At 38.4% G+C, this 57,671-nt stretch carries 52 protein-coding genes (2 of these 52 cut by a window edge); 36 read left to right on the forward strand and 16 right to left on the reverse strand.

Annotated elements, in window-relative coordinates; genetic code table 11:
- A protein-coding gene (gene hutC / locus H5092_RS12430; RefSeq protein WP_002959947.1) for a histidine utilization repressor crosses the window boundary here: on the reverse strand, nt 1–31 show its 5' end (the start). It extends 677 nt beyond the left edge of the window; the window shows 31 of its 708 coding nt (coding positions 1–31); its start codon is at nt 29–31; its stop codon lies beyond the left edge, outside the window.
- A gap of 119 nt (nt 32–150) precedes the next feature.
- Between hutC and hutI the strand changes: the two genes are divergently transcribed.
- Together hutI and H5092_RS12440 are read left to right on the forward strand one after the other, a co-directional pair.
- Nucleotides 151–1,398 (forward strand): imidazolonepropionase, encoded by a 1,248-nt coding sequence (hutI, locus tag H5092_RS12435; RefSeq protein ID WP_182733613.1) that lies wholly within the window; start codon nt 151–153, stop codon nt 1,396–1,398.
- 120 nt (nt 1,399–1,518) lie between these two features.
- A complete protein-coding gene (locus tag H5092_RS12440) occupies nt 1,519–3,183 on the forward strand; it encodes an EAL domain-containing protein (protein ID WP_182733668.1) in 1,665 nt (554 codons plus the stop codon).
- On the opposite strand, the gene H5092_RS12445 is transcribed toward H5092_RS12440, so the two are convergent.
- Together H5092_RS12445 and rraA are read right to left on the reverse strand one after the other, a co-directional pair.
- Nucleotides 3,180–4,229 carry a formimidoylglutamase gene (locus H5092_RS12445; RefSeq protein ID WP_165723716.1) on the reverse strand — a complete coding sequence of 350 codons (1,050 nt, stop codon included), beginning with the start codon at nt 4,227–4,229 and terminating at the stop codon, nt 3,180–3,182. The genes H5092_RS12440 and H5092_RS12445 overlap by 4 nt on opposite strands.
- Nucleotide 4,230: 1 nt before the next feature.
- Nucleotides 4,231–4,728, reverse strand: a complete 498-nt coding sequence (gene rraA, locus H5092_RS12450) for a ribonuclease E activity regulator RraA (protein ID WP_002959955.1) — start codon at nt 4,726–4,728, stop codon at nt 4,231–4,233.
- A 201-nt stretch (nt 4,729–4,929) separates the two neighbouring features.
- Here rraA and H5092_RS12455 point away from each other — a divergent pair, with 201 nt between their 5' ends.
- The 3 genes from H5092_RS12455 (at nt 4,930) to H5092_RS12465 (ending at nt 8,487) form a co-directional block, all read left to right on the forward strand.
- Complete coding sequence (locus H5092_RS12455; protein ID WP_024596307.1) at nt 4,930–5,469, forward strand: phosphatase PAP2 family protein; 540 nt, start codon at nt 4,930–4,932, stop codon at nt 5,467–5,469.
- Nucleotides 5,466–6,497, forward strand: coding sequence for an MJ1255/VC2487 family glycosyltransferase (locus H5092_RS12460; protein ID WP_002958362.1), 1,032 nt, complete (start codon nt 5,466–5,468; stop codon nt 6,495–6,497). The genes H5092_RS12455 and H5092_RS12460 overlap by 4 nt, the downstream gene beginning before the upstream one ends.
- A 109-nt stretch (nt 6,498–6,606) precedes the next feature.
- Complete coding sequence (locus H5092_RS12465; protein ID WP_182733614.1) at nt 6,607–8,487, forward strand: methyl-accepting chemotaxis protein; 1,881 nt, start codon at nt 6,607–6,609, stop codon at nt 8,485–8,487.
- Between the two features lie 29 nt (nt 8,488–8,516).
- On the opposite strand, the gene H5092_RS12470 is transcribed toward H5092_RS12465, so the two are convergent.
- The 5 genes from H5092_RS12470 to priA all read right to left on the reverse strand — a co-directional run bounded on the left by H5092_RS12470 (nt 8,517) and on the right by priA (nt 13,626).
- A complete protein-coding gene (locus H5092_RS12470; protein ID WP_182733615.1) occupies nt 8,517–8,891 on the reverse strand; it encodes a gamma-butyrobetaine hydroxylase-like domain-containing protein in 375 nt (124 codons plus the stop codon).
- Nucleotides 8,892–8,953: 62 nt separating this feature from the next.
- Complete coding sequence (gene hslU, locus H5092_RS12475) at nt 8,954–10,282, reverse strand: HslU--HslV peptidase ATPase subunit (protein WP_002958365.1); 1,329 nt, start codon at nt 10,280–10,282, stop codon at nt 8,954–8,956.
- A gap of 11 nt (nt 10,283–10,293) precedes the next feature.
- Nucleotides 10,294–10,812 (reverse strand): ATP-dependent protease subunit HslV, encoded by a 519-nt coding sequence (hslV, locus tag H5092_RS12480; protein ID WP_002958366.1) that lies wholly within the window; start codon nt 10,810–10,812, stop codon nt 10,294–10,296.
- A 79-nt stretch (nt 10,813–10,891) separates the two neighbouring features.
- Nucleotides 10,892–11,419, reverse strand: a complete 528-nt coding sequence (locus H5092_RS12485; protein ID WP_024596311.1) for an SPOR domain-containing protein — start codon at nt 11,417–11,419, stop codon at nt 10,892–10,894.
- 20 nt (nt 11,420–11,439) lie between these two features.
- Nucleotides 11,440–13,626 (reverse strand): primosomal protein N', encoded by a 2,187-nt coding sequence (gene priA / locus H5092_RS12490; protein WP_182733616.1) that lies wholly within the window; start codon nt 13,624–13,626, stop codon nt 11,440–11,442.
- A gap of 230 nt (nt 13,627–13,856) precedes the next feature.
- On the opposite strand from priA, the gene rpmE reads away from it, so the two are divergent.
- Nucleotides 13,857–14,072: a 50S ribosomal protein L31 gene (gene rpmE / locus H5092_RS12495; protein ID WP_002958369.1), complete on the forward strand. Its 216-nt coding sequence runs from the start codon at nt 13,857–13,859 to the stop codon at nt 14,070–14,072.
- A 526-nt stretch (nt 14,073–14,598) separates the two neighbouring features.
- Nucleotides 14,599–15,840, forward strand: a complete 1,242-nt coding sequence (locus H5092_RS12500; RefSeq protein WP_002958370.1) for a malic enzyme-like NAD(P)-binding protein — start codon at nt 14,599–14,601, stop codon at nt 15,838–15,840.
- A gap of 64 nt (nt 15,841–15,904) precedes the next feature.
- Here the strand turns inward: H5092_RS12500 and metJ are convergent, their stop codons facing one another.
- Nucleotides 15,905–16,225, reverse strand: coding sequence for a met regulon transcriptional regulator MetJ (metJ, locus tag H5092_RS12505; RefSeq protein WP_002958371.1), 321 nt, complete (start codon nt 16,223–16,225; stop codon nt 15,905–15,907).
- A gap of 289 nt (nt 16,226–16,514) precedes the next feature.
- On the opposite strand from metJ, the gene metB reads away from it, so the two are divergent.
- Nucleotides 16,515–17,762: a cystathionine gamma-synthase gene (gene metB, locus H5092_RS12510; RefSeq protein ID WP_182693844.1), complete on the forward strand. Its 1,248-nt coding sequence runs from the start codon at nt 16,515–16,517 to the stop codon at nt 17,760–17,762.
- Nucleotides 17,763–17,931: 169 nt separating this feature from the next.
- Nucleotides 17,932–20,277 (forward strand): bifunctional aspartate kinase/homoserine dehydrogenase II, encoded by a 2,346-nt coding sequence (gene metL, locus H5092_RS12515; RefSeq protein WP_182733617.1) that lies wholly within the window; start codon nt 17,932–17,934, stop codon nt 20,275–20,277.
- Between the two features lie 64 nt (nt 20,278–20,341).
- Here metL and H5092_RS12520 read toward each other — a convergent pair whose 3' ends face one another.
- The gene (locus tag H5092_RS12520; protein ID WP_182712150.1) at nt 20,342–22,834 is read right to left on the reverse strand and encodes a penicillin-binding protein 1A; all 2,493 of its coding nucleotides are present in this window, start codon (nt 22,832–22,834) and stop codon (nt 20,342–20,344) included.
- A 130-nt stretch (nt 22,835–22,964) separates the two neighbouring features.
- Here H5092_RS12520 and H5092_RS12525 point away from each other — a divergent pair, with 130 nt between their 5' ends.
- From H5092_RS12525 to H5092_RS12565, 9 genes are all read left to right on the forward strand, one after another.
- Nucleotides 22,965–24,044, forward strand: coding sequence for a pilus assembly protein PilM (locus H5092_RS12525; RefSeq protein ID WP_024596029.1), 1,080 nt, complete (start codon nt 22,965–22,967; stop codon nt 24,042–24,044).
- A complete protein-coding gene (locus H5092_RS12530) occupies nt 24,032–24,604 on the forward strand; it encodes a PilN domain-containing protein (RefSeq protein WP_002958376.1) in 573 nt (190 codons plus the stop codon). Before H5092_RS12525 ends, H5092_RS12530 begins: the two co-directional genes overlap by 13 nt.
- The gene (locus H5092_RS12535) at nt 24,594–25,199 is read left to right on the forward strand and encodes a type 4a pilus biogenesis protein PilO (protein ID WP_024596028.1); all 606 of its coding nucleotides are present in this window, start codon (nt 24,594–24,596) and stop codon (nt 25,197–25,199) included. Before H5092_RS12530 ends, H5092_RS12535 begins: the two co-directional genes overlap by 11 nt.
- Nucleotides 25,196–25,735: a pilus assembly protein PilP gene (locus tag H5092_RS12540; protein ID WP_002958378.1), complete on the forward strand. Its 540-nt coding sequence runs from the start codon at nt 25,196–25,198 to the stop codon at nt 25,733–25,735. The genes H5092_RS12535 and H5092_RS12540 overlap by 4 nt, the downstream gene beginning before the upstream one ends.
- Entirely contained in the window at nt 25,722–27,827 is a 2,106-nt protein-coding gene (locus tag H5092_RS12545) for a type IV pilus secretin PilQ (protein ID WP_182733618.1), read from the forward strand. Before H5092_RS12540 ends, H5092_RS12545 begins: the two co-directional genes overlap by 14 nt.
- Before the next feature lie 184 nt (nt 27,828–28,011).
- Nucleotides 28,012–28,530 (forward strand): shikimate kinase AroK, encoded by a 519-nt coding sequence (gene aroK, locus H5092_RS12550; protein WP_004589350.1) that lies wholly within the window; start codon nt 28,012–28,014, stop codon nt 28,528–28,530.
- Between the two features lie 27 nt (nt 28,531–28,557).
- Nucleotides 28,558–29,628, forward strand: a complete 1,071-nt coding sequence (gene aroB / locus H5092_RS12555; RefSeq protein WP_024596026.1) for a 3-dehydroquinate synthase — start codon at nt 28,558–28,560, stop codon at nt 29,626–29,628.
- On the forward strand, nt 29,629–30,981 hold the full coding sequence (locus H5092_RS12560) for an SPOR domain-containing protein (protein ID WP_182733619.1): 1,353 nt from the start codon (nt 29,629–29,631) through the stop codon (nt 30,979–30,981).
- Between the two features lie 53 nt (nt 30,982–31,034).
- Complete coding sequence (locus H5092_RS12565; protein WP_002958383.1) at nt 31,035–31,892, forward strand: Dam family site-specific DNA-(adenine-N6)-methyltransferase; 858 nt, start codon at nt 31,035–31,037, stop codon at nt 31,890–31,892.
- Here H5092_RS12565 and H5092_RS12570 read toward each other — a convergent pair.
- Both H5092_RS12570 and H5092_RS12575 read right to left on the reverse strand, forming a co-directional pair.
- Entirely contained in the window at nt 31,849–32,034 is a 186-nt protein-coding gene (locus H5092_RS12570; RefSeq protein WP_002958384.1) for a DUF2970 domain-containing protein, read from the reverse strand. The genes H5092_RS12565 and H5092_RS12570 overlap by 44 nt on opposite strands.
- A 3-nt stretch (nt 32,035–32,037) precedes the next feature.
- Entirely contained in the window at nt 32,038–32,334 is a 297-nt protein-coding gene (locus tag H5092_RS12575; protein ID WP_002958385.1) for a hypothetical protein, read from the reverse strand.
- 161 nt (nt 32,335–32,495) lie between these two features.
- On the opposite strand from H5092_RS12575, the gene rpe reads away from it, so the two are divergent.
- From rpe to trpS, 3 genes are read left to right on the forward strand one after another with little or no spacing between them, the layout of a single operon-like run.
- Nucleotides 32,496–33,179: a ribulose-phosphate 3-epimerase gene (gene rpe, locus H5092_RS12580; RefSeq protein ID WP_002958386.1), complete on the forward strand. Its 684-nt coding sequence runs from the start codon at nt 32,496–32,498 to the stop codon at nt 33,177–33,179.
- On the forward strand, nt 33,179–33,844 hold the full coding sequence (locus H5092_RS12585; protein ID WP_024606487.1) for a phosphoglycolate phosphatase: 666 nt from the start codon (nt 33,179–33,181) through the stop codon (nt 33,842–33,844). The genes rpe and H5092_RS12585 overlap by 1 nt, the downstream gene beginning before the upstream one ends.
- A 32-nt stretch (nt 33,845–33,876) precedes the next feature.
- A complete protein-coding gene (gene trpS / locus H5092_RS12590; RefSeq protein ID WP_182733620.1) occupies nt 33,877–34,881 on the forward strand; it encodes a tryptophan--tRNA ligase in 1,005 nt (334 codons plus the stop codon).
- Between the two features lie 114 nt (nt 34,882–34,995).
- Here the strand turns inward: trpS and H5092_RS12595 are convergent, their stop codons facing one another.
- Together H5092_RS12595 and H5092_RS12600 are read right to left on the reverse strand one after the other, a co-directional pair.
- The gene (locus H5092_RS12595; RefSeq protein ID WP_182733621.1) at nt 34,996–35,916 is read right to left on the reverse strand and encodes a TraB/GumN family protein; all 921 of its coding nucleotides are present in this window, start codon (nt 35,914–35,916) and stop codon (nt 34,996–34,998) included.
- Between the two features lie 36 nt (nt 35,917–35,952).
- Entirely contained in the window at nt 35,953–36,318 is a 366-nt protein-coding gene (locus H5092_RS12600; protein WP_182733622.1) for a hypothetical protein, read from the reverse strand.
- 282 nt (nt 36,319–36,600) lie between these two features.
- Between H5092_RS12600 and H5092_RS12605 the strand changes: the two genes are divergently transcribed.
- Entirely contained in the window at nt 36,601–38,742 is a 2,142-nt protein-coding gene (locus tag H5092_RS12605; RefSeq protein ID WP_182733623.1) for a helix-turn-helix domain-containing protein, read from the forward strand.
- A gap of 195 nt (nt 38,743–38,937) precedes the next feature.
- Here H5092_RS12605 and uvrA read toward each other — a convergent pair whose 3' ends face one another.
- Complete coding sequence (gene uvrA / locus H5092_RS12610; RefSeq protein ID WP_182733624.1) at nt 38,938–41,763, reverse strand: excinuclease ABC subunit UvrA; 2,826 nt, start codon at nt 41,761–41,763, stop codon at nt 38,938–38,940.
- Nucleotides 41,764–41,925: 162 nt separating this feature from the next.
- Between uvrA and H5092_RS12615 the strand changes: the two genes are divergently transcribed.
- From H5092_RS12615 to H5092_RS12640, 7 genes are all read left to right on the forward strand, one after another.
- Nucleotides 41,926–43,293, forward strand: a complete 1,368-nt coding sequence (locus H5092_RS12615; protein WP_149602041.1) for an MFS transporter — start codon at nt 41,926–41,928, stop codon at nt 43,291–43,293.
- A gap of 20 nt (nt 43,294–43,313) precedes the next feature.
- On the forward strand, nt 43,314–44,027 hold the full coding sequence (ssb, locus tag H5092_RS12620; RefSeq protein WP_182712142.1) for a single-stranded DNA-binding protein: 714 nt from the start codon (nt 43,314–43,316) through the stop codon (nt 44,025–44,027).
- A 262-nt stretch (nt 44,028–44,289) separates the two neighbouring features.
- A complete protein-coding gene (locus H5092_RS20705; protein ID WP_259398387.1) occupies nt 44,290–45,354 on the forward strand; it encodes a diguanylate cyclase in 1,065 nt (354 codons plus the stop codon).
- Nucleotides 45,355–45,362: 8 nt separating this feature from the next.
- Nucleotides 45,363–47,027 carry a response regulator gene (locus H5092_RS20710; RefSeq protein WP_259398388.1) on the forward strand — a complete coding sequence of 555 codons (1,665 nt, stop codon included), beginning with the start codon at nt 45,363–45,365 and terminating at the stop codon, nt 47,025–47,027.
- 184 nt (nt 47,028–47,211) lie between these two features.
- Complete coding sequence (gene arsH / locus H5092_RS12630) at nt 47,212–47,928, forward strand: arsenical resistance protein ArsH (RefSeq protein WP_182724166.1); 717 nt, start codon at nt 47,212–47,214, stop codon at nt 47,926–47,928.
- A gap of 9 nt (nt 47,929–47,937) precedes the next feature.
- Entirely contained in the window at nt 47,938–48,954 is a 1,017-nt protein-coding gene (gene arsB, locus H5092_RS12635) for an ACR3 family arsenite efflux transporter (RefSeq protein ID WP_024595324.1), read from the forward strand.
- A 226-nt stretch (nt 48,955–49,180) separates the two neighbouring features.
- Nucleotides 49,181–50,869 carry an EAL domain-containing protein gene (locus tag H5092_RS12640; RefSeq protein ID WP_182733625.1) on the forward strand — a complete coding sequence of 563 codons (1,689 nt, stop codon included), beginning with the start codon at nt 49,181–49,183 and terminating at the stop codon, nt 50,867–50,869.
- 3 nt (nt 50,870–50,872) lie between these two features.
- On the opposite strand, the gene H5092_RS12645 is transcribed toward H5092_RS12640, so the two are convergent.
- On the reverse strand, nt 50,873–51,781 hold the full coding sequence (locus tag H5092_RS12645) for a 1-aminocyclopropane-1-carboxylate deaminase/D-cysteine desulfhydrase (RefSeq protein ID WP_182733626.1): 909 nt from the start codon (nt 51,779–51,781) through the stop codon (nt 50,873–50,875).
- Nucleotides 51,782–51,857: 76 nt separating this feature from the next.
- On the opposite strand from H5092_RS12645, the gene H5092_RS12650 reads away from it, so the two are divergent.
- The 7 genes in view from H5092_RS12650 to H5092_RS12680 are tightly spaced (at most 2 nt apart) and all read left to right on the forward strand, a layout consistent with a single transcriptional unit that may run on beyond the window.
- Nucleotides 51,858–52,781, forward strand: coding sequence for an MSHA biogenesis protein MshI (locus H5092_RS12650; protein WP_165723724.1), 924 nt, complete (start codon nt 51,858–51,860; stop codon nt 52,779–52,781).
- Entirely contained in the window at nt 52,778–53,377 is a 600-nt protein-coding gene (locus H5092_RS12655) for a PilN domain-containing protein (protein ID WP_024594795.1), read from the forward strand. The genes H5092_RS12650 and H5092_RS12655 overlap by 4 nt, the downstream gene beginning before the upstream one ends.
- Complete coding sequence (locus tag H5092_RS12660; protein WP_024598056.1) at nt 53,374–54,051, forward strand: hypothetical protein; 678 nt, start codon at nt 53,374–53,376, stop codon at nt 54,049–54,051. Before H5092_RS12655 ends, H5092_RS12660 begins: the two co-directional genes overlap by 4 nt.
- Nucleotides 54,029–54,355: an agglutinin biogenesis protein MshK gene (locus H5092_RS12665; protein WP_024594540.1), complete on the forward strand. Its 327-nt coding sequence runs from the start codon at nt 54,029–54,031 to the stop codon at nt 54,353–54,355. The genes H5092_RS12660 and H5092_RS12665 overlap by 23 nt, the downstream gene beginning before the upstream one ends.
- The gene (gene mshL, locus H5092_RS12670; protein WP_182733669.1) at nt 54,339–55,997 is read left to right on the forward strand and encodes a pilus (MSHA type) biogenesis protein MshL; all 1,659 of its coding nucleotides are present in this window, start codon (nt 54,339–54,341) and stop codon (nt 55,995–55,997) included. The genes H5092_RS12665 and mshL overlap by 17 nt, the downstream gene beginning before the upstream one ends.
- 2 nt (nt 55,998–55,999) lie before the next feature.
- Complete coding sequence (locus tag H5092_RS12675; RefSeq protein ID WP_024598054.1) at nt 56,000–56,902, forward strand: ExeA family protein; 903 nt, start codon at nt 56,000–56,002, stop codon at nt 56,900–56,902.
- Nucleotides 56,899–57,671: the 5' portion of a tetratricopeptide repeat protein gene (locus H5092_RS12680; RefSeq protein WP_182733627.1), read on the forward strand. 370 nt of this gene lie beyond the right edge of the window; the window shows 773 of its 1,143 coding nt (coding positions 1–773); its start codon is at nt 56,899–56,901; its stop codon lies beyond the right edge, outside the window. Before H5092_RS12675 ends, H5092_RS12680 begins: the two co-directional genes overlap by 4 nt.

Genomic DNA, 57,671 nt, shown 5'->3' on the forward strand with positions numbered 1-57,671 from the left:
GTTTTATTTGCGCAAATTTAGGTGTCGTCATTAAATTTATGGTTACGTTAAAAATAAACTATATAAATAAGATGACACAATTATCTTGTATATACAAGATGGGTTGTTAGACTATATTTTCATCAATCTCGGCGTAAAAAGGGCTGAAAAATGCAAAGCACAACACAACATTATGAGTTAGAAGAAATCGACTTACTTTTAACTGATGCCAATATTGCCACTATGGATAGCAATATAAATGCCCCTTATGGCGCAATCGAAAATGCTGCTATAGCCATTAAAAATGGTAAAATTGCGTGGATTGGAGAGCAATCAACATTGCCTAGTTTTGATGTGTTTGCAACGCCGACATTGAGTGTAAAAGGACAGTGGTTAACGCCGGGCTTAGTAGATTGCCATACTCACTTAGTATTTGCAGGTTCAAGATCGCAAGAGTTTGAACAGCGTTTGCAAGGCGTAAGCTATGAGCAAATCGCAGCACAAGGCGGTGGCATAGCAAGCACGGTTAAAGCCACAAGAGCAGCCGACCGTGAACAATTGTTTGTTGATGCAAAAGATCGCTTAAATACGTTATTAAAAGAAGGTGTAACCACCGTTGAAATAAAGTCTGGTTATGGGCTAGATACTGAAAATGAGATAAAAATATTAGAAGTCGCTCGTTTATTAGGTCAACATCACCCTATTGATATTAAAACTACTTTTTTAGGGGCGCATGCTCTACCGCCTGAATACAAAGGCCGTGCTGATGAATATATTGATTTAGTGTGTACTGACATGCTTGATCAGGTAGTGGCTAATAATCTTGCTGATGCAGTCGATGTATTTTGTGAAAATGTTGGGTTTAGTTATTCGCAAACCAAACGTGTTTTCCAGGCGGCTAAAAAGCATAACCTCCCAGTAAAATGCCATGCTGAGCAGCTATCTAATCAACAGGGTGCTAAGCTGGTGGCGCAGTTTAATGGCCTTTCGGCTGATCATATTGAGCATCTAGATGAAGAGGGTGTAAAAGCCATGGCAGACGCTGGGACGGTAGCGGTATTATTGCCAGGTGCATTTTATTTTTTAAGAGAAACTAAATTCCCACCTATTGAATTACTTAATCAATATAAAGTACCGATAGCTATTGCGAGTGACTTTAATCCAGGTACTTCACCGCTGTGCTCAGTGCACTTGATGATGAACATGGCATGCACATTGTTTAGATTAACACCTGAGCAAGCATTAGCTGGTGTTACTCGAAATGCAGCTAAGGCACTAGGGTTAGACGACCGTGGTATTTTAAAGGTTGGCGCAAGAGCTGATATTGCGCATTGGCAAATAAGTCATCCATCACAATTAAGTTACCAATTTGGCGTAAATAAACTGTTAAATTTATGGATTTTGGGTAGAATTAATTAGTTTGTATTATTTTTACCCACATATAACTTGGTTTAAACTTTTTTAGCGAATACGGATGCCGTTAATTTGAACATACTAACCGACAGTAATTTCCCAATATTTTTTAGTGGTGCACTATTAATGGCGATGATCGCCACTTTATTTGCTGTTAAAAATACCAGTATTAAATTTAGTTATTTATGCACAGCTGCTGTTGGTTTAGCTATTTTAAGCAGCGGTGCGGCTTGGCTTGCTATTTTACTAGCCTTTGGGTTTTGTTTTCACTTATGGCAAGCATTTGAGCGAAATAATTGGAGCATGATAATTACCAGCTCAATGGCTGGTTTTTTATTTGTTGTTCTATTTTCAGCTCATTTATTATTGGAAGTTCCGCTATTTTGGGTTGTGTTAGCAATATTATTATTAGCTATTGTAGGTTTTTTAAATGATGAAAGCGCTGAAATAGAAGTCGTTATAGAGCCAGAACCTGAAGGTGATACATTTGTTGAAGAGTCTCCGCTTTCAGTTTTTGCAGATAGAAAACAGTTACGCCAAGGTTACTATGCATGGTGCGACAACAAACAAATAAGCGCAGCGTTAATCGTTATTCGCCTTGAAGGCTTTGAGCAAGTTAACCAGCATATTGGACGCGACTTTGGCGATATACTGTTAGCGCAATCGGCTAATCGAATAAAAGAGCTACTTTCAAGTGACGAAATAGTGACTTTAACTGGACAAGAAAAGCTAGCCCACTTAGGGGGTCTTAACTTTGCATTTATTTGTAGTTTCGCGAATCAAAAACACTTACATGAATTAGTTATTGACCAAATACTGGGTGCAACGCTTAAGCCATTTAATGTTGCTAACTGCACTGTAGAAGTAAAAGCGAGAGCGAGTTATGTTGATTGTAATGAGCAAGATAACAACTTTGATAATTTAATATCGTACGCATATCTGGCACTCGATAGCCACCCAGATCGCAAGGTTGTGCCTTATCATCAACAAATGATGATTGAATTGCGAGAGCAACAAGCGCGACTAAAGGAATTAGCAAATATTGATTTTTCGAGCGAGTTAGAGCTTTATTTTCAGCCTATTATTTGTAACGAAAACGGTCAAATTGAGTTTTTAGAATTACTACTGCGTTGGCAGCACCCTAAGCAAGGGATTTTATCCGCTAACAGGTTTATCGACGACATTAGAATTGCAGGGCTTGGTTATCCACTCGCTAAATTTGTAATAGAGAGAGCTGCTGAGCTTGCAATGGCGCTTAGAATAGAAGGTATTTCTATACCGCTTAGCATTAACGTATTTGGTCCTGAAATGCTTAACGAAGAGTTTATTGAATTTGTTGATGTTGTTTTAAGTGAGCATCACTTGGAAGCTGGCGATTTAATTGTTGAATGCCCTTTGCATATTTTTACGGGACTAGATGATAAAGGCAGAGGCATGATCGCAAGGCTTAATAACATAGGCTTAAAAGTATGTGTTGATGGACTTGGTGATAACCCGGTACTGCTTTCTAAGTTACCAAGCTTAGCGGTAGAGTATATTAAGGTTTCACCTTCACTCACTGCTGACTTTAGTAATCAAAACAATATACGCAGTTTAGTTAGCGGAATGGTTGAAATGCATAACCAACAAAAAACAAAAGTGATTTTTGAAGGGGTAGAAACACTTGAGCAACTTAAGTTTGTAAAAAGCTTAAAAGGTTATGCTGCCCAAGGTTATTACTTTGGTCACCCGCTAAGTAGTATTGGTTTAATGAGCTGGCTAAAAGAGTGGCGATTAGTTCAACAGCGCTAAGTGTTTTCTTTGGCTTGTAGATAGCTATTCACAAGTGCACTGATCACTTGTCCTACATGGGCAGCACCGGCCTCAACTCCGTTAGGGTGCTGGCTAGGCGCTGCTTCACATAAATGTAAGTACTTAGAGTCGCGATGGTTTGCTGCTAAATGCACAAAGTGCTCAGTGTCATTCACACTAAATCCGCAACATGTGTACGCACTCACCGGCATGTAAGTAATACTATCTAAATCAACTTCAATACCCAGTGGTAAATCGTTAAAATTACTTAATGCGTTTTCAATTGCCTGCGTGAGTGTAGTTTTTCGCTTAACTTGTATTGATTGATAGCTATCAAACGTAAAGTTAGCTTCACTCATTGCATCTATAATTGCTTGATTGTTTTTTATCTCATGTAAGCCAATAACGTGGTAATTACTTAGATGTTGCTCGTTATAAGCGTAGCGAAAGCCATTGCCGCTATGGCGACCTTCACATTCTCTAAAGTCGGCATGAGGGTCAAAGTTGATAGCATTAATAGGTGTATTTTTTGACTTACTCAGGGCACGGATAATTCCCAAGCAATTGTTATGACCTCCGCCAATAACGATTGGCTCAAGCCCCGCTTTAAAAATAAGGCTCAATACCGACTCTACGCGTTCATCAAGCTGTTGGCATAAATCTCGTAATTGAGTTAACTGCTGGCCTTGCTGATTATTAAGCTGGTTGCTTTGCGCCATTAAATCATCAGTATTAACTTCACCCAATAAAAGCACTTTTTGAGTGGCAATAAATTGATTGTGAGGTTGGTTTAAAAAGCGTTTTAAAAAAGCCGGCCATGCTTCGTTTGCACCGCCATTTCCTAAGTTTGCTTTTGGGCCGATATCTTCGCAAATACCCAGAAGTACATAGCGGATACCAAATTGAGCAGCGTCAACAAGTGCTTGTTGCAGGTTTACTTGGGTGTCGAGCAAGGCCATTGATTGCCATGCTTTTTTCTCATTTGCGCGGGTAGAGCAAAGTGTTCTAACCGCGCTTTCATCATATACTTTTAAATGGGAAGTCACGTTATACTTCTACAACTTCCAACTCTAATTCTTCTGCAGATAAAACAATGCCTGTGCTATCAGCATAAATAAAGTCGTCATCAAAAAATGATACCCCAGCAAAGTTAACGCCTATAGCATCTTCACCAGCACCTTCGCTGTCGGCTGCAACAGGGATTGAAGCAATTGCTTGAATGCCTAAATCAAGCTCTTCAAGCTCATCAACGTGGCGTACTGCGCCGTAAACAACAATACCATTCCAGTTGTTTTCAAGTGCTAGCTCAGCCAGTTCAATGTCGATTAGTGCGCGACGAGTTGAGCCGCCACCATCAATAAGAAGTACTAGGTCTGTACCATCTTGAGAAAGTAATTCGCGGATGAGTTCATTATTTTCAAAACATTTAACCGTTTTAATGCGGCCACCAAAGCTGTGTCGACCACCAAAGTTGATGAACATAGGCTCTAGCACGTCAACCACGTCAGCAAAGTGGTCGCATAAATCAGAAGTGCTGTAATCCATTATTTTATCCTCAAAAGGTACATTAATTTATATCTCAGTATACCCTCCTTATAAGCAATAACAACGACTTAATCGCAGTAAATTTAGGCAAAACAAGCGCTAAATCATTAATCGCAATAATAGTGTATTAAAAGCGTCACTCAATTGTTATTTACAACACATAAGCTAAATCGGTGTTCATATGTTATGCGATGAGGGATGGTGATGAATAATAATATGCTTAAAAAGGTAACTCAGATAGATGAGCAATTATTTTTAACTTTGTTTAATTGCAATTCACCGAGGTGGTTTAAAACAATGGCCTTTGGTTTGTCTAAAAGCGGTGATGGTGGGCTTTATATATTAATATGCTTAGCAGTGTGGTGGCTTAGTAATAATGAACAGCACCAATTATTGCCTGTCACTATATTAATTGGTTTTGCTATAGAAAGACCTATTTACCTACTAGCTAAAAATAGATTTGCTCGGATCCGTCCATGCGACTGCTTAGTAACAAATGCCTATATAGTACCAAGCGATAAATTTAGTTTACCATCGGGTCACAGTGCTGCAGCCTTTTTAGTGGCAATTATATTAAGCCATTTTTTCCCAGAATATGCATTACTACTATTTAGTTGGGCTACCGGCGTTGCTATGTCTCGTGTGGTATTGGGTGTGCACTTTCCTGCTGATATTATAATAGGCGCAACGATTGGTAGTTTTTGTGGTTTATTTGCGTTAGCACTCGTGGTGCCTGCATGAAAATATTGTATGGAGTACAAGGTACCGGTAATGGTCATATAACGCGCGCTCGGGTTATGGCAAGCTGCTTTAATAAGCTCGGTATTGATGTTGATTATGTGTTTTCAGGGCGCGCAAATAAAGATTACTTTGATATGCACGAATTCTCAGATTATAAAGCGTATCGTGGTTTGTCGTTTAGCACTGAAAATGGGCAAGTTAAAAATTTAAAAACACTTAAAAACATGCGAATTTGTAAGTTGGTGAGTGATATAAAATCGCTTGAGATAAAACAGTACGATTTTGTACTTAACGACTTTGAGCCTGTGACAGCATGGGCTGCAAAACGGGCAGGTATACCCGTTATTGGCATTAGTCACCAAGCAGCATTTTTGTCAGATAACGTACCTATGTTTGGTCGTGGCGTACTGAGAAAATCACTTATCAAGCATTATGCACCAGCGACTACCTACTTAGGCGTGCACTGGCAACCATTTGCAAATAATATAATACCGCCTTTTATTGCTCATCATAATCACGACAACCCTGTAGCAGTAATGAACAAGGTATTGGTATATTTACCTTTCGAAAACTTAGATAGCGTTGTTGATTATTTAAAAGACTTTCCCGAAAAAGAATTTTATTGCTATCACCCAAATGCCAGCAATCAGTCTTTTGGACATATACATTTACGAGCCCCTTCACGTTCTGGCTTTTTAAACGACTTAGCAAACACAAGTGGCGTTATTGGTAATGCGGGATTTGAGCTTGCCAGTGAAGCGCTTAAGTTAGGTAAAAAGTTACTATTAAAGCCTTTAGATGGTCAGTTTGAGCAAGCAGCAAATGCACAAACTTTATTTGCCATGGGCATGGCGCATGTTATGAACTATTTAAACCCACAAGCCCTTGATGATTGGAATAGCGCGCCGCAAAACAAGCAAATAAATTACCCCAGCGATCCCGCGCCTTTAATTGATTGGTTGGTTAAACAACAATGGAATAACACACAATCGTTACATAAAGGTTTGTGGGATAGTGTCGCCTTATAGCCATCACATTTAAACTGTTTAGAATTACCAATAATAAAAAGTTAAATTAATTAGTCGCTGTTGATCTATTAGCTATAATACAAATGCATATTTAAAAAAGGCGTTAGCGATGAATTTTTTACAAAACTTAACAATTAAACGACGTTTACAACTAAACGCAGTCGTTGTTGGTTTAGCAATGGTGGTCCTTTTATGCGTGATTATTTTTGAATCACGTACAACCTTGAGCTTAAACAAGACTATTCAATTAGCAGAAGAGCTCAACGTACATGCATTAGCATTGCGTAAACATGAAAAAAACTTTTTGTTTTATAAACAAGAAGATGCGTTAACTGCATTTGAAACGGATTTTGAGCAGTTAAGTGATAAAGTAAAAAAGTTACAACAGTTAATGGCTAACCAAGGTATTGCACAGGAGCAGGTCCAGCGCTTTGAGCAACTAATAAATAGCTATAATAATGATTTTGAAACTGTTGTTAAGCTTCAAAAAGAGATTGGTTTAACCCCGACCGACGGGTTATATGGCAAGCTTAGAAGCTCGGTTCATGAAGTTGAGCAACTATTAAAAGAGCAGCAAAATTACCAACTGCTGTCGTCAATGCTGCAACTAAGACGCTCAGAAAAAGATTTCATGCTGAGATTTGATATTAAGTACCTAGGGCGTTTTAATGAGGGAATTAATACATTTAAGCAGCAGATAGCTGCAGCACAGCTGCCAAGCGACTATAAAGCACAAATTAATCCTTTGATTGATATATACCAAAGCGAATTTCAAACACTTGTGCAGGCGCAAACTAAGCTAGGGCTAGATCTTGAGTCAGGCGCACTTGGAGTAATGCGTGACAGTGTAGATAAAAGCGACGCCATTGTTTCTAAAATCGTTAAAGACACTAAGTTACAAGTAGAGCAAAGTGTAGAGCAGGCTCAATTTTTAGCTATTTTGGTATTTTTGATTGCAGGTGTGATTGTATTAGCACTCGTTTATTTTACAAGCCACTCCATTATCGTACCTATTGAGCGGGTTTATCACACCATTAACGATATTCGCCGTAATAATGATTTGAGCGTGATGATAGAGCAAACTGGTAAAGACGAAATTACCACCATGACGGTCGACTTTAATAGCTTAATAGGCGATTTTAAGAACTTAATTAACGAAGTTAATGGTGCTTTAAACACGCTTAATGTAGCAACAGAGCATTTATCACAAAGTACCGCAGCAACAAGCTCTGGTATGCAAGAGCAACTACATGAAGCCGACATGGTTGCAACTGCAGCCACCGAAATGCAGGCGACGATTCAGGATATTTCACATAATACTGAGGCGGCTGCGAAAAAAGCAGAGTCAACAAATTTAAGTGCACAACAAGGGCGTAGTGAAGTAGATTCTACCGTTAAGCACATTAGGGCCCTATCTGATTCGCTGGGGAATGCATCAAATGTAGTGTCGCAACTTGAAAAAGATGGTGAAACAATTGGTTCAGTGCTTGATGTAATTCGAGGGATTGCAGATCAAACAAATTTACTTGCACTTAATGCGGCAATAGAAGCGGCCCGTGCTGGTGAGTATGGTCGTGGTTTTGCTGTTGTTGCAGATGAGGTTCGTTCATTAGCAAAGCGTACTCAAGAGTCTACAAGTGAGATTGAAGGTATTATAAGTACCTTACAGCAGCGTACTCAAGAAGTGGTGAGTATTATGCACAAATGTCGCTCTCAAGGTGATGAAAGTGCCTCGCAAGCAATTAAAGCAGGTGAGCTATTAGGCGCAATTACTGAAGATGTACAAACAATAATGGAAATGAGCTCTCAAATAGCGGTTGCTATTGATGAGCAAAGCCAAGTGGCATCAGAGGTTAATAAAAATGTAGTAAGAATTCGCGATATTGCACAAGACGCAACTGAACATGCCGCTAACAATGCGCAAACAAGTGAAGAGGTCTCTGAGCAGGCTCGCGTTCTGTTCACTGCAATTGATAAATTTAAGGTTTAATAACGCTTAATAGAACGGGCCTATAAAGTTTAAGGAACAAATTTTATAGGCACGCTATCTTTACTTTTTTCGTGTTCAGTTACCCGCGCTAAATATTCACTCCACAATATATCTTGTTGCTGTTGTAGTTTTTCAAAGTAGCGCCAGCTAAATAGTCCGCTGTTATGGCCATCGTCAAAATCTAGACGAAGTGCGTAATGCCCAACAGGTACAATACTTTTTATTCCTACAGCTTGCTTATTAAGTACTAGCTTCATTGGGCCAGAGCCATGGCCCTGCACTTCAGCTGAAGGGGAGTGTACACGTAAAAACTCACAGCTAAATACAGCTTTACTGTCATCATCAAAGTAAACATCTAGATTTTTACTCACACTGTGGTAATGCACTTTTGTTACGTGTTTCATTTAATATATCCCATTAAAAAGCCCCCAATTTGGAGGCTTTTAGTATAACGTTTATATTCGTTTTATAGAATAAAGCGGCTTAAGTCTTCATCTTCAACAAGTGCACCTAAGTGTTTTTCAACGTAAGCGGCGTCGATTACTAATGACGAGCCTGCTTTTTCAGAAGCATCGTATGAAATTTCTTCCATCAATCTTTCCATTACAGTGTGTAAACGACGAGCACCGATGTTTTCGGTTTTCTCGTTAACTTGCCAAGCTGCTTTGGCAATACGCTCAATTGCATCGTCGCTAAACTCAATCGATACCTGCTCAGTTTTAAGCAGCTCTCGTTGTTGCTCGGTAAGCGATGCATGAGGCTCTGTAAGGATGCGTTTAAAGTCATCTGCAGTAAGTGCTTCAAGTTCTACTCGAATCGGTAAGCGGCCCTGTAGCTCTGGGATCATATCTGATGGCTTTGCCATCTGAAACGCACCAGAGGCAATAAACAGCATATGGTCAGTTTTAACCATTCCGTGCTTAGTATTTACAGTTGAACCTTCAATTAGCGGTAGTAAGTCGCGCTGAACACCTTCTCGGCTCACATCTGGACCTGAAGAATCGCCGCGCTTACAAATTTTGTCTATTTCATCAATAAACACAATACCGTTTTGCTCTACTGCAAAAATAGCTTGTTCTTTTAGCTCTTCAGGATTTACTAATTTAGCGGCTTCTTCTTCCGTTAATAGTTTGAAGGCTTCTTTGATTTTTAGTTTACGCTTAGTGCGCTTATCGCCGCCCATGTTTTGAAACATGCTTTGTAGCTGGTTGGTCATATCTTCCATACCAGGAGGCGCCATAATTTCTACGTTTGGTTGTGCTTGTGCTAAATCGATTTCAATTTCTTTATCATCTAGCTGACCTTCACGTAGCTTTTTACGGAACGCTTGGCGAGTTGATGAGTTATCATCACGCTGCGTTTCGCCGTATTGATCTTTCGCTGGTGGTAAAAGGGCATCTAAAATGCGCTCTTCTGCTGCTTCTTCGGCGCGATGTTTAAATTTCTTAGTCTGCTGTTCACGAGTCATTTTAATTGATACATCGACTAAATCGCGGATGATAGTCTCAACTTCTTTACCAACATAGCCAACTTCAGTGAACTTAGTCGCTTCTACTTTAATAAAGGGTGCGTTAGCAAGTTTTGCTAATCGGCGGGCAATTTCTGTTTTACCTACACCGGTTGGACCAATCATTAAAATGTTTTTTGGTGTTACTTCGCTGCGTAAATCTTCTTTGAGTTGCATGCGGCGCCAGCGGTTACGAAGTGCGATAGCCACTGCTTTTTTTGCTTTAGCCTGACCTATAATGTGCTGATCTAGCTCGTGAACAATTTCTCTTGGGGTCATATCAGACATGATAGTTCCTATTATAATTCTTCGATTGTTTGGAAGTTATTAGTAAATACGCAGATGTTGCCTGCAATAGTTAAGCTTTTCTCTACTATTTCACGAGCGCTTAAATCTGTATTTTCTAAAAGGGCGGTTGCAGCTGATTGTGCAAAGTTACCACCACTGCCAATTGCAATTAGGTCGTTTTCAGGTTGAACCACATCGCCATTACCGGTAATAATTAAAGAGGCTGTTTCGTCTGCAACAGCGAGCAGAGCTTCGAGTTTTCGAAGTGCACGGTCGCTGCGCCAATCTTTAGCCATTTCTACTGCGGCTTTAGTCAGGTTTCCTTGGTGCATTTCTAATTTGCTTTCAAAGCGTTCGAAAAGAGTGAAGGCATCAGCAGTACCGCCGGCAAAACCAGCGATTACTTTGCCATTATAAAGACGTCGAACTTTACGGGCGTTGCCCTTCATTACGGTATTACCAAGAGACACTTGGCCATCGCCGCCAATTACAACCTTGTCGCCACGGCGTACACTTACGATAGTAGTCATGTTATTCCTCATCATCGAGCTGCAGAGGCAACTCGTAAAAAACGATTATGAAGAGGTTATATGGGTGAATGGTTTATTTTCAAGTCCAGCCCCAAATTCCGCAGCCGACTATTTTTACACGTTTAAGTTTGTTTTTATCACTTTCGGCTTGGCGTTTGGTTTTATATGGGCCTAAGCGCACTTTATACCAAGTACCATTGCTGCCTTCAGCCTGTTTTATTTCAGAAATGAGGCCTGCAAATGCTATTTTAGCTTTTAGCGATTCCGCTTGTGCGTGGGTTTTAAACGAACCACACTGCATAACGTAAGGACCTTTTTGCTCGAGTTCTTTCACTTCAACTTGAATCTCGTGGTTTCTAATTTCTTTAATAAACTCTGGTGTGCGTGGAATAACCACTTCTACTTTTGCGGGCGCAGTGGGGTTTGCTTGTTTTTCGACAAGTTTTGGATCTGCATTACTTTTAATAAACCATAATGTATAAGCAAAACCACCGACGAGTAAGATGGCTATGACAGCTAAAAGAATAGGAAATGGTTTTTTAGCGGGTGCGTTTTTTTTACTGTTTCTGCCTGCAGGCTTTTTGTTAATATAATCGTGCTGTGCCATGGTGTTATTTTGGCCTTAACCTAAATCATGTCTATAGGGTCTACGTCTAAGCTCCAGCGTACTTTTTGTGCAAGTTTACTTGAACTTAAATAATCAACCATTTGCGCAAGGTACTGATGTAATATGCGACGATCTTGCGCTTGAATATGTAATTGAAAACGATACATACCTGCGACTTTTTCAAGTGGAGCAGGGATCGGACCGAGCAATTGTATACCAGATACCCCATTCACAGGAACCAAATCCGTCAAAAAATCGACGACTAGCTTAATGCTGTGTCCTTGTGCACGGACAATAGCCATATTTGTAATGGGTGGTAAGTCTGCATCATCGCGTTCACTCAGTGCAAAGCGAGCAAAGTCTTGGTAACCATTATTAACTAAGTCTTGTAAAAGCGGGTGTTCTGGAAAGTGTGTTTGTAATAATACTTGCCCAGGCTCCCCTGAACGCCCAGCTCGCCCCGCGACTTGAGTAACTAACTGTGCTAAATGCTCTGTTGCCCTAAAGTCGCATGAGTATAAACCGCTATCTACGTCTAAAATTATAACAAGGCTTACATCTGCAAAGTGATGGCCTTTGGCAAGCATTTGTGTGCCTACTAAAATGCGTGCACCGCCTAGGTTTATTTCATCTAGTGCTTTTTCAAGGCTGCCTTTACGGCGAGTTGAATCGCGGTCTATGCGAGTAACGGGTGTATCTGGAAACTCGGTCGATAAAAACTCTTCAATTTGCTCTGTACCTTTGCCATTTGGAAATATTTGCGTACTTCCACAATCAGGACATTGGTGAGGAACAGGGTATTGATCGCCACAGTGATGACAAATCATTTGCCCAATCGCTTTATGAAATGTGGCGCTGGTACTGCAGCGTTTACATTCACTTAGCCAGCCACATTCATGGCAAATAAGAGTGGGTGAAAAACCTCGGCGATTTAAAAAAACCATAACCTGTTTACCGCGATTTAAGTGTTGGCGCATAGTTGCAAGGCTTGCATGTGCAATACCTGCTTGGTCGGGTTGGCCTTTCATATCGAGTAACTTAAATTGGTTATCTGTCGCAGTTTGCGCGCGCTCGGTTAAACTTAGTAGCTGATATTTGTTATTAATTGCTTTGTGAAGTGTTTCAAGTGCGGGTGTAGCACTGCCTAATATAAGTGGTATTTTATGCTGAAAAGCTCTGTATGCGGCCAAATCACGAGCATGGTAACGAAGGGTATCTTGTTGCTTAAATGATGAATCGTGCTCTTCATCGACAACTATCATACCGAGTTTTAAAAATGGCAGAAAAATACTCGAACGTGTGCCTATAACTATTGCACAACTGCCTTTTTCGCAAAAACGCCATGTTTGCAATCGCTCGTTGTCGGTAAGGGCTGAATGCCAAAGCATAATGGGTGTATCAGAAAAGCGGCGACGAAAACGGTTTACAGTTTGTGGCGTTAAGCCTATTTCTGGCACTAATACTAATGCTTGCTCGCCACGTTTGAGTACTTCTTCTAGGCACTGTAGATACACTTCTGTTTTACCACTGCCAGTTACGCCTTCTAATAAAAAGCTGCTAAATCCACTACTTTGATTTATTGCCGTACAGGCAACCGCTTGTTCTTTATTAAGTACTGGTTTACTACCGACAGTTGGAGCAACACTTTGCCATTGGTTATCGTGCTCAATAGTTTGTGTTATGAGTTCTTTATCTATTAGGCTATCGATTGTTTTTTTACTAAAGCCAAGAGCTTTTAATTCGGTTAACGATGATTTCCCCGATTGCGATAACTGCTTTAATAAATTGAGCTGTGTTTTAGCTTTTAATGACGGTACTTTTGCACCTTTTTCTGTCAGGGCAACCATATTAATACTGGTTTTATCTGGCGATTCACCTTGGCGAAGTACACTCGGTAGCGCTATATGAATAGTTTCGCCTAAGGGATAGCAATAATAGCGCGCAGTAAAGCTAAGGAGTTCTAAATGTTGGGCACTTAAAATAGGGGTGTCGTCTATTACCTCTATAATATTCTTAATTTTATCTAAAGGGACGTCGGTACTGTTTTTAATGCCCAGAACAACAGCCACTTTTTTTTGATTACCAAAAGGCACTAAAACCCGCATGCCCGGAAGTATTGGGATTGATAAGCCACTGAGCTGCTCTTCTATTTTATAATCAAAGGTGCGTGGAAGCGGGACTTTAATAGCAACTTCAACAAAACTCATAACAACTCAACCCGTAAAATTAATGCTGTAATGTACTAAAAATACCGCTAAAAACCTACTAGCAATAGTACTTGAGAAAGAGATTGTTCACTTTTTTAGCGAAAAGATAAATAAATACTTGTGCAGGGGAAGGTTGTTGGATAAAATCCGCCACCAACAAATTTGTTTTAACGACGTATGGTGCCAGACTTCGGGTTTGGAGAGCGATGCGGCCTTAACTAGAGGTTCCTATGAAAGAAGGTATTCACCCTAAGTACGAAGTAATTTCTGCAACATGTTCATGCGGAAACAAATTCGAAACTAGCTCAACTCTTTGTAAAGACATTCACTTAGACGTATGTTCTGCGTGTCACCCGTTTTACACTGGTAAGCAAAAGATTTTAGACACTGGCGGACGTGTTGATCGCTTCAACAAGCGCTTCGGTGCACTTAGCAGCAAGAAGTAATTATTGCTGTTTAGTTAAAAAAAGCACCTTAGGGTGCTTTTTTTGTGTCTAAAATTTACCACTTCTTATCTTATTTAGCTTGCTCGAGCTACATCACACCTTGCATAACTATTTCCTATTCTTATTCTGAGTATGCATAAACCTTTACAGACAAATCGATAGATATTCTCTATATTTTAAATAGTACAAATTTTAACTAGGTTGATAAAAGTAGCTAACGTGGGCTTATCTGTTTTTAAAGTAGTGTAGTAGGCTGTTATTTTAAGTTTATGATGATGCGTTAAACATACATTTTTTTAATATTGTAATAGACATAAACGCACCTCAAAACTTACTTTTTTGGTGAATTTTTATTTATCAAATGTTTATATAATCCTGCAAAGTTACTGAAAAACCTCTTAAAATTAAAGGATATAGCATATAACAGGATAGACCTGATATTGCTTGGAATTTAAAAATAATAAGGGTATCGTACCCCAAGACTCCACCTCTCACTTTAACTTAAATTGCAGGATACCATCGCGTTATGTCTGACTTTCGTGAACAAGCACTACATTATCACTCACATCCCGTACCTGGTAAAATTAGCATTGAGCTAACAAAACCAGCTGAAACAGTTCAAGACTTAGCCCTAGCTTATAGCCCAGGTGTCGCTGAGCCTGTACGTGAAATTGCCGCAGATCCTGCAAATGCATATAAATATACCGGTAAGGGTAACATGGTTGCGGTTATCACTAATGGTACTGCAATTTTGGGCTTGGGTAATTTAGGTCCTTTAGCGTCTAAACCAGTAATGGAAGGCAAGGCGTTATTGTTTAAACGTTTTGCAGGGCTTGATTCTATTGATATTGAAGTAAAGCACAAAACAACAGAAGACTTTATTAACACGGTTGCCAATATTGCTGACACATTCGGTGGTATTAACCTTGAAGATATTAAAGCACCAGAGTGTTTTGAAATTGAAAAAGCATTAATAGAGCGTTGTAGCATTCCTGTTTTTCATGACGACCAACACGGCACCGCCATTGTTACGGCTGCCGGCATGTTAAATGCACTAGAAGTACAAGGTAAATCAATTGAAGATGCAATAATTGTATGTTTAGGTGCAGGCGCTGCTGCAGTTGCGTGTATGGAACTGTTAATTAAGTGTGGTGCACTGCGTGAACACATTTATATGCTTGACCGCAAAGGTGTTATTCATACTCGTCGCGATGATTTAAATGAATATAAACAGCTTTTTGCTAACAATACCGATAAACGCACATTGCAAGATGTAATTGCAGATGCTGATGTGTTTGTTGGTGTTTCGGGTCCTAACTTGTTAGCTGCCGAAGATTTAAAACTAATGGCAGAAAAACCGGTCGTGTTTGCATGTTCAAACCCAGATCCAGAGATCGATCCTGCACTTGCTCACGGCGCACGCAACGATTTAATTATGGCAACAGGGCGCTCTGATTACCCTAACCAGGTTAACAATGTTTTATGTTTCCCGTTTATTTTCCGTGGTGCACTTGATGTACGTGCAAGCGCGATTAACGATGAAATGAAAATTGCTGCAGTTGAGGCTATTCGTAGTATTGCCAAAGAGCCTGTACCTGCAGAAGTTTTAAAAGCCGCAGGCGTAGATAAGCTAGAGTTTGGTGCGCAGTATATTATTCCAAAACCAATGGATCCGCGTTTACTACCGCGTATAGCTAAAGCTGTAGCACTTGCTGCGGTAGAGTCGGGTGTTGCGCAAATTGACTTGCCTGAAAACTATATGGCGTAATATATAACGCTTAAACAAAAAAACCTCAGCAATGCTGAGGTTTTTTGATTAAAAAGGTAACGATTTATTCTTCGTTTAAAATAGGCACTTCTAAACCCATTTCTTGCATTATCTTTTTAACTTCTTCTGGTACTTTTTCTGCGTTGTCTTTACGTAGGTCATCGTCATTTGGTAAAGGTTGGCCAGTAAATGCATGCAAAAACGCCTCACATAGCAATTCACTATTTGTTGCATGGCGAAGGTTGTTGATTTGACGACGCGTACGCTCATCCGTTAAAACTTTTAATACATTTAGTGGGATCGAAACGGTGATCTTTTTAACTTGCTCTGATTTTTTCCCGTGTTCTGCGTATGGGTGAATATACTCACCATTCCATTTAGCCATAAGATGTATCGTTGCCTCAGATTATTAATTTCTCACACGGTATAAAAAGCGTGTAAATATGCGTGAAATTCTATCGATTTAAAAAAGATAGTCAAATAATAGATACCGATCTATCTTAATAAGCCTATTTGGGATGTAAAAATAAGCTCACTTTTGTGAGCTAAAATGTGATACTAGCAAACGCCTTACCTAACTTTAGCCATCTAGAGCTTTAAAATCCTTTGACTTATTAAAACGGATAACTTACTCTTTTAGACGTCTAAACATCCAAATTAATCAGGTGACGAATATGAGCGAAAAAAACAAAGCGACCATTGCTGTACGTAACGGCGTTGATGCTGATAAACATCATGGTGCAGTGGTGCCGCCAATTTATTTATCAACGACTTATTCGTTTGCCGACTTTGATACTAAGCGTGAGTATGATTATGGCCGCAGTGGTAACCCTAATCGTGATATTTTAGCAGAGACGCTTGCTAAGCTTGAAGGTGGCGCTCGTGGCATAATTACGGCCACTGGTATGGCTGCCGTGCATTTAGCTACTCAGCTACTTAACAGTGACGACACGTTAGTAATTCCACATGATTGTTATGGTGGAAGCTATCGTTTATTTACATCGTTACAAAAACGCGGACTATTGAAGCTTGAAGTATTAGATTTAACAAAAGAAGAAAGCCTTCAACAAATTTTAGCAATTAAACCTAAGCTTATTTGGATAGAGACTCCAAGTAACCCAGTACTTCGTTTAACCGATATTAAAGCGGTTACCGATGTTGCTAAGCAATGCGGTGCATTGGTTGCCGCAGATAACACGTTTTTGTCTCCTGCCTTACAAAACCCTATTAAGTTTGGTGTAGATATTGTGGTGCATTCAACTACTAAATATATTAACGGGCACTCAGATGTAGTGGGCGGCGCTGTTATTGCTGCAACACAAGAGCTTGGTGATGAGCTTGCTTGGTGGGCAAATAATATTGGTATTACGGGCGCCCCTTTTGATAGTTATTTAACGCTTCGTGGTCTACGTACTTTAAATGTGCGCTTAAGGCAGCACCAAGAAAATGCGCTAGCAATAGCTGAGTACCTTGAAAGTTCCAATTTTGTAAGCCAAGTTTACTATCCTGGACTTGAGTCGCATCCTCAACATGAACTTGCTAAAGCACAACAACTTGGCTTTGGTGGCATGGTTAGTTTTGATATTAAAGGCGATATAAACGACGCGGCAGCATTTTTAACTAGCCTTAAAACGTTTAGTTTAGCTGAGTCACTAGGTGGCGTAGAGAGCTTAATTTGTCACCCTGCAACTATGACGCACGCAGGTATGGAGGCAAAGGCACGTTTAGAAGCGGGTGTGGGCGATACGCTTATTCGTATTTCGGTTGGGATTGAAGATATACACGATTTAATAGCTGACTTTGAACGAGTATTTGAACTTGTAAAACCAGGGCAAAATAAAAATGTTGGCCGTGTAGGCAAAGGTGCTGGCACTTCTGGTGGAAACGTTAAATTAAGTGCAGCCCGTCCAGCGCTTTGGTAATTAATACCAATCCGCAATAATACCTAATCAATTTGAGGGATTAAACCGCACGATAACATCGTTAAAAATTCCTAATATAGAACAACTAAATAACGAAATTTTTGCCTTGTTATCGATACGGTTTTCTTACCTCAAAATAGACAACTTAATTAAGCGAATTGGTATAAATATGGTCAATTGTGTACATAAATTTGGTGGTTCAAGCTTAAGCTCTAGTGAGCGCTATCAAAGCGTAGCTAAAATAATTATTGGGCATACTCAGCCGGGCGACTGTGTTGTGGTGTCTGCTGCAGGTAAAACTACAGATACACTTGTGTCGTTGTGGCAAAGTTATCAGATGCAAGACACGCAAGCTGTCGCTGATATTTTACTGCAGTTAAATAACCATCAAAGCGATTTAATTGAGCAGTTATTACAAGCTGATTTAAAGCGCTGCGCACTTAGAACACTAAATACCGAGCTTAGTAATATTGCAGAACTTGCTCAAGCTGAGCAGCTAAAAGAGGCTGCGTTACTTGCGCACGGGGAACTGTGGTCAGCACGTTTACTCGCTACTTATTTACAGCAGCTAAATATTGAGGCGTGTGCTCAAGATGCCCGTAGTCTTTTTACCTTAAACGATGGTGAATTAATGCATGCGCAAAATGCGCAGCAATGTCGACAGTCAATTTTACCTAATAAGATAAATGTTGTTACTGGGTTTATTGCCGCCGATACGAAAGGTGAGACCGTAACACTTGGACGCAACGGTAGCGATTATAGTGCAACACTACTTGCAAATTACTGTGATGCTAAGCAGGTATGTATTTGGACCGATACACAGGGTGTGTTTAGCACTGATCCTCGAAAGGTAAAAAAGGCGATTAAGTACGGCAAAATTTGTCGCGGACAAGCTAATATATTAGCTCGTTTGGGTAACCCTGTATTACATGCAAAAACACTATCGCCACTTAAAAACACAGATATTAAGCTAGCTGTTCGTAGTAGTTTTGATGTGCAAGCAAGCCCAACAGATATAGTAAAAGAAGGTTCAGCAAAGAAAAAGCGTTTTATAACCACGCTGCAAAATGTTGATTTGTTAATGGTTGAAGGATTAAGTGAAGGTGAGGTCGCAAGCGTTAGTCAGCTTATTCAGCATAGCCTTCATCATTTTAACCATAATGGTGAAGTGTATTTAGTAGTACCGGCTGCACAAACATATCAAGTTATTAATTACTTTGCTGGTAGAGCTAATATTAGTGAGTCAAATTTAAATGGCTGTGCAATTATTGCCCCTGAGCAAGACGTTAGCGTATTAAAACTGCAAGCTTTAGAAGTATTAGCTGAGCAGACTATAAAACCGCGTTTTGTGCATCAAGATAATGGTTATGTTTTATTACTAACAGACCAATTTATAGATAGCGATATACAAAGCGCCTTACACGATAAGCTAATCAATAAAGGCCAAGAAATAGCCGTTATAGTTGCGGGCCTTGGCAATGTAGGCGATGCTTTTATTGAGCAGTTATCGGCACAATTTGAGCGTTTATCAGACGACTTTAGTATTAAATTGGTAGCGCTGGTTCGCTCTAAACATATGTTATTTAATGCAAGTGGCATAAATATATCGCAATGGAAAACTCAATGGCAGCATGAGGCGAATAGCTATGAAGCTGCGGATTTACTTAATGCGATAAGCGAGCTTGACTACGAACATAAAGTGTTAATTGATATTACTGCAAGTGAGCAGTTTAGCTTTTTATATACAGATTTTGTAGACCGAGATTGTCATTTAATTAGTGCTAACAAATATGCAGGTACAGCACCTACTTCTTGGTATAAAGCACTTCGTAGTAACCTTGGCGAACGTAATTTACATTGGCGATATAATACAAGTGTAGGTGCAGGCTTACCTATCAATTTTGCTTTGGCTGATTTGCAAAATAGTGGTGATAAAATTACGCGTATTGAAGGCGTGTTCTCGGGTACACTTTCGTGGTTATGTAGTAAGTATGATGGTACCACTGCTTTTTCTGAGTTGGTATTAGAAGCACAGAAAATGGGGTTCACAGAGCCTGACCCTCGCGAGGATTTATCTGGACGAGATATGCAGCGTAAGTTACTTATTTTAGCCCGAGAGTTAGGTATAGAGCTTGAGCTTGATGATATTAGCTTATCGGCATTAATGCCCGGCGATCTTGTGCTAGGAAGCTGGGAAGACTTTCTAAACAATAAAGCCCAGCTAGATGCGTTCATTGAAGAGCATGCTGATACAGCAAAAGCTAATAACTCAGTACTGAGATACACAGGCCTATTAGATATAACAAAAACTGAAGTTATCGCTAAAGTAGGAATTACGTATGTGACCAATGGAGATGTGTTAGCAAACCTTACACCTGGCGATAATATTTTTGTAATTAATAGCAAATGGTATAGTGATAACGCGCTTGTGATTCAGGGGCCTGGGGCTGGGAAAGAAGTAACCGCTGCGGGTGTACACTCTGACTTATATTGGCTTGTTCAAAACTTAAAATAAGCCATTATTTAAATTAAAACGGCAGCTTAAATAAGCTGCCGTTTTTTGTATTACAGAGATATTATTAAAATAGCTCTTCTTCGGTTTTTGTGTCTTCTTCAAATATATCGTTTGGCTGAGATAGCACATACTTTGTCGGTGCAGTACCTTTTTCGAAGTATTCAAAGCGGCTGGTGTAGTCATTTTTGTGGCTTAGCAAACCAGTGGCTAAATCAATACGAATCGAAACAAGCCCCTCAGGTGGCTCAATTGGCGCTTCAGGTGTTCCCTCAAGTGCGGCTTTCATAAATTCAATCCATGCAGGCTGCGCTGTTTTAGCCCCCGATTCAGCACCAGATATTTGGCTGCTATCTAAGTTGTTATTGTACGTAGAACGGCCAAGAGCGTTACCTGGGTTATCAAAGCCCACCCACACAGAAGTCATTACTTTACTGTTAAAGCCACTAAACCAGGTGTCTACAGAATCGTTAGTTGTGCCTGTTTTACCCGAAAGATCACGACGTTCTAAAGCTTGTGCGCGCCAACCTGTACCACTCCAACCCGTTTTATGGGCCCAACTACCGCCGCCCCAAATACCACTGTGCATTGCATCAGCAATTAAAAATGCATTCTGCTTAGAAATAATTCTCGGTGCACATTTTTTTGTTGGCTCCACTTCATCACTACTATTATGAAGTGAGAATTCATTATGTGTTGGTAAAGACTCTTCGTCACAGGCAAGGGCAGGGTTTGCTTTAAACAATACATTACCGTAAGCATCTTGAATTTCTGAAATAAAGTAAGGTTCAATTAAGTGGCCACCATTGGCAAATGCACTCATGCCACGAGCAAGTTCAAGTGGAGTAATGGAAGCACTACCCAGTGCTAGTGATTCACTGCGATTAATGTCTGAATCTTTAAAGCCAAACTTTAATAAATGATCAGCTGTACGTTGTAATCCAACGCCGCGTAGTAAGCGCACCGAAATAACGTTTTTAGATTGTGCTAAAGCACGGCGAATTCTTATCGGACCATTATATACAGCAGGACTGTTTTTGGGACGCCATGCTACGCCTTGGCTTTTATCCCATTGGTTTATAGGAGCATCGTTTAATATAGACGCAAGCGTGTAACCTTTTTCAAGTGCTGCTGAATATATAAAAGGTTTTATATTAGAACCTACTTGACGCTTTGCTTGTACCGCTCGGTTATATTGACTTTGCTCAAAGCTGTAACCACCTACAATAGCTTTAATTCTGCCATCTTGTGGGTCGAGTGACACAATAGCACTTGATGCTTCTGGTATTTGGCTTAGTAAGTAGCTGTCATCTTCATTTTTACGCACCCATATTTGCATTCCTGGCGTTAAAATATCTGTAGCTGCTTTTGGAGCAAAACTTTGGCGGTAACGAGTAATATATTTACGCGCCCATTTTAAGTTATCCCAAGTAAGAGTTGTGCGCTCGCCACTTTTAAGTAATACCGACGCTGTTTTATCATTAACACTAAGCACGGCTGCTGCTTTCAAAGTACCCAACTCATTTACGCTTTGTAATTTATTGAGTATTTGTTGCTCAGTTAAAGCAGGTTGTGTTTCAGGGTCCCATAAAACATCTGTTGGTCCTCTAAAACCATGGCGCATATCGTAATTATGTAAGTTATTTACAAGTGCGTTTTGCGCTGCTTTTTGAACTTTAGACTCTACCGAGGTGAAAATTTTAAAACCTGAGTTGTAAGCTTTATCTATTCCATAACGCGAGACCATTTCAGCGCGCACCATTTCAGAAATATACGGGGCGTATAAATTTATTTCAGCACCATGAAAATAAGCGGTGATAGGTTGGCTCGTTGCTTCGTTATATTCTTCTTGAGTAATATAATTTTCAGTTAATAAACGCCCTAAAACAACATTTCGGCGTGCTTTTGCACGCGTTGGGTTACGAATTGGGTTTAAAGCTGAAGGGGCCTTCGGTAAACCTGCAATCATCGCCATTTGTGCAAGTGTTAAATCTTTTAACTCCTTACCGTAATAAACTTGTGCTGCAGCACCAATACCAAAAGCGCGATTACCTAATTCTATTTTATTAAGGTAAAGCTCTAAAATTTCGTCTTTTGTTAATACACCTTCAATATGTAGCGCTATAAATATTTCTTTAACTTTACGAATATATGCTTTTTCGCGAGTTAAAAAGAAATTACGAGCAAGCTGCATAGTAATAGTACTTGCGCCTTGTTTTTTCTCGCCGGTAGATATAAGAACAATAGCCGAACGCACAATACCTATAGGATCTATGCCTATATGATCGTAAAATCGATTATCTTCTGTCGCTAAAAATGCATTAATGAGTGTTTGAGGAATTTCATCAATAGTCACTGGAATACGACGCTTTTCACCAAATTGATTGATTAAAAGCCCATCTTTTGTGAATACTTGCATAGGAGTTTGTAATTGCACGTCTTTTAAAACTTGCACACTGGGGATATCAGGTTTAACGTAGTAATAAAGACTGACCAAAGTGATCAGACCAATTAACACACAAATGATAAAAAATTGTAAAGTTCGTTTTAATAAAATCACTTATATTTCCCTAAATGGACTCCCAATTGCGAGTTTTGACTGCTAGTATATATTGATTAAAAAATGAATAATATTTTTTCAGATAAAAATTATAACTTGTTTATTATTAAAACAAAGGCCAAGTTGAAACATGCTAAGTCAACTATTTCAAAAACCGTCCCCGATGATGGTAGGAATTGATATTGGATCGCACTCTATCAAAGCGGTGCTTTTACGTGAAATTGAAACTGGATTTCGACTAGAAGCACTTGCAATTGAGCCGATGCCAAAAGGTGCGATGAGTGAGCGCACAATCCAAGATATTGAAGCGATTGGTAACGTTATTACAAAATTAAGAAAAAAATTACCGAAGTCGTTAAAATCTGCTGCAGTGGCTGTTTCTGGCCAAACAGTTATTACAAAAGTGATCTTCATGGATGTATCGTTAACAGATGCTGAACTTGAATCGCAAATTGAAATTGAAGCTGATAGTTTAATCCCTTACCCACTTGATGAAGTGAGCCTCGATTTTGAGAAGCTTTCGACGAATGAGGCCGATCCTAGCAAAATGAATGTTTTGCTTTCGGCTGCTCGTACTGAGAGTGTTGAAGCACGGGTGGGCGCTTTAGAAGCCGCAAATTTAGAGGCCAAAATAGTAGATGTAGAAAGCTACGCATTGAGCCGTGCTATGGACGTTTACTATCAACAATTACCTAGCGATGCATTTAATAAGTGTGTGGCTGTGGTCGATATTGGCGCAGTTTTAATGCTTGTGAGTGTTGTGCAAGCTGGGGAAACCATTTATACCCGTGACCAAGTTTTTGGTGGCGATCAATATACAAATAGTATTGTTGCTTATTATAATAAAGGCTTTGATGAAGCCGAAATAGGCAAAACATCAGGTGATTTACCGCCAAACTATACCTTTGAAGTATTAGCCCCTTTTCAAACTTCGTTACTTCAACAAGTTCGCAGAGCTGTGCAAATGTTTTTAACAACCAGTGGTAAAGAGCAAATAGATTATATTGTATTAACGGGCGGTACATCGATGATAAAAGGTATCGACCGATTGCTTATTGAAGAACTCGGTATCCACTCAGTTGTTGCAGAGCCTTTTGTAAATATGGAAATTTCCCCAAAGGTAGACCGTAATATAATGCAGCGTCACAAAACGCAGTTTGCAATTGCAACAGGGTTGGCATTAAGGAGTTTTTCAACATGCCACATATAAATCTACTGCCTTGGCGTGAATCACAACGCGAAGAATCGAAAAAGAAATTTGTAACTATACTTGTTGGTGTCGTTATACTTTGTTTTGCAAGTATGTATTTATTAAGCTCTTTTTATAGTGCCTTAAAAGACGGTCAAAACTTAAAGAATAATTATTTAAGCTCAGAAATTAGCATGCTAGATAAAAAAATAAGTGAAATACGAAGCTTAGATAAAAGAAAGGAAAATTTACAACAGCGTATGAGGCTCATTGAAGAATTGCAAAGCAGCCGTAACTTGGGTACGCAAATAATGGATGAAGTTGCCAAAATAGTGCCAGGTGGTGTTTATTTAACAAAACTGGAGCGCAAAGGCAGCCAAATACATGTTTTAGGACGTAGTGAATCTAATAATCGTCTATCAACAATGCTCCGCCAAGTACAAAGCTCATATTTACTAGAGAATCCTTCAATGCAGGGCATTGTTGCAGGCGATCAATCTTCGCGTTTACTTAGTGATTTTAATATGGAATTTTATGTAAAACCATTTGATAAAATTGGTGAGGTTAGCGATGAACCTTGATTTTAAAGCACTGAGTGAAATTGATTGGAATGAAATAGAGCTTGATAACATTGGTGATTGGCCAATTGCTGTTAAAGCAATTTGCTGCACATTTGTTGCGGGCCTTGTATTGTTTTTTAGTTATAGCCTATTAGTTTCTGATGAAATTGACAGCTACCATAGTGCCGTGGCAAAAGAAGTTGAACTACGAACAACTTATCGAACTAAGTATGCAGTAGCGAGCAAGCTTGAAATATATCGTCAACAAATGATTGAAATGGAAGATAAGTTTTCACAGCTATTAAAGCGTCTACCCACTTCGAATGAAACTCCTGGTTTACTTGATGATTTATCATATGTTGGGACAACGAGTGGTCTGACTTTTTTAAAAATAGGTTGGCTGCCAGAAGTTGAAAAAGAATTTTATACCGAGCTGCCTATTAAAATCGAAGTAATAGGTAGCTACCATGAGTTTGGTGAGTTTGTAGGTAAAGTGGCCCAGTTACCCCGAATTGTAAGCTTACATGACTTTTCTATTTTATCATCGGGCGATAAACAGTTAACATTCAGTGTTGTAGCAAAAACATATCGTTATGAAGAAGGGGTTAAAAAATGAAACTCCTTCGCGTAGTACCTTTAGCTATAGCATTTGTTTTAGCTGGTTGTAATGATGACACTTCTGAGCAAAAAGAATTTATTGATCAGGTAAAAGCAAGCACCACACCAAAGGTTGAGACGATTCCTGAACTGACAAAGTTTGAAATATTTGAGTACAGTGCTGGTCAGCTACGTAGCCCGTTTGTAGCGCCTCAGCCTGAGATTATTCAAAATAAACTAACGCAGGTAAAAAACTGTTTGCACCCAGATCAAGAGCGTCGCCGCGAACCGTTAGAGAAATACCCGCTAGATAATTTAGCAATGAAAGGCACAATTGGCTCTAGTGGACAAATATGGGCATTAATTACAGCAACAGATGACACTTTGCACCGCGTAACTGTAGGGAATTATCTTGGAAGTTATGATGGCAAAGTAAAAAGAGTAAGCAACGACTATATAGAATTAGTGGAATTAATCCCTGATGGGTCTGGCTGTTGGAAAGAGCGCCTGACGAAATTAGAAATGTTAGAGGCGGCAACAGATGGCGCAAATTAATAATAAAAAAGGTAAAAATAGGATGCATAAGGATGTACTTTGGCTTCATCGTATTTCACGGACATTACTGGCTGCTGTTGCTTTAGTCACTGTAAACTCAGCCATAGCTGGGCCATTGCTTTATGATGTTCGTTATAATCCATTACTTAAAGGCGAAACTGAATTACAGCTTGTTTTTGATGAAGAGTTAACCTTTGAACCAAAAGTTCAAGTGTTTAATAGCCCAGCCCGAATCGAAATGTTTTTTGATACTGCAGAGTTAGAAGTTGGTTTAAATGATGTTGAAGTTAATCAAGCTGGAATTAGCAGTGTTACTAATGTTTTAACTAACAGTGGTTTAAAGGTAACGGTAAACTTAGATAGATTAAAAATTTATGAGACTGAAGTTCATAATAATTTAGTATCGATACGTGTCTCTGATAACCCTCTTACAGAATCTGAAAATGAAGATGTAGTGATGGACTCAGGTGATGTAAGTGGAAATTACATTAACCGTATCCAGTCAATTGATTTTAGACGTGGTGAGAAGGGTGAAGCAAAAGTACTTGTATTTTTACAAGACACTCAAGCTGCAATTGAAGTCCATGAAAGTGGCGGGAAAATTTACGCTGACTTTCATCACACCGATATTTTAGACGATCTACTTTATGAATTAGATGTATTAGATTTTGGAACTGTTGTAAGTAATATCGAGACTTTTAAAGAAGATGGTTTAAGTCGTGTTGTTATCGAACCTAATGCTCAGTTCACGTTTACGTATCAGCAAATAGATAATATTTTAACGTTGACAGTAGAAAAAGATGAAACGCAAAATGCGTACTTAGATGGTGGGGTTGAGTATCAAGGTCGCCCTATGACCTTAAATTTTCAAGATATCTCTGTGCGTGCAGCACTGCAAATTATCGCGGGTTACAACGACTTTAACTTAGTAACCAGTGATTCAGTAACGGGCAATATAACGCTGCGCCTAGATGGTGTACCGTGGGATCAAGCGCTTGACGTAGTACTACGTATTAAAGGGCTAGATAAGCGCATGGATGGCTCTATATTAATGGTAGCGCCTGCAGAAGAACTTGCAGCACGTGAAGCCAAAGACTTAAAAGCTAAACAGCAAGTTGAAGACTTAGAGCCCCTATATAGTGAATACATCCGATTAAACTATGCTAAAGCCGAAAATTTTGCTGACTTATTAAAAACAGATACAAACAGTATTATAACTGCCCGTGGTAGTGTATCTGTTGATCAACGTACAAATACTTTGTTGGTAAAAGATACTGTAAAGAGTATAGAAAACATTCGCCGGATGATAGAAACGCTCGATATTCCAGTGCAGCAGGTTGTAATCGAATCTCGAATGGTAACGGTACGCGATAACGTTACTGAAGACTTAGGCGTACGTTGGGGCTTTAGTGACCAAGGCAGTAGTGTTGGTATTTCAGGCTCTCTTGAAGGCGCAGAAGGTATTTATAATGCGACATCTACTTCAGATGCACCAAGTATTTCAGACCGATTAAATGTAAATTTACCTATCACTAACCCTGCGGCTAGCATTGGCTTACATATAGCAAAACTGGCTAACGGTACGCTGATTGATTTAGAACTAAGTGCGCTTGAAGAAGAGAATAAAGGTGAGATTATTGCTAGTCCACGTATCATAGCGGCTAATCAGCAAAAAGCCCGAATAGAGCAAGGTACTGAAATTCCTTATACTGAGTCAGCTTCAAGCGGTGCTACTACCGTAAGCTTTAAAAAAGCGGTACTGAGCTTAGAAGTTACACCTCATATCACACCTGATAATAAAGTAATTCTAGATTTAATTATTACTCAAGATACACGTGGTGATACTGTACAAACAGGTACTGGTGAAGCGGTGTCTATTGATACTCAAGAAATTCAAACACAAGTGTTAGTCGAGAATGGCCAAACCGTAGTACTCGGTGGTATTTTCCAACAGCAAATCATTAATACTACGAGTAAAGTGCCAATTTTAGGTGACATTCCTTACGTAGGAAGACTATTTAAAACCACAAGTGAGTTTAATGAAAAGCGTGAATTACTTATTTTCGTGACACCGAAAATACAAATTGATTAAAATACAGTGGTTTTATGTTAACCAACGGGTGATTATTTAGATTAATTGCTCGTTATATGGCTTTTTATTCTAATTGACTTGAAATACCCCTGCAATTACTGAGATAATCCCCTCCTTAATTTTGGGGCCAGGTCGTTAGGCGGGGTTTTATTTCAAATTTTAGAGTTTGTTTGTACTAAAAGATATGGCTGAGAAACGTAATATATTTCTAGTTGGCCCCATGGGGGCTGGCAAAAGCACGATTGGTCGTCACATCGCTGACCAATTACACCTTGAATTTGTTGATTCTGATCAAGAAATCGAACGCCGCACAGGTGCAGATATTGCATGGGTATTCGATCTTGAAGGTGAAGAAGGCTTTAGACTTCGAGAAGAGTCTGTTATTGGCGATTTAACCGAGATGCAAGGTATTGTACTTGCTACCGGTGGTGGTTCAGTAATGAGCAAAGAAGTTCGAAACAAGCTTTCGGCTCGAGGTATCGTTGTATACCTAGAGACACCTATAGAAAAGCAAGTTGCACGCACGCAACGCGACAAGCGTCGCCCATTACTGCAAACTGAAGAAGCACCTCGTAACGTACTAGAGCGCTTAGCAGAAGAACGCGAGCCCCTATACAAAGAAGTTGCCGATTTTGTTGTACGTACCGATGAGCAAAGCGCTAAAGTTGTTGCTAACCAAATCATCGAGAAATTAGATTTTTAAAAACCAATAATAAGGAAATAACTAAGCATGCTTAAATTAACAGTTAATTTGGACGAGCGAAGTTATCCTATTTATATTGGGCAATCTGCACTTCAAGATAATGGCCGCCTGGTTCACCACATTGGTGATTGTCGGCCTATCATCATTACTAATGACACAATAGCGCCTTTATATTTACAAGCGTTACTTGACTCATTAGCAGATCAAAATCCGCTATCTTTTATTATTCCTGACGGTGAACAATATAAATCACTTGAATGGTTTGAAAAAATATCAGCATTTTTACTACAAAATAACTGTGGCCGAGATACGTGTTTAATCGCGTTAGGTGGCGGTGTTATAGGTGATCTAACTGGTTTTGTAGCAGCGTGTTATCAGCGCGGCGTACCGTTTATTCAAATACCAACGACAGTGCTTTCACAGGTTGATTCATCGGTAGGTGGTAAAACGGCAGTAAATCATCCTTTAGGTAAAAATATGATAGGGGCATTTTATCAGCCTCAAGCGGTTTTTATTGATACACAAACATTACACACCCTACCAGCAAGAGAGTTTGCAGCAGGTATGGCTGAAGTAATTAAGTATGGTCTGATTTACGATACCGAATTATTTGCATACTTAGAGCGAAACGTAGCTAATTTGCAGCAACTAGATGAAACGTGCTTACAGCATATTATTTTTAGATGTTGTGAAATAAAAGCGCTTATAGTTGCGCAAGATGAAAAAGAGCATGGTTTACGTGCTTTATTAAACTTAGGTCATACATTTGCCCATGCAATTGAGGCAGAAATGGGCTACGGCGTTTGGTTACATGGCGAAGCTGTTGCAACAGGCATGGTATTAGCAGCTAAACTTGCCAAGACACGCCAAGATTTAAGCGCAAGTGAAGTTGATCGAATTATTAAGCTGCTTGAGCTATATAATTTACCAACAGAAATTCCAAAGCAAATGACTAGTGAGCAGTTCCTAACGCATATGCGTAAAGACAAAAAGAATAAAAGAGGCACTATACGCTTTATTCTACCTACCCAATTTGGCCAGTGTGCATTAGTTGATGATGTTTCTGATGACCAAGTTAGAGACTTAATCGAGCAGTAAATGCAGTCACAAATTTTACCAAGCCGTGCGGCTTTGGTGGATAGAATCGCACTGCAATTTGAGTACGGACAAAATTTAATAGTTTTACTTGGCACATCGGGGCTAGGTAAAAGTTATATGCTCGAAACCTTCATTACAGATAAATACAATGACTTTAATAAAGCGTTTGTGCAAGTAAGTGCACAAATGACTGACGCTCAGCTAATGAGCGATTTATTAGAGCAAAGCTTTAATTCCCCTTTAGTTGATCATAATTTAAGTTTACCTGAAAACTATTACCAGCTGCTTGAGCAACAGCAGTGCGGACCTTGTTTATGGGTGCTTGATGGCGGTAGGCAATTATCTGAAGAGATACTAATTGAGCTTGAGCTGCTTTCTAAAAATAGCCCTAATACGTTGTATATCATAATTGCATCACAGTCTAAACTTGCTTTAAATGATGCTGTCGAAATTTACTTGGAGCCACTGACGCTTCGAGAAAGCAAGATGTTATTGCAGCGGTACTTTACTGATTTACCTTATGATGAAGACCCTGTTTTTAGTACTTTTTTAGCCGAGGCTCATGGTAATCCCAGCTTATTGCTTGCTTGGCAACCTAGTGAGCACATAGCCGATATTATCGTTAAAGATAAAGTATCTTGGCGATTGCACTTATTGATTTTGATGTTGTTAATTATGCTTTTAATTATTGGTCTGCTTTATAAGTCTGATATGACGCAGTGGTGGCAACAATATTATCAGCAGGAAGAAGCGCAAGTCCTAAATACAGCAATATCTGTAGAGCAAGTAAGTGAGCCGGTTATAAAGCAAAATGAGTCAGTAGTTACTTTAAATGACCCTGAAGTAGTTGAGCCAGATATTGAGCCAGAGAGCGTACACATTAATGATGTGCCTGCTATCATGCAAAGTCTTACCGAACCTGCAAATACCGTCAAGGTATTAGACAATGCTATTGATAATAGCGTTAAAAACAAAAGCAGTGAAGCAGGTGAAGTTGTATCTAAAGCTCTAAAAGTAGAGAAAGTAAATACAGCAGAGCAAACTCAGATCAGCCAAGATAATATTTGGTACATGCAGCAAGCAGATACAAATAGTGTTATTCAATTATTAGCGGTAACTCAGCAGGAAGTTCGCGATAATTTCATTGCTCAATTCAATCTACAGCAGCAAGCACATTCTTACCAAACGAAGCGAAATAATCAAATATGGTGGGTTGTTACATTTGGCAGCTTTGAGAGTATAAACGAGGCAAAATCAGCAATGGATACTTTACCCCCTGGGGTTAGAAAAAATAAACCTTTCTATAAAAAAATTAGTAAAATAAAGCAAGAAATAGCAGTCGTTGATCAGTAAAACACACTGCTTTAGTGTAAAATCGCGCAACACCAGATTGAAGTAAAGAGCCAATGCAGCAAAAAAGTAGAGCCTTCCTTAAATGGGCCGGCGGAAAATACAGCCTAGTTGAAAACATTAATGCGCGATTAAACCAAGCTAGCAAGCATGCTGATACTTTGGTTGAACCTTTTGTTGGTGCAGGCTCTGTGTTTTTAAATAGTGACTTTAAGCACTATATTCTCAACGATATCAATGCAGACTTAATTAACTTATATAAAGAGCTTAAAAGCTCTCCAGATGAGCTTATTAGTGACGCTAAAAAGCTATTTGTTGATTTGAATAATCACGCAGATGCGTATTACGAATATCGTGTGCAGTTTAATCAAAGCCGTGATGTATACGAACGTTCAATCTTGTTTTTATACATGAACCGCCATGGTTACAACGGACTGTGTAGGTATAATTTAAAAGGCATTTTTAATGTGCCTTTTGGTAAGTATAAAAAGCCTTACTTTCCTGAAAAAGAAATGTATTTTTTTGCTGAAAAAGCACAAAAAGCAACGTTCACTTGTTTAGATTACGATGACGTTTTTAAGTTAGTGCCTAACAATGCTGTTATTTATTGCGACCCACCTTATGTGCCATTAAGTAAAACCGCTTCTTTTACGTCATACGCTAAAGGGGGTTTTAATTTAGATGATCAGGCTAACTTAGCTAATTTGGCAGAACAAGCCGCATTTGAAAATAACACGCCTGTGCTTATTTCAAACCACGATACCGTGTGGACGCGTAAAATTTATAGCCAAGCATCGCTTGAACAAATTCAAGTAAAGCGCACTATTAGCCCCAAAGGTGGCTCTAGAAATAAAGTTGACGAGTTGATGGCTATGTATTTAGCACCCAAGCAACCACTGCGTAAATTGCGATAACAAAAGCAACAAATAGTACAATCGCAATTAAAATGATGGATAAAGGGGAGTGTTGTTTAAAATCGACTTGGCGTTTATTTTCAGACTGAACACCAAAAAATGCAGCTAGCACACTTTGCAACGCGCTAAAAAATTGTAGCATTATTTAAAATAAAGGTTTTAAAGAAGGAGCGTTTTTAGAATCTTCAGAACTAGTAAGTAGTTCCAGTAAATCAAGGTAATGAAACTGAGCACTACGGCTATCGCCAGTTAACCACGAAAACCATGATGACTCTTCTTCAGCTTTAATACACGCAGTTAAAGTGTTTTGAGCACTTACCACTTGTGTATTATGACAATTACTCACTGAGCTTAATTCTTGCTCAGAGCTTGAACCAAAGCTAAACGCCCCGATAAGCAGTAATGCCGACGCAATTAATATCCCAATTTTAAAAGCACGCATGATGAAATCCAATAATTTGTTACTTTTTTAATCATAGCAAATATTGGTTAAATATCAAACTTAAAGTTACCTAAAATGGGAGCTATTACGCCATATTACTTGGGTAACATCTTCAATTAAGTTACATTAACGCAATACACTATTTATTGATGGAGTTAATCATGTTTAACCCAGAGCAAAAATATTTAATAGCCCCTTCTATTTTGTCTGCTGATTTTGCAAAGCTAGGCGAAGATGTTGATAAAGTTCTCGAAGCGGGTGCTGATGTGGTTCACTTTGATGTAATGGATAATCACTATGTACCTAATCTCACAATTGGTCCTATGGTGTGTAAAGCACTAAGAGATTACGGTATTACAGCACCTATCGACGTACATTTAATGGTTAAGCCTGTAGATAGCATAATACCTTTATTTGCTGAGGCTGGTGCTTCTATTATTACTTTTCATCCTGAAGCCAGTGAGCACGTCGATCGTACAATACAGTTAATTAAAGATCACGGCTGTAAAGCAGGCTTAGTGTTTAACCCAGCAACAAGCCTAAGTTATTTAGACCATGTTATTGATAAGCTAGATACTATTTTACTAATGTCGGTAAATCCTGGGTTTGGCGGGCAAAGCTTTATCCCTCATACGCTTGAAAAATTACGCCAAGCAAAACAGCGTATTATTGAATCAGGCCGAGATATTCGCTTAGAGGTTGATGGTGGTATTAAAGTCGATAATATTGCAGCAGCGGCTCGAGCGGGTGCTGATATGTTTGTTGCAGGCTCAGCTATTTTTAATCAACCTGATTACAAAGTAGTGATTGATCAAATGCGTGAGCAGCTTGGAAGTGTTAAGTAATGAAGTACGATGTCGCCTTATTTGATTTAGATGGTACTTTGGTTGATAGCGTTTACGACTTGTATATCGCTATTAATTTAACCTTGAGCGATTTTGCTTTTCCTATTGTTAGTCAACGCTTGGTTGAAAGTTGGATTGGTAATGGGGTTGAAGTCCTTGTTAAACGCGCTTTGAGTGGCGATATGCAAGTGAGTGAAAATCTAGATGAGTCACTTAGTGGCAAAGCAATATTACAGTTCTATAAGTATTATGAACAGCAAGTTGGTGAGTATAGTGTTTTGTACCAACATGTAGAAACAGGGCTTGCAGCACTTCGCGGTATGCCTAAAGCATTAATCACTAATAAGTCTCGAATTTTTACAGAGAAACTACTCGAAAAATTGGCACTAACGAGTCATTTTGATGTGGTTGTATGCGGTGACGACATGGCAAAAAAACCATCGCCAGAACCATTGCTATTTGCCTGCAAAAAACTAAATGCGGAGCCTAATAAAGCAATAATGATAGGTGATTCTAAAAGCGATATACTTGCAGCTAAAGCCGCTAATATAGACGTAATTGCACTTAGTTATGGCTATAACCAAGGTGAAAGTCTTGAGGATTATAATCCGCAGTACCTATGCGATAACTTCTTAGATATAATACCTGTTCTAACGCAGCGTTAAATATTATTCATTAAGCAAAATAAAGGAAAATCATGAGTAAACCAGTAGTTTTAAGCGGCATTCAGCCAACCGGTGGTATGACAATAGGCAACTATGTTGGCGCTATTAACCAGTGGCTAAAGTTACAGGAAGACCACGAAAGTTTCTTTATGTTAGTAGACTTACACGCTATTACGGTTCGCCAAGAGCCTGAATTACTGCGCTCTCGAGTGTTAGATGGTATTGCTCTTTACGCGGCATGTGGCATTGATCCTGAAAAATCTGCGTTATTTGTACAATCGCAAGTACCTGAGCACGCACAATTGGCATGGGTATTAAATTGTTACGCGCAAATGGGTGAGCTTAATCGAATGACTCAGTTTAAAGACAAGTCATCTAAGCACGCAAATAACGTAAACGTGGGCTTATTTTCATATCCAGTATTGCAAGCTGCGGATATTTTATTATACCAAGCTGATCAAGTACCAGTAGGGGATGATCAAAAGCAACACTTAGAGCTGACTCGCGATATAGCCACACGCTTTAATAATTTATATGGCGACGTATTTAAATTACCAGAGCCGTACATCCCTGAGTTTGGTGCACGCGTAATGAGCTTGCAAGATCCACTTAAAAAAATGTCTAAGTCTGACGAAAACCCAAATGGTTACATCATGTTATTAGATGAGCCTAAGCAAATTGTGAAAAAGCTAAAAAAAGCAGTAACTGATTCAGATGAACAAGCACGTATATATTTTGATCGCACAGAAAAGCCTGGCGTATCAAACTTGCTTACTTTATTGAGTGTTGCAACTAAGCGCTCAATTGAAGACCTAGTTCCTGAGTATGAAGATAAAATGTATGGCCATTTAAAGAAAGATACAGCAGATGCAGTTGTAAATATGATTGAGCCAATTCAAGCACGCTTTAAAGAGATCAGAGAAGATCAAAACCTACTTGATGGCATAATGAAGTCAGGTGCTGAAAAAGCAAGTGTACGTGCTGAGAAAACATTGAAATCGGTATACGATGTGCTTGGTTTTATTCCTCGCGGGTAAGTTTATTAAAATAAAAAATGCCGCTTGTTAGCGGCATTTTTTATATAGCACATATCAACATGATGGACCCAAATAGAAACAGTAGCGATATAGCTAGTTTGTCTGTTTTATCCATTATTCAGCCCCTCTTACTGTTATATCTGCCGTGCTATCAATATCAACTAGAGAAACTTTATAGCCCTTATTTTCAAGTAAGGTAAGTAAACTATCTTGTCCTGCAAGATGGGCAACTCCAACAAGTACAAACTCATTTTTATCGTTGTTAAACATGGCTTCTACTTTTGGTAACCAATCATTATTTCTATCTGTAATGAGTTGTTTATAACTATTCGGATCATTTTTCTGCATATCTTCAAGTGCTACTTTATTTAGGGTGTCTGTATCACCTTTGCGCCAGGCAGCTAAAAGTCCTTTAAACATATCGCCATAGTTGTGAAGCTCGGCTAAGTTACGTTTAATGAAATCGTTTTCGTTGCCTTGACCCATTGTTTTAAAAAGCTCTAACTGAAATTCGATTGTTTCTAAGTAATTTTTTGTTTTGTTATCTTCAGTCGCTTTTTTAGTAAAATAAGCATCAACACCTTCACCCATTAAATTTTGCTTTTGAAGCTCCATCGACATTAAGACAATACTAACCATAGCAGGGCGAAAACCATCTAACTTAGCGAGATTAGCGCCAAACTCGTTAAGCTTATTTTCAAGTGATGCCTTAATCTCGGGTTCTAGTTTTTGACTTAACGTTTCGTTATTTGTATACGATAGTGCGCCTAACATTTGCATTTGCGCATTGGTGTCGGCTGGGTCAGGTAACTGTGCTTCTAAAATAATCGTATCTGCTTGTTCATAAGCATGGTTAAACTCAGCGGGTAGTGGCATTTCAGCTTTAGGTAGTATGTGAACTGTACCGCCAATAAATAGTGAGTCATTACCATTGCTTACTTGCCATACAGAGCTTTGAGCCTGTGCTGTATTTGCTAAAAGACTACAGCTAAGTAATACGCTGGCAGATACTAACTTTTTTGTGAATTTTTTCATGATAATTCCTTTATGTAACTTTTAATTTTATTGTTTTTAGTTCGATAACACAGTGCTGAAATATGCAGTGATTGAGGATGTTACCTTTGAAAGGTTTTTATCAATTTGCGAGTTTATTTTGCTCATTGAAGAGTCAAGCTCAGCTGATATTTTTTCATCTATCGAAGAAAGTAACGTTTGTGTATCAACATTACTTTTTAAAGACTCAGTGGCGTCTATGTTGTTTGTTTCTTGCTGCTTTTTATTAACTGGGTTAATCGCCTCTACGCTTTCACCAATTATGCATTGATTAAAATTACTTTGAACGGTGTGTTGTTTAGCGTCAGCTGCAATAACTGAAGTTGTATTAAAAGCACTTGCTAGTAGTAAAGCCGGTAGTACTTTTTTCATTGTGCTATTCATAATTAAACCTTTTATATTTTTAATTGCAGCCAATTTAGAATCACAAATGATTTTTTACTAAGCTGCTTGTTGATGACGGTTTAAAGAATATCGCTGAATTTATTGAGAGTCGCTTATCTAGTTATGAGCAATTAATAGATAAGGTTTTTAAATTAAATAATTGTTTTAATTTAGAGGGTTAGCCTTAAACCTTATAATGCTAATATAAGGTTTAAAATGCTTTTTCTATAAAAGAAAGTGTAGATGTGATACGGTTTATAAAAATAAAAATACGTAAAAACTATGAATTATCAAATCGGACCTTGGCAATTTATTAGTAATCGCTGTGTGATTACTTCAAACCATTTAGAAAGGGAATTAGATCCACTTTTAGTAAAGCTATTACTTCACTTTATAGACAAGCCTCAACAAATTGTTTCCCGCCAAGAGCTTATTGAGAGTGTGTGGCAACAGAGCTTTGTTGATGATAATGCGATTAACCGTGCAATCTCAGAGTTAAGAAAGCAGCTTGCCCACCCAATTGAAAAAGCGCCGCTTTTAAAAACGCATTACCGTAAAGGATATAGCCTAACAGTAATACCTGAGCGTTTAACGCAAGCAAACGTTTTGAAAGAGTCTGCAAACATTTTGCCCGACTCACTAGGTATTTCTGCCAAAAATGAAGAGATAGCTACTGCAACTACTTCTCAAGCAGTTCAAAAAAAGAACAGTAAAAAGTTTTTGATCTATTCTTTACTCGTCATTATTTGCCTGTGCTCTTTAGTATGGTTTGGGTTGTTTTTTATTAATGCACCTTCTAGCGAAAAGATTAAACAGATCACGGTTAATAAGGTAGCAAGCACGTGGAATATAGGCAGTGAGGTTCACCCTGAGATGTCCTCAGATAAACAATATTTAGCTTATACAAATGTTGAACCTGAAAATGACGTAATGCATGCATTTGTAAAGCGACTATCTGATCAAAGGGAGGTTGAAATTACCTATCCTGGCTTTCAAGTATCTATTTTATCGTGGCAGTTAAATCAGCACGCAGTGCTTATACAAGCTACAAACTTAAAGCAGCAAAAGTGTGAAATGGTACTCATCGATTTAAGCCAATTTCCTGTTATAGGAGAGGCTACCTTAATTAAAAAGTGTGACCTTAGATACACAGGTTATGCGCAAGTAGACGAAAGTGGTGAGCATATTTATTACACCGAATATAAAAATGAGCATGAGGGTTCAGGTTTATATAAATATGATTTAGAGTTACAAAAAGAGTCCATTGTTATTCCACCACCAGGTGTAATGTATGGCGTAATAATGCCGCGCTTATCTTCTTCAGGTAATAAAATAGCATATATACTTAGTCAAAAGGGTAAGCCTTTTTCTGTATTTAGCTATAACTTTGAGACCCATGAAACCAAGCGGTTATTTAAAGCAAAGAAAAGCATAATTAGCTTCGCGTTTGACTGGCTTGCAGACGATAAAGGCGTGATTGTTTTTGAAGCCTCTGACCTTTCAACCATTGTGTTTGATGAAAATAATATTATTAAACGCACACTAACGGTTACCCCAGCAATTTCACCTTATTATATTGCAGTTCAATCTGCTAATAGCCTCTTTTACTCAGCAAATAAAACACAAGCATTTTCGTTAATTAAAGCGACTAATCTTTTTAGCGATGTTCCTGAGTATGAAGCACTCTACAAAAGTGATGAAGACGACTACCACATTGTAGAAGTCATTAATGAGAAAGGACCAGCGCATATTTTTGTATCCGAGCGCTCTGGCAGCAGTCAGTTGTGGTTATCTCAAAATGGACTTACAAAGCAACTTAGTAACTTTACTTATGAAGGGAAATCTACCTTTGCTATTGGCGGGCTAAGAGTATCGAGTAAGCAAGATCGTGTTTTATTAAGAGTTAATAGCGATATTGCATTTTTTGACGTTATGTCGAACAAACTCTATACCATAGCTGAGTTTAAAGGGCGACAAATACTAAACTATGTATGGTCTAAAGATAATGAAAGTATAATTTATTTAGAGCGAAGTGGTTCAGAAAACCTATTTGCTCAGTTTAATTTATTAACGCGAGACACAACTATATTAGAGGATATTAAAGCCAACAAATTAATTTCAGGCGCTGACGGTACTAATTATGCAATTACTAATAATCAGTTAATTAAACTATCAAATAAACAGAGTTGGGAATTACCCAAAGACGCGCGACAAGCACAACTTTTTGCTATTAATGGTAATTACCTTTACTACTCTGATGCGATTTCAAGAGTTGCTCGGCTTAATTTAGAAGATAAGACAGTAAAAGATGTGCACGTGGATTTTAAACCCATCGCATTTTTTATTAGTGATAACAATCAAATTTTCTTTACAGAATCAAAATATAAAGACATGCAAATAATACAGATAAGTTGGAATAACTAGGGTCTGTTGATCTTTCAAGGTTAAATTTACAGCAGTGTGTTGCTTTTCTTTAATAACATTTTCGATTGTTATGTTGATAAAAGAAAAATTAGAGCCAAAAAATAGCGAGAAGTGAATCTTCTCGCCATTTTTAATTAAGTGTAATCTCGACAGTCAAATAACCTCAAAGCCGATTAATTTGTCACAACTGAACCTCTATTTATTTAATAGAGGTTTTAAGTAATGCCCAGTATGTGAACGCTCACATTCGGCCACTTCTTCTGGTGTACCTGCAATGAGTATTTCACCGCCGCCAGCTCCGCCTTCAGGTCCTAAATCAATAACCCAATCTGCTGTTTTAATAACATCGAGGTTGTGCTCAATAACCACAATGGTGTTACCGTGATCGCGCAGGCGATGTAATACAACAAGCAGCTGTTCAATATCAGCAAAGTGTAAGCCTGTTGTAGGCTCATCTAATATGTAGAGTGTTTTACCAGTATCACGCTTTGATAGCTCGCGTGCTAGTTTTACACGTTGCGCCTCACCACCTGAAAGCGTGGTAGCGGCTTGACCTAAGCGGACATACGATAAACCAACGTCCATTAAGGTTTTAAGCTTGCGGGCAATAGCCGGTATTTTGTCAAAATACTCATGCGCGTCTTCAACAGTCATCTCAAGTACTTGGTGTATGTTTTTACCTTTGTATTGGACTTCGAGCGTTTCGCGGTTATAGCGTTTGCTCTTACATACATCACACGGTACATACACATCAGGTAAAAAGTGCATTTCAACTTTAATTAAGCCGTCACCTTGGCACGCTTCACAGCGTCCGCCTTTAACGTTAAAGCTAAAGCGACCTACTTTGTAGCCACGTGAGCGCGCTTCTTGTGTGCCTGCAAATAACTCACGAATACCGGTAAATATACCTGTGTAGGTTGCCGGATTTGAACGAGGAGTACGACCAATTGGGCTTTGATCAATATCGATCACTTTATCAAAATGATCTAAACCGCTAATTGATTTATACGGTGCCGCTTCGGCAGTGGTTGCGCCATTTAGCTCTGTATGAGCAAGTTTAAATAAAGTATCGTTTATTAGCGTTGATTTACCTGAGCCCGATACACCTGTCACACAGGTCATTAAACCAAATGGGATTTTTAAATCCACGTTTTTAAGGTTATTACCCGTTGCGCCAAATAGCTCTAGCCATTTGTCGTTCGTTGGGTGACGCTCTTTTGGTATTTCTATTTTACGTACGCCTGATAAAAATTGGCCCGTAACAGACTCTTTGCTTGCTAAAATATCGTCGCGCGTACCTTGAGCAATAATATGCCCACCATGAACACCCGCACCTGGGCCAATATCAATAATATGATCTGCAGCACGAATAGCATCTTCATCGTGCTCTACCACAATAACGGTGTTACCTAAGTCGCGCAAATGGACCAATGTTTGTAATAAACGGTCGTTATCGCGTTGATGTAATCCAATAGATGGCTCATCTAGTACGTACATTACACCTACAAGACCGGCACCAATTTGACTGGCTAAGCGGATACGTTGAGCCTCACCACCTGATAGTGTATCGGCACTGCGCTCAAGTGATAAGTAATTTAGGCCAACGTTAATTAAAAACGATAAGCGGTCGCGAATTTCTTTTAATATTTTTTCAGCTATTTGGCCTTTTTGTCCGGTTAACTCTAAACCTTCAAAAAATTCCATAGCTTCACCAATACTCATGCACGTGATTGCAGGTAAGTTGGTTTGCCCAATAAATACATTTCGAGATTCTTCGCGTAAACGCGAGCCATTACAGCTAGGACATGCTTGGCTTGTTTGGTATTTAGCAAGTTCTTCGCGTACAGAGTTTGACTCGGTCTCGCGGTAGCGGCGATTCATGTTATTTAAAACGCCTTCAAACTCATGGTTACGCGTAATTAAATCGCCACGGTCGTTACGGTAATTAAACGCAATTTTAGTGCTACCAGAGCCATCTAAAATAATTTTTTTCGATTCGCTGTCTAAATCTTGATAAGGCACGTCTAAATCAAAATTGTAATGATCCGCAACCGCTTGCAGCATTTGATAGTAATAAAAGCTGCGTTTATCCCAGCCTTTAATTGCACCGCCAGCAAGGCTTAACTCTGGGTTATGCACTACGCGATTAGGATCAAAATATTGACGTATACCTAAGCCATCACAGGTTTGACAAGCACCAGCTGGGTTATTAAACGAAAACAAACGCGGCTCAAGTTCAGTCATTGCATAGCCACAAGTAGGGCAGGCAAAATTTGCTGAAAATAGAATTTCTTCAGCGCTGCTATCGTCCATGTATGCTACATGTGCAACACCATTAGACATTTCAAGTGCAGTTTCGAACGATTCTGCTAAGCGTTGTTGTAAGCCATCTTTTACTTTAAATCTGTCTACAACAACTTCTATTGTATGTTTTTTATGAAGCTCAAGTGTTGGTGGATCAGACAAGTCACATACTTCACCGTCTATACGGGCGCGAATATAACCTTGGCTAGATAGCTGTTCTAATAACTTAACATGCTCACCTTTACGCTCTTTTACTATTGGCGCAAGCAGCATTAATTTACTGCCCTCAGGTAGAGCCAAAACAGTATCTACCATTTGGCTAACGGTTTGCGCAGCAAGTGGTAAATCATGTGTAGGACATCGTGGTTCGCCGACGCGGGCAAACATAAGTCGTAAATAATCGTAAATTTCGGTAATAGTACCTACGGTTGAACGCGGGTTATGAGACGTTGACTTTTGCTCAATAGAAATGGCAGGAGAGAGGCCTTCGATGTGATCCACATCAGGCTTTTCCATGAGCGATAAAAATTGTCTTGCGTACGCAGAGAGTGATTCAACATATCGGCGTTGTCCTTCTGCATAAAGCGTATCAAATGCAAGTGATGACTTCCCCGAACCAGATAGACCCGTAATAACTATTAATTTATCACGTGGGATGGTTAGGCTGATGTCTTTTAAATTGTGCGTTCGGGCGCCTCGGACTTCAATGTTTTCCATGCTATCTCGTTTGTTACCAAAATTATTTACTCAGTATCGCATAATACGAAGCAATATTAATCCTTGATCAATGAAAAATCCTTACTTATAGGCGATTAATTATTGCCAAGCTTATGGTAGAATCCCAACCTCAATTTTTCATAGAGTAAGATCACGCAGATAATGACCGCATCTTCACTTAATTCACGAGAAAAACGCGCCGCTGTATCACTGGCGAGTGTGTTTGCATTTAGAATGCTCGGCTTGTTTATGCTGATGCCTGTATTGGCTATTTATGGACAATCGCTTGAAGGTTTTTCGCCTATTTGGATTGGTTTTGCCATTGGTGCGTATGGTTTAACGCAAGCTGTACTACAAATACCTATGGGTCGATTATCCGATAAGATTGGTCGTAAAAAGGTTATTGTTGGTGGCTTAGTTGTATTTGCTATTGGCTCTGTAGTTGCTGCATTAGCTGACTCTATCCAAATGGTTACCGTAGGCCGTGCTTTACAAGGTATGGGCGCAATAGCCAGTGCGCTACTCGCGTTTGCTTCAGATTTAAGCCGCGATGAGCAACGACCAAAAGTAATGGCCGTTATTGGTATGAGCATAGGAATGAGCTTTGCCTTTGCTATGTTACTTGGGCCAATTGTCGCCGCTTCGTGGGGTATTGCAGGTGTATTTTGGTTGACTGCTATTTTAGCTGTCTTTGGTATATTTATAGTGACCATGCTAGTGCCAAAGGCGGTAAATAAAGCGCCCAAAGGCGATACATTAGCAAGCTTCAGCGACATTAAAAAATTAATTAAACACCCTCAGTTAGCACGATTAAATGCAGGTGTATTGTTATTGCATTTAACGCTAACCACAATTTTTGTGGTACTGCCGAGTCAATTAATTAAAGATGGCTTGGTTGCCGACCATCACTGGTATTTGTATATTCCAGTGCTATTTTTAGCATTTTTATTAATGGTACCAATAATGATTGTGGCCATTAAAAAAGAGAAAGAAAAACAAGCATTTATTGGCTCGGTAGCCTTGTTAACTATTAGTATGTTAGCAATGTCGGTATGGGTTAATAGTGTAGTAGGCATTGCTGTGTGTATGCTGCTTTATTTTGTGGCGTTTAACTTTTTAGAAGCCACTATGCCTGCGCTTGTATCGCGAATAGCACCTGCAAGCCAAAAAGGTTCAGCAATGGGAGGCTACTCATCTAGTCAGTTTTTAGGCGCCTTTTTAGGCGGTATGTTAGGTGGCTATGTAGCACAAACTACAACGACGCAAGCTGTGTTTGCGGCAGCGGCACTTGTTGGGTTAATATGGCTTATTATTGCGTGGAAAATGCAAGTCCCACCCAAAAGTAAAGTTATTAGTTTAATGACCAAATTAGATTCTGAAGAGCATGCTCAAGTACTTGCTTCTCAGTTAGTTGCTTTACCAGGTGTAATAGAAGCAACTGTAGTTCGCGATGAAAGTCGCAGCTATTTAAAGATTAATGATAAAGAATTTGACCTAGACCAAGCGCGTAAAGTCGCTGGTTTAATCTAACATTTATAGGAGATGGTTCCATGGCACGCGGTGTGAACAAAGTAATTTTGGTTGGTAATTTAGGGCAAGATCCTGAAGTTCGTTATATGCCTAACGGCAACGGTGTAGCAAATATTACCCTAGCAACTTCGGATAGCTATAAAGATAAGAACACTGGCCAAATGGTTGATAAAACTGAGTGGCACCGTGTTGTATTTTTTGGCAAGTTAGCTGAAATTGTTGGTGAATATTGTCGTAAAGGTTCACAAATTTATGTTGAAGGTAAACTTCAAACACGTAAGTGGACCGATCAACAAGGCCAAGAAAAATACACTACAGAAATAGTTGTAGATGGCTTTACTGGTCAAATGCAAATGTTAGGCGCACGTGGTGGCGATCAACAAAGTGGTGGTTACCAAGGTAATCAATCACAAGGTGGAGGTTACCAAGGTAATCAAGCGCAAAGTGCTCAACAAAGCGGTGGTTACGGTCAAAATAATCAAGGCCAAAATAACCAGCAACAAGGTGGTTATGCTCCACAACAGCAAGCAGCACCTGCAGCGCAGCCAAAACCGGCTCCAGCACCACAGCAGCAAAGTAATCAATACCAGCCGCAAGGCGGCTTTGCACCACAACAAAATAGTGCACCGCAGCAGCAAGGTGGTTTCGCTCCTAAACCACAAAGTGCTCCGCAAGGTGGTGCATCAAACCCAATGGAACCAACCATTGATTTTGATGACGATATCCCGTTCTAAATGATATAAAGTTATTAGTGTAAAGATAATTAGATTCTTTACACTTTTTACTCTAAACCCAGTATTCGTACTGGGTTTTTTATGCGTATTGCGCTGTGATGATAATCCAAAAACTATCAATATAAGACCTCATTAGGCTGTAAAGTGAAATAGTATTGTTGGTAATGTTAAATTACAGTAAATTTTATCTTGTATTTAATTGATATATATATCGTTAACACTTACCATTAAACTACTTTCCTCTGATTACACAATGAGAAACATGAAAACTAATATCTTATTTTTATTTCTTGTTTTTCAATTCTTGAGCCCTAGTTCACACGCTCAAACTCCTTCAAATGTTACTCATATTTTATTTATAAATTCAACAAATCAAGATATGCCTTGGTATAAAAGTGTTGAGCTTGGACTGCGTACAGAGCTTACAAAACGTTCTTTTAGTTATGAACTATTTGTCGAAAATATGGATGTAAATCGCTTTGATGAAGTTAATCAAAAACAGTTAATGAAAGACTACCTCAAACAAAAATATAAAAATAAGCACATCGATATCATCGTTACTCAGTCGCCTTCTGCAGCGACGTTACTATCTCAATTAGATGATTTTTTTATAAATGCTCCACGAATATACTTAGAGCCAGGCGCCCAGTTTAATCTACCAAAAAAGACCAGCGGAGCTGTGATCCAAGCTAAATTAGATTATGCGCAAGCAACAGCAAATGCTGTTAATTTAATGAAGCCTAAAAAATTGATCGTGATTTTAGATACAAAAAACGATATTGGTATGAGCTTTCATCGAGGACTATTTTCGGTTATTAACCGTGATTTTTCGTATTTAAGTGTAGAAAAGTGGTTTGATCTTCCATTACCAGAATTACTCACCAAAGTAAGAAATGCCCCAGCAGATTCAATTATTTTATTTACCCCCATTTTTAGGCGTTACGATAATAAATCACTTAGCCCTTATCAGCTAGTAGAGCGATTAGCTGAAGCAAGTTCAGCGCCCGTTTTTAGTTATTGGGAGGTACTATTAGGTTCAGGTGTTGTTGGTGGGTATGTATTGTCGGGTGAAAAAATAGGTAAACGTATTGCCGATTCAATAGTTTTTTATAATGAAAATAAAGCGTTAAATGAAATTAGTGGTGAAGGGCTTAGTACATACTCATATGATTGGCGACAATTAAGTAAGTTTAATATTGCTCCGCAGAGCTTGCCAGAAGAGTCAATTATCTCTTATTACGAGCCAACTTACTTTGAGAAAAATAAAATATTAATTTACAGCGCTACTGTAATTATTTTTATTCTTAGCAGTTTTTTAGTTTTTTAGTTTTTGTTTTGTTTTTAAACCAACGCCGCATTCAACTTTTAAAAGAGCTTGATGAAGAAAAGCAAAGATTAGAGTCGCGCGTTGAAGAGCGCACTGAAGAGCTTTTGCACGCCAAGGAAGAAGCAGAGCATCTGACATCCGCTAAGTCTGAGTTTTTAGCAAATATGAGTCATGAAATTAGAACCCCTATGAGTGGGATTATTGGTTTGACTAATATTTTGCTCGAAAAAGGTTTACCTGGTGAGTATGAGTATTATTTAGATAAAATTAAATACTCCTCAGATCAACTCCTGGTGGTTATTAACGATATTTTAGACTTTTCAAAAATTGAGTCTGGAAACATTAACCTTGAGGAATTTCCTTTTTCTGTAAATTCGATTGTTGATTATATCAAAGCAACCTTCAATGAATTGGCCCAAAGTAAAGGGGTCACATTTGATATTGTCATTGATGAGGCAGTTAAACTGGACTTAATCGGCGATGTAGTGCGAATAAATCAGGTGCTGTTAAATTTATGCTCTAACGCAATTAAATTCACCCCTCACGGCACTGTATCGGTTTTAATTGAGTCAAGAAAGTTATTAGACGATCCGCAAAGTGTTTGCTTATATTTTACAGTTAAAGACTCAGGTATTGGCATCGCTGAGGATAATCTTAGTAATTTATTTGAATCATTTACTCAGGCAGATAGTTCTACAACTAGGAAGTTTGGTGGTACAGGGTTAGGTTTAACAATTAGTAAGCGTTTATGCCAATTGATGGGTGGTGATATAACAGTACACAGCACTCAAGGTGTGGGTAGTGAGTTTGTAGCTTCGGTGGAAGTTAAATTGAACAACCAAGCGTTGATTGATGATACGCCTAACCTAATCTTTACTGATCCGTTTGATGTATTAATTATAGATGATAATGAAGAGGACCTTAAAGTAATTGAAAATCAGTTTACAGCTATGGGTTTAGCATGTACTGCGTGCTCGTCTGCTAAGCAAGCTATTGATATTATTGAACAGAATAAAGAAAAATTTAAAGTCATTATTGTCGATTGGATAATGCCAGCGATGAGTAGTGAAACATTTTTAACGCGTATTTATAATATTAATCCCCAGCTTTGCAGTAATATAATTGTACTTACAAGGGATCATGAGGTTTTACTTAATGATGTGGCTAACAAAATAAATATAAACACAATTTTGCAAAAACCTGTTTATTCGAGTGTCTTGTATAAGGAGGTGAGCAGTAGAGTGTTAGGTTTTTTTAATGAAGTGCCTAAAGTAAATACTGTGAGTGAACAGTCGCTGGCGGGTATTAAAGTATTAGTTGTGGAAGATAATTCAATCAATCGACTCATAGTTACCAACATACTAGAAAATAGCGGCGCTCAGGTTTACTTAGTTGATAATGGATTAGAGTGCATCCAAACAGTAAAATTAGAGCCGTTTGATATAATTTTAATGGATATTCATATGCCTATCATGGACGGTGTTGAGGCGACTCAAATTATTCGTAATGATAGTGATGAAACTATCGCAAATATTCCAATAATTGCCTTAACAGCTAATGTTATGAAAGATGATATTACACGATACTTATCTATTGGCATGAATGCTCATGTTGCAAAACCCATTAAAACACAAAAACTACGTGAAACTATAATTCGCTGTTTAAATAAATAGTTGCGCTATATAAATAACTTAATATTTTTATCAAATACCTTCCGCCATCCCTTCCATTGGCTTGAGCCGATTTTTTAATAACTTAAAAAAATTTATAAAATAGAATTTGACTCACGCGTGTTTGCATGTGAAATTCCACATATTCGATTTTTCGTATATTCACTTGGTAAAGGTTGAGTTATAAATGTCAGAAGTTAATGGGTTACCAAATACAAATAAAATACACAGCGTTGTTCCACATACTAAAAATTTTAATGTTAGTTTTTCTGAGCACAAACCTAAAATTTTATTGTTATATGGATCATTAAGAGCGCGTTCTTATAGTAAGTTGGTAATAGAGGAGAGTGCACGTTTATTAACGTATTTTGGTGCTGAGGTTAAAATTTTTAATCCTGAAGGTTTACCTCAAACCGATAGTGAAGATGAATCACACCCTAAAGTACAAGAGTTACGAGATTTAATGCTTTGGTCAGAAGGGCAAGTATGGTGCTCTCCAGAACGTCATGGGTCAATGACGAGTATATTCAAAAACCAAATTGATTGGATACCACTCAATTTAGGTGGTGTAAGGCCAACGCAAGGTAAAACACTCGCAGTGCTGCAAGTTTGTGGTGGATCGCAATCATTTAATGTAGTGAATCAACTACGAGTATTAGGGCGTTGGATGCGTATGGTAACAATACCAAATCAGTCCTCAGTGCCACAAGCTCATTTAGAATTTGAAGAAAATGGGCGCATGAAACCCTCTCCACTTTATAATCGGATTGTTGATGTTATGGAGGAGTTGATAAAATTTACTTTGTTATTACGAGATCAAAAAGATTACTTTGTAGATCGTTATTCTGAACGTGTGGAATCTGCAGAAGAACTTAGCCAACGCGTTAATCAAAGCTCTATTTAGGACAGAACAATGGGATTATTTGAACGTTATCTTTCTGTGTGGGTAGCCTTAGCTATTACTTTTGGTATTGTAGCTGGTTCTATAATGCCAAGTGCATTTAGCTTAATTGCTGGTTTTGAATATGCCCATGTAAATATTGTAATCGCAGTACTTATTTGGTTGATGATTTACCCAATGATGGTGCAAATTGATTTTTCATCAATTAAAGATGTAGGTAAAAAACCAAAAGGGTTAGTGCTCACTATCGTTATTAATTGGCTTATAAAGCCCTTTACTATGGCGCTACTAGGCTGGTTATTTTTTAAGGGTATTTTTGCCGATTTTGTTGACCCACAAACAGCTACAGAATATATAGCTGGTATGATTTTGTTGGGTGTTGCGCCTTGTACCGCTATGGTGTTTGTGTGGAGTCAATTGACAAAAGGCGATGCTAATTACACCTTAGTGCAGGTATCAATAAATGACATAATTATGATTTTTGCCTTCGCACCTATTGCAGGGCTATTACTTGGTGTGACTGATATTACTGTACCTTGGGATACACTGCTATTATCGGTGGTATTGTATGTACTTATCCCGCTGGTGGCCGGTGCTGTTACCCGTAAAAAGCTTGATAAAGAAGATGACCATACGTGTTTAAATAACTTTTTAAAGGTAATGAAACCTTATTCTATTATTGGCTTACTCGCGACAGTAGCGCTATTGTTTGGTTTCCAATCGCAGATATTAATAGAAAAACCAGAGGCAATAGTTCTTATTGCAATCCCGCTTTTAATTCAAACTTACGGTATTTTTGCGATTGCTTATATTGCAGCTAAAAAAATGGGGCTTGCACATAACATAGCGGCGCCTGCATGTATGATTGCCACTTCAAACTTTTTTGAGCTAGCTGTTGCGGTTGCTATTTCATTATTTGGTTTACATTCTGGGGCTGCACTTGCCACTGTGGTGGGAGTGTTGGTAGAAGTCCCCGTAATGCTAAGCTTGGTATACTTTGCAAATAAAACCCGCCATTGGTTTAATTAAGGCGGTATGCAGCATAATCTCTGCTGGCATACTTTTTAAAATGATCTGTCGATGGCTTTCATCTATTTACAGAATAAAGGGCATAGCTGTTTATTTTTGTAAGTTCTCGTTTATCTGAGTGTTTTTTGTTTAGTACTATTAATAAACGTTTAAACTTAGTTTGCAGCCTTGTGCTTCTATAGATATTGAACAACACTTTAGTTATCAATATAACGAGTGGCAGGCTATGCAAAAGAGTAAACTCTGGCTTTTAAAGTACTTCAAAGGTATCTCTTTTGTTTTGTTTTTGATGATACTTATTAGTTTTAATTTCATTTTAAATGATGCATTACATCAAAAAGCACATGTTTCTGGGCAGCAGTTTGTTAAACGCGTTTATGAATTAAATTTATCTCCCTCTATAAATAATGAAGTGTTGGTCGCATTAGCTAAAAATGAAGGCTTTAAGTTAGAGCTGCAAAATTCTTCTGATCACTTTAGGAACTTAGTAAATTTAGAACGCGAAGTTTTTACTTTTAAAACGTTAAGTTTGAGCCTTTATCACTATCCAGTGTGGGTAACACAAAGCTACTTATTTATATTTTTGAATCTGATTATATTAGGCGCTGCTAATTGGTCTTATCGCTGGTGGAGCCTGTTAAAAGTCAACCGTAAAGTAATGCTTAAAAATACAGTTATACAGCCGACTAAAATTATTCAACAAAGGTATAAAAATACTCAACTAATCGAACAGGCAAAAAAATGTGATTTAAGTTCTTTGTATGGAGTTAATACTGCATCACATAACTTATTTTTACTTATTGAGTGTGATTGTAGCTATGATAAAAAAACGGATATAGAAGCCAATTTTAAAGTCTTAATTACTAAAAAATTAGCCGAACTTAAAGGTGTGTCGGTAAAAATACTAAACTCTAATTACTTAGCGGTTACCTTACCAAACATTTCTATTAGCGAGTTGAATAGCTACGTTGAAAAGCTTCATAAAAATGTGTTTTTAATATGTCAAAATCATCAAAAAAATATTACTCATAAAAATATTAAAATAGGTGCGTGTGATTATCAATTAGGCGCTGATCAAGTGGCGGTTTATAAGCTAGCAAAATCAGCACTCGCGCTATCACAAAGCAGCCTATTGCAGCATTGCCACCGTTTAACGTTAAATCACTGCCAAGAAAAACACCTCTCTAGCAAACAGGTTATAGAAAACATTAAAAAGAATAAATTTATATTATTCTTTCAGCCTGTATTTGAACTCTCTAGTGGAGATATCCTGCAGCATGAAGCTCTTATTCGGGTTAGGCATAGCCAACTTGGTTTACTGGCCGCTCGTTATTTTATTAAGCAGGTTTATAGTGATCAAGACGCTTTAATATTAGATAAAGCTGTAATAACACAAGTCAAAAAGCTAATGCTCAGTGAGTCTTCGGCTTTAACAGTTAGTGTAAATCTACACCCTAAAAATTGGTTTAATACTGTATTTTGGGAGTGGTTAGCCAATCAAATGGCAGAGCTTAAGTTAAATACTAAATTACAATTTGAAATAAGTGAGGCAGAATTTTTTACTCATAGAGAGTCGATAACTAATGCACTCAATGTTATTAAAAAAGGGCATTCACATATTGTGATTGATAATGTAAAAAGCAGCGAGAAAGTAGCCATGCTAGTTGATTATAACCAAGTATGTGGGCTTAAGTTATCTTACGAACTGGTTCATTTATTAGATGAAAAAACTCAAAGTCAAAAGAAAATAAAAAGGATAGTCGAAGCCGCTAGTCTTTTAAATCTACCCGTATACGCGGTGGGCGTAGAGACTCAAAAAGAGCTACTTACGCTTACCAAATTGGGAGTGGTAGGAGCTCAAGGTTTTTACTTTTCAGAGCCACTTCAAGAGTTTACGCAAGCGGTATTTAATTAAGGTCTAGATTAACCCTCTATATTTAAGCCCATTTAAGCCTTGAAGCCCGCCAGTATGAACAGCAATAATTTTACTCCCAGATGGGAAATAATCTTGCTCAATAAGCTGCCACAATGCATACATCATTTTTCCGCTATAAATAGGCTCAAGCGGTAGGTTGTGTGTGCGGCCTATATCTTGGCAAAACTGCCATAACTCAGGTGAAAACTTACCATAGCCACCATCATGAAACTCTGTGAGTAACTGCCAGTTAGTTTGATTATTAGCTTTAGCGCTCAGCTTTTTTATTTCTTCATTTAAATAATCAGCTTGTTTTAATACCGCGATACCAATAACTTGTGTTGTTGAAGCACTGCCTTCTATTAGTCCAGCAAGTGTGCCACCACTACCTGTAGGACAAACTAAGTAGCTATGTTCGGGTAAGCTTTGTACTAATTCTTTACACCCTAATAAAGCATGTTCATTTGTACCACCTTCAGGGATGATATAAGCATTTGGAAAGCGCTCTTGCAGAGCATTAAGGTAATCGATGTTGTGGCGTTTTCGATATTCTATACGATTAACAACATGCAGGTTCATACCACAATGTTTTGCAAATTGGATTGTTGGGTTGTTGTTATCCAGTTCTGGTCCGCGAATAATCGCGCGAGTTTTTATATTAAATTCTTTTCCTGCCGCTGCGCAGGCATGAATATGGTTTGAAAACGCACCACCAAAAGTCAGAAGCTCTGTTTTATTTATCTTTTGCATATACGCTAAATTGTATTTTAATTTACGCCATTTATTGCCACTTATTAGCGGATGGAGTAAATCATCACGTTTTATACCTAAACAAATATTTCTCTTTTTTAGAAACGAGCTATCTAATTGTTGAATATAGTTATTTTCATCTATTTTGAATTTTTCACGCATTTTATTGGTTTTCAATTTGGCAAAGTAGTTAAAATGTACGACACTTATTTCATACTCAATTAACAATAGTAGCTATATGAAAGAAAAGCTGTTTTCATGGTTAAATCGTAGTTTAGATCCAAATACAGCTATTGGTGTTGCAACTTACGCAGATACTGTTAACGCGGTATGTTTAAAAAAACAACGCGACCAATGGATGGTTCACAGTTCTCACAGTGTAAATGTGTCTGAGCAAACCGATTATACCGCTGCAATTGTTGCTTGTACAAATGAGGTGTCTACTGATATTTGTGCAGTTAATTTAGTCATACCGCACTACTTTTATCAAATAGTGCAAATGGATAAACCAAACCTTAGTGATGAAGAAATCATTCAGTCGCTGCCTTGGACTACAAAAGATTTAGTTGATATAGCTTCTGAAAACATTGTAGCTGACTTTATCGATTATCCAATAACGTTACCAATGCAAAGCAGCAAAATGAATGTATTTATTACCAATAAGCTGCAGCTACTTCCGTTTATAGACAGTTTTGAACAAACTAAACCAGTTTTGCGTGCAATGACCTCTGAAGAAATGGTTTTAGTAACTTTATTTGGCTCATACAAAGAGGCGCATATGCTGATTGTGCAGCATGCTAATCATGAACCTCGAATCTTAATTATTCGTGATGGACAATTAGTATTAGCTAGGCGATTAAATGGTTTTTTAGGTATTTCAGACAAGGATCAAAACCAAGAACTAGTAGAGGCGTTAGGGTTAGAAATTCAGCGTTCGATGGACTTTTTTGAAAGCCAGCTCAAGCAACCGCCAATTCGCAGCATACAGCTACAGTGCGATGATTTATCTTCATTAACTCTTAGAGCCGGTCTTGCAGAGTTTTTACAAGTAAAAGTTGTAGATTTTGCGCCTAACTTAGAATTAGCGCAGCAATTAGAGGCAAACTTTTATTATGCGCTCGGAGCAGCCTATCAATTAACAGATCCGGAGTCTGTGCTATGAAAACCCGGATTAATTTTTATCAAAAAACCTTACGAGTACGCCGAGACCCAGTCCCTTTATCGGGAATGATTACACTGTGGTTAGGTGCGCTATTAATTATTGCAATCACGTGGGCTTTTTACAGTTATAAAACTTATTCAAGTGAGCTTGATTTAGAACAAAAAAAGAAATATCTCAAACAAGGAAAAGCTCAGTTAGAAGTTGTAAAACAGCAGCTAGCAGAGAAGCAAAATAAAACAATTTTTATTAATGAGCTAAAAACACTTCAGCAAGAGGTTTTGCATAAGCAGCAAATATTTAGTTATTTAGAGCAAAGCTCAGATCAATCCGCAACCGACTATGCGCAGGTTATGCAAGATTTAGCCAAGTATCACGAGCCTAATATCTGGCTTACCCATATTAAATTTGTAGGGCAAAGTGTCACGTTTCAAGGGCAAGTATCGCAGTCAAAATTTTTACCTATGTGGTTTAATAATTTAAAGCAGTCACCTTTTTTTATTGATAAAGAATTTTCAGTTTTAGAACTGTCAACAAAAGATGGTCTGAGTGAATTTAATGTGGCGACCGACCTTGCTGATAAAGGCGCTAAACCATGAACAACAAGAAAGACAAAGGTTGGCCTATTTGGGCAAAGTATCGAGCTCAATTTGCATCGCTGCAAAAGCGTGAGAAGTATTCCACTGTATTTGTAGGCTTATTCATGGTGATTTACCTCGGCCTGTGGTTTGTTATTTTTCCACAGCAAGATGAAGTTGCTCATATTCGCTCTGAACAAAATGCAGCATTGCAGGAGTTACAGCAGATAAATGCGCAACTCTCCATGTTAAATCAAGCACTAAACTACGACTACACTAAGGTTTTACGCAGTCAAATTGCACAAACCAGAGATGAGTTAGCAGAAATAAATAATCAACTTAATAGTTTTAGCCAAGGCTTTGTAGCGGCTAAAAATGTACCTGCCGTTTTAAAAGATTTGCTCGTAGATAGTAGCGACGTAAAAGTGAGTAGCTTTAATGTCAAACCAGCACAGGCTATCGATGTAGAAAAACTAGGTGAACATGATACGCAAACATTATTTTTTGAGCATCAGATGGTCGTTACTTTAGAAGGTAGCTACTTTAGCTTACAAAAATATTTAGCCGCATTAAAAAATAATCAAGATAAGTTATTAATACAGGAGTTTAGTTATCAGGTACTAGAGTACCCTCAAGCTGAATTAACTTTACAAATTGCTACAGTGAGCGCTAATGAAAAATTTATCGCATTATAATTTATGTTTTTTATTACTTTTGTTCACTTTCGCACCCAGTGCATTAGCGCAATTACGCGATCCTACTCAACCAAATATGTATGTAAATAACAACAAGAGTGTAACTCAAAACACAGAACTTAAATTGCAATCTATTATTAAAAACAGTACAGCATTTAAGGCCATTATTTCAGGCCATATTTATCGAGTCGGTGATGCTGTAGACGATTTTCGGGTGCTAAGCATTAACTCAAAACAGGTTGTGTTAGCAAATGATGATAAACAAATAAAATTAGAATTATATGACTATGAAATTAAAAAATAATTTATCTCATCCGTGGCTTGTTCTTCTATTGTTACCTACATTTTTAACTGCGTGCCATAGCTTTAAACCAGGTAAAGAGATTAAAACGCATATAGAGCAAGAGCTAGCAGAAAAACCAACAAAGCCTAAAGTAATTGCGCCTTTACAAATGCCAAGCGAACTCACACAAAGCTTGTTGTCATCAATAAATAATGAGCAAACTATAAGTGATGATTTATCTATAAAGCGTTTTGATGTAGCCGCTAATGACGTTGAAATAGGCGCCTTTTTTGCAGGCTTAACAGACGATACGCCTTTTAGTGTTGCTGTGCATCCTGAGGTAAATGGCACAATTAGTTTAAATCTTAAAAGCGTTACTTTTAATGAAGTCATTGCTGTTATTAAGCGTATGTATCCTTTAGATATTGTTAATGAAGGACGAATAGTACAAGTACTGCCAGCCAAAATGCGCACAGAAACAATACCTGTAAATTATTTAATGATGCAGCGCCATGGTCAGTCTACAGTGAGTGTGGTTGCTGGTGGGGTTAGTCAATTTGCACAAAGTGGCAGTAGTTTGAATGGTTCAAGTTCAGGTAGTAGTAACCAGCAAAATAATGAGTTTGGCGGCGATAATCAAAGCTTAGATTTAAACGGTTCTCGAATCCAAACAATTAATAAAAATGACTTTTGGAAAGAATTAGAAGTCGCCCTTAAGTCTTTAATTGGCGCAAGCGATGGGCGCTATGTTGTTGCAAGCCCACAAGCTAGTTTGGTAACCGTAAATGCATTACCAAGCGAAATTAGTCAGCTAAAAGAGTTTTTGCGTCAAAGCCAAGAAAACCTGCAACGCCAAGTTATTCTAGAAGCAAAAATAATAGAAGTAACTTTAAAAGATGAGTACCAACAGGGAGTTAACTGGGAGCGTATAGCGAGTGGTTTAGAAGGCGGTATTTCGTTTGCTACAACAGCGGGTTCTACTATTAGTAATAGTATTTCAGCCGCAATTGGTGGAGCGTCATCGCTAACCATTCAAAAAGGAGACTTTAACGGGGTTATTAATTTGCTTGAAACGCAAGGTGATGTGCAAATGCTATCTAACCCTCGAGTTACCGCTACAAACAATCAAAAAGCAGTTATAAAAGTAGGGCAAGACGAATATTTTGTTACTAATGTATCAAGTACGACGGTAACGGGTACTGCTACAACGACCTCGCCTGAGATAGATTTAACGCCGTTCTTTTCTGGTATTGCCCTTGATGTAACGCCGCAAATTGACAAGTACGGCTCAGTTATTTTGCATGTTCACCCTTCAGTAACTGAAACAGAAGAGCAGCTAAAAGTAATTACATTAGACGATCAACGGTTTGAGTTGCCTCTAGCACAAAGTAACATTCGAGAATCAGATACTGTTATTCGCGCTCAAAGTGGCGAAATAGTGGTTATTGGTGGTTTGATGCAAACATCAACACAGGATGAAGAATCAAAAACCCCCGTGTTGGGGGATATCCCACTATTTGGCAATTTATTTAAAAGTATTCGTAAACGCCAAGAGAAAAAAGAACTGATTATCTTAATCAAACCAACGGTTGTTATGCCAGATACTTGGAAAAAACAACAAGGTGAAAGCCGTCAGCTTTTAAAAACATGGTATGAAAACTAACTATGTATTTAAGCTTTTTTAATTTAAGTGAAATGCCTTTCACGTTAACCCCTAACACAGAGTTTTTTTGTGCACTTGAACCGCACCATGAAGCGATGCAAGTGTTAACAACAGCTATTGAAATGGGTGAAGGGTTTATTAAAGTCACTGGTGAAGTTGGGACTGGTAAAACGCTACTTTGTAGAAAGCTATTAAACCAACTTGAGCCAGATTACATTGTGGCTTATTTACCTAACTCTTATTTAAGCCCAGAAGAGCTTAGATGGGCGATTGCCATTGAGCTGGGTATGGATGTAGATAAAGCATTAGATCAGCAAGCACTAGGGCAGCTTATAAATCATCACTTACTCGACTTACAAGAAGATAATGAGCGTGTAGTGCTCTTGATAGATGAGGCGCAATGCTTGAGTTGGGAGACTCTAGAGGCGCTGAGATTATTTACAAACTTAGAAACAGAAAGTGAAAAACTAATTCAAGTTGTGTTATTTGGGCAACCTGAACTTGATGAAAAGCTGGCAAACAACAAAGTAAGGCAATTACGCCAACGTATCAGTTTTTCGTATAAATTACGGGCGATGACTGGCGCTGAGGTTGTTTATTATATTAATCACCGCTTACAAGTTGCAGGGTTTAATAGGCCTCCTTTATTTAATAATAGTATGGGGCTCAAAATTGCTAGAGCTAGCCGTGGAATTCCTAGGTTAGTTAATATTTTATGCCACAAAGCACTATTACAAGCTTACGGTGAAGGGTTAAATATAATAACAAATCGCCATATTCAACTTGCCATAAAAGATACCGAAGACTGCGCAAAGTATCGAACCGGACAATATTGGAGCTACAGTGCTTTAATGTTTAGTGTTTTAGCTATTGCTGCCATATGGGTATGGAGGCAGTTGTTATGAGCGTTATAAATAATATGCTTAAAAATATTGAGCAACGAGAAGCTAAACAAGTAAGTATTCAAGAAGGTATAAGTTTAAAGCCGATATATGATGTAAAAAATATTGCATTTAAAGCCGTAATTTTACTTATTATGCTAAGTGTCATTTTTTTAGCATACCTATATTTACCGACCGCCGACAAAAAAGAGACTCAACGTGAGTCTGTGTTACCACAGCAAAAAATGGTCGCGGTTATAACCTCTAATTTATCTGACTCCCAAGATGAAAAAAGCACTGCAGAACCTATGGTTGAGCAAGAAGCTGTGAAGGCAGTTATACCAATTGAGCAGATAAAACCAAAAGTGGATGATTTAGCTGAACCCAAGTCGAGTGAAGCTACATTATTGGTTTCTCAGCCAGTAGTTGGGCCGGTTGTAATTGCCGAGGTTAAACAAAGCTCTGCACTAGCTAATAATAAAGAGTTAACCGCAAGCGAAGTTACTGTGAGTAAGCCAAAAATTACGCCAATGACTAAAGCTAAGCCTCAAAATACTATGATTAAAAGCGTGGCAGAAGCTAAGTCGCCACAGGCTTTATTGATTGAGCAATTAGCCGCAGCTAAACAAGCAATACAGTTTGGCTTATACAATGAAGCCATTAGTGATTTAAATATTATTTTAGCGCAATTGCCTTTGCACGTTGAAGCTCGAAATTTACTCGCTGCAACTTACTTTAAACAACAAGATATAAATTCTGCGCAACAGGTTTTGCAAGCAGGTATTCGCCAAAA

Origin of the sequence: Pseudoalteromonas sp. SR41-7 (assembly GCF_014163935.1) — a bacterium.
Classification (GTDB): domain Bacteria; phylum Pseudomonadota; class Gammaproteobacteria; order Enterobacterales; family Alteromonadaceae; genus Pseudoalteromonas; species Pseudoalteromonas distincta.

Coding starts and splice junctions, on each gene's coding strand:
- H5092_RS12525 (WP_024596029.1), top strand. CDS start 22,965: ATGCTAAGTCAACTATTTCAAAAACCGTCCCCGATGATGGTAGGAATT.
- H5092_RS12675 (WP_024598054.1), top strand. CDS start 56,000: ATGTATTTAAGCTTTTTTAATTTAAGTGAAATGCCTTTCACGTTAACC.
- metL (WP_182733617.1), top strand. CDS start 17,932: ATGGTCAATTGTGTACATAAATTTGGTGGTTCAAGCTTAAGCTCTAGT.
- arsH (WP_182724166.1), top strand. CDS start 47,212: ATGTCAGAAGTTAATGGGTTACCAAATACAAATAAAATACACAGCGTT.
- H5092_RS12500 (WP_002958370.1), top strand. CDS start 14,599: ATGTCTGACTTTCGTGAACAAGCACTACATTATCACTCACATCCCGTA.
- H5092_RS12530 (WP_002958376.1), top strand. CDS start 24,032: ATGCCACATATAAATCTACTGCCTTGGCGTGAATCACAACGCGAAGAA.
- H5092_RS12605 (WP_182733623.1), top strand. CDS start 36,601: ATGAATTATCAAATCGGACCTTGGCAATTTATTAGTAATCGCTGTGTG.
- H5092_RS12460 (WP_002958362.1), top strand. CDS start 5,466: ATGAAAATATTGTATGGAGTACAAGGTACCGGTAATGGTCATATAACG.
- hutI (WP_182733613.1), top strand. CDS start 151: ATGCAAAGCACAACACAACATTATGAGTTAGAAGAAATCGACTTACTT.
- H5092_RS12600 (WP_182733622.1), bottom strand. CDS start 36,318: ATGAATAGCACAATGAAAAAAGTACTACCGGCTTTACTACTAGCAAGT.
- metJ (WP_002958371.1), bottom strand. CDS start 16,225: ATGGCTAAATGGAATGGTGAGTATATTCACCCATACGCAGAACACGGG.
- H5092_RS12565 (WP_002958383.1), top strand. CDS start 31,035: ATGCAGCAAAAAAGTAGAGCCTTCCTTAAATGGGCCGGCGGAAAATAC.
- H5092_RS12595 (WP_182733621.1), bottom strand. CDS start 35,916: ATGAAAAAATTCACAAAAAAGTTAGTATCTGCCAGCGTATTACTTAGC.
- H5092_RS12560 (WP_182733619.1), top strand. CDS start 29,629: ATGCAGTCACAAATTTTACCAAGCCGTGCGGCTTTGGTGGATAGAATC.
- H5092_RS12585 (WP_024606487.1), top strand. CDS start 33,179: ATGAAGTACGATGTCGCCTTATTTGATTTAGATGGTACTTTGGTTGAT.
- H5092_RS20705 (WP_259398387.1), top strand. CDS start 44,290: ATGAAAACTAATATCTTATTTTTATTTCTTGTTTTTCAATTCTTGAGC.
- H5092_RS12535 (WP_024596028.1), top strand. CDS start 24,594: ATGAACCTTGATTTTAAAGCACTGAGTGAAATTGATTGGAATGAAATA.
- aroK (WP_004589350.1), top strand. CDS start 28,012: ATGGCTGAGAAACGTAATATATTTCTAGTTGGCCCCATGGGGGCTGGC.
- hslV (WP_002958366.1), bottom strand. CDS start 10,812: ATGACTACTATCGTAAGTGTACGCCGTGGCGACAAGGTTGTAATTGGC.
- H5092_RS12660 (WP_024598056.1), top strand. CDS start 53,374: ATGAACAACAAGAAAGACAAAGGTTGGCCTATTTGGGCAAAGTATCGA.
- hslU (WP_002958365.1), bottom strand. CDS start 10,282: ATGTCTGATATGACCCCAAGAGAAATTGTTCACGAGCTAGATCAGCAC.
- H5092_RS12465 (WP_182733614.1), top strand. CDS start 6,607: ATGAATTTTTTACAAAACTTAACAATTAAACGACGTTTACAACTAAAC.
- H5092_RS12540 (WP_002958378.1), top strand. CDS start 25,196: ATGAAACTCCTTCGCGTAGTACCTTTAGCTATAGCATTTGTTTTAGCT.
- trpS (WP_182733620.1), top strand. CDS start 33,877: ATGAGTAAACCAGTAGTTTTAAGCGGCATTCAGCCAACCGGTGGTATG.
- H5092_RS12655 (WP_024594795.1), top strand. CDS start 52,778: ATGAAAACCCGGATTAATTTTTATCAAAAAACCTTACGAGTACGCCGA.
- mshL (WP_182733669.1), top strand. CDS start 54,339: ATGAAATTAAAAAATAATTTATCTCATCCGTGGCTTGTTCTTCTATTG.
- rraA (WP_002959955.1), bottom strand. CDS start 4,728: ATGGATTACAGCACTTCTGATTTATGCGACCACTTTGCTGACGTGGTT.
- H5092_RS12485 (WP_024596311.1), bottom strand. CDS start 11,419: ATGGCACAGCACGATTATATTAACAAAAAGCCTGCAGGCAGAAACAGT.
- H5092_RS12570 (WP_002958384.1), bottom strand. CDS start 32,034: ATGCTACAATTTTTTAGCGCGTTGCAAAGTGTGCTAGCTGCATTTTTT.
- H5092_RS12545 (WP_182733618.1), top strand. CDS start 25,722: ATGGCGCAAATTAATAATAAAAAAGGTAAAAATAGGATGCATAAGGAT.
- H5092_RS12640 (WP_182733625.1), top strand. CDS start 49,181: ATGCAAAAGAGTAAACTCTGGCTTTTAAAGTACTTCAAAGGTATCTCT.
- priA (WP_182733616.1), bottom strand. CDS start 13,626: ATGAGTTTTGTTGAAGTTGCTATTAAAGTCCCGCTTCCACGCACCTTT.
- ssb (WP_182712142.1), top strand. CDS start 43,314: ATGGCACGCGGTGTGAACAAAGTAATTTTGGTTGGTAATTTAGGGCAA.
- metB (WP_182693844.1), top strand. CDS start 16,515: ATGAGCGAAAAAAACAAAGCGACCATTGCTGTACGTAACGGCGTTGAT.
- H5092_RS12575 (WP_002958385.1), bottom strand. CDS start 32,334: ATGCGTGCTTTTAAAATTGGGATATTAATTGCGTCGGCATTACTGCTT.
- uvrA (WP_182733624.1), bottom strand. CDS start 41,763: ATGGAAAACATTGAAGTCCGAGGCGCCCGAACGCACAATTTAAAAGAC.
- H5092_RS12440 (WP_182733668.1), top strand. CDS start 1,519: ATGGCGATGATCGCCACTTTATTTGCTGTTAAAAATACCAGTATTAAA.
- rpmE (WP_002958369.1), top strand. CDS start 13,857: ATGAAAGAAGGTATTCACCCTAAGTACGAAGTAATTTCTGCAACATGT.
- H5092_RS12650 (WP_165723724.1), top strand. CDS start 51,858: ATGAAAGAAAAGCTGTTTTCATGGTTAAATCGTAGTTTAGATCCAAAT.
- H5092_RS12470 (WP_182733615.1), bottom strand. CDS start 8,891: ATGAAACACGTAACAAAAGTGCATTACCACAGTGTGAGTAAAAATCTA.
- rpe (WP_002958386.1), top strand. CDS start 32,496: ATGTTTAACCCAGAGCAAAAATATTTAATAGCCCCTTCTATTTTGTCT.
- H5092_RS12645 (WP_182733626.1), bottom strand. CDS start 51,781: ATGCGTGAAAAATTCAAAATAGATGAAAATAACTATATTCAACAATTA.
- H5092_RS12665 (WP_024594540.1), top strand. CDS start 54,029: ATGAAAAATTTATCGCATTATAATTTATGTTTTTTATTACTTTTGTTC.
- aroB (WP_024596026.1), top strand. CDS start 28,558: ATGCTTAAATTAACAGTTAATTTGGACGAGCGAAGTTATCCTATTTAT.
- arsB (WP_024595324.1), top strand. CDS start 47,938: ATGGGATTATTTGAACGTTATCTTTCTGTGTGGGTAGCCTTAGCTATT.
- H5092_RS12615 (WP_149602041.1), top strand. CDS start 41,926: ATGACCGCATCTTCACTTAATTCACGAGAAAAACGCGCCGCTGTATCA.